50 protein-coding genes, 1 pseudogene and 2 riboswitches (1 of these 53 running past the window's edge) are annotated in these 57671 nt (G+C 71.0%); of the genes and pseudogenes, 26 read left to right on the top strand and 25 right to left on the bottom strand.

Going from position 1 to position 57671, the window contains the following annotated elements; all coding sequences use genetic code 11:
- A protein-coding gene (locus ACIREI_RS00750; protein WP_403325679.1) for a phage tail sheath family protein crosses the window boundary here: on the bottom strand, positions 1-1184 show its 5' portion. Its footprint begins 682 nt before the window's first position; only the first 1184 of its 1866 coding nucleotides appear in the window; it begins with the start codon at positions 1182-1184; its stop codon lies off the left edge, out of view.
- A 667-nt stretch (positions 1185-1851) separates the two neighbouring features.
- On the opposite strand from ACIREI_RS00750, the gene ACIREI_RS00745 reads away from it, so the two are divergent.
- The 8 genes and pseudogenes from ACIREI_RS00745 to ACIREI_RS00710 form a co-directional block, all read left to right on the top strand.
- Positions 1852-3180 carry an ABC transporter substrate-binding protein gene (locus tag ACIREI_RS00745; RefSeq protein WP_403325677.1) on the top strand — a complete coding sequence of 443 codons (1329 nt, stop codon included), beginning with the start codon at positions 1852-1854 and terminating at the stop codon, positions 3178-3180.
- A complete protein-coding gene (locus tag ACIREI_RS00740) occupies positions 3177-4097 on the top strand; it encodes a carbohydrate ABC transporter permease (protein ID WP_403325674.1) in 921 nt (306 codons plus the stop codon). The genes ACIREI_RS00745 and ACIREI_RS00740 overlap by 4 nt, the downstream gene beginning before the upstream one ends.
- Positions 4094-5035, top strand: coding sequence for a carbohydrate ABC transporter permease (locus tag ACIREI_RS00735; RefSeq protein ID WP_403325671.1), 942 nt, complete (start codon positions 4094-4096; stop codon positions 5033-5035). The genes ACIREI_RS00740 and ACIREI_RS00735 overlap by 4 nt, the downstream gene beginning before the upstream one ends.
- A 26-nt stretch (positions 5036-5061) precedes the next feature.
- A complete protein-coding gene (locus tag ACIREI_RS00730) occupies positions 5062-5970 on the top strand; it encodes a 5-dehydro-4-deoxyglucarate dehydratase (protein ID WP_403325668.1) in 909 nt (302 codons plus the stop codon).
- Entirely contained in the window at positions 5967-7226 is a 1260-nt protein-coding gene (locus tag ACIREI_RS00725) for a glucarate dehydratase family protein (protein ID WP_403325665.1), read from the top strand. The genes ACIREI_RS00730 and ACIREI_RS00725 overlap by 4 nt, the downstream gene beginning before the upstream one ends.
- A gap of 318 nt (positions 7227-7544) precedes the next feature.
- Positions 7545-8597, top strand: coding sequence for an NAD-dependent epimerase/dehydratase family protein (locus ACIREI_RS00720; RefSeq protein ID WP_403326847.1), 1053 nt, complete (start codon positions 7545-7547; stop codon positions 8595-8597).
- Positions 8598-8739: 142 nt separating this feature from the next.
- Positions 8740-8944, top strand: a riboswitch (cyclic di-AMP (ydaO/yuaA leader).
- 56 nt (positions 8945-9000) lie between these two features.
- A complete protein-coding gene (locus ACIREI_RS00715) occupies positions 9001-10329 on the top strand; it encodes an NlpC/P60 family protein (protein ID WP_403325663.1) in 1329 nt (442 codons plus the stop codon).
- Between the two features lie 221 nt (positions 10330-10550).
- Positions 10551-10773, top strand: a pseudogene (locus ACIREI_RS00710) (transposase); the annotation flags it as partial.
- Between the two features lie 342 nt (positions 10774-11115).
- Here the strand turns inward: ACIREI_RS00710 and ACIREI_RS00705 are convergent.
- Positions 11116-11982, bottom strand: a complete 867-nt coding sequence (locus ACIREI_RS00705; protein WP_403325662.1) for an alpha/beta hydrolase — start codon at positions 11980-11982, stop codon at positions 11116-11118.
- A gap of 331 nt (positions 11983-12313) precedes the next feature.
- Between ACIREI_RS00705 and ACIREI_RS00700 the strand changes: the two genes are divergently transcribed.
- Positions 12314-13318 (top strand): sugar ABC transporter substrate-binding protein, encoded by a 1005-nt coding sequence (locus tag ACIREI_RS00700; RefSeq protein WP_403325659.1) that lies wholly within the window; start codon positions 12314-12316, stop codon positions 13316-13318.
- Between the two features lie 70 nt (positions 13319-13388).
- On the opposite strand, the gene ACIREI_RS00695 is transcribed toward ACIREI_RS00700, so the two are convergent.
- Positions 13389-14390, bottom strand: a complete 1002-nt coding sequence (locus ACIREI_RS00695) for a LacI family DNA-binding transcriptional regulator (protein WP_403325657.1) — start codon at positions 14388-14390, stop codon at positions 13389-13391.
- A 209-nt stretch (positions 14391-14599) separates the two neighbouring features.
- Here ACIREI_RS00695 and ACIREI_RS00690 point away from each other — a divergent pair, with 209 nt between their 5' ends.
- Genes ACIREI_RS00690 through ACIREI_RS00675 form a run of 4 tightly spaced genes read left to right on the top strand, consistent with a single transcriptional unit; the run spans position 14600 to position 18897 of the window.
- On the top strand, positions 14600-15559 hold the full coding sequence (locus ACIREI_RS00690) for a TIM barrel protein (protein ID WP_403325654.1): 960 nt from the start codon (positions 14600-14602) through the stop codon (positions 15557-15559).
- 11 nt (positions 15560-15570) lie between these two features.
- Positions 15571-16995, top strand: a complete 1425-nt coding sequence (locus ACIREI_RS00685; protein WP_403325652.1) for a sugar porter family MFS transporter — start codon at positions 15571-15573, stop codon at positions 16993-16995.
- A gap of 22 nt (positions 16996-17017) precedes the next feature.
- Positions 17018-18034 carry a Gfo/Idh/MocA family protein gene (locus ACIREI_RS00680; protein ID WP_403325649.1) on the top strand — a complete coding sequence of 339 codons (1017 nt, stop codon included), beginning with the start codon at positions 17018-17020 and terminating at the stop codon, positions 18032-18034.
- Positions 18031-18897, top strand: a complete 867-nt coding sequence (locus ACIREI_RS00675) for a sugar phosphate isomerase/epimerase family protein (protein WP_403325647.1) — start codon at positions 18031-18033, stop codon at positions 18895-18897. The genes ACIREI_RS00680 and ACIREI_RS00675 overlap by 4 nt, the downstream gene beginning before the upstream one ends.
- Before the next feature lie 31 nt (positions 18898-18928).
- Here the strand turns inward: ACIREI_RS00675 and ACIREI_RS00670 are convergent, their stop codons facing one another.
- A complete protein-coding gene (locus ACIREI_RS00670) occupies positions 18929-19882 on the bottom strand; it encodes an MvdC/MvdD family ATP grasp protein (RefSeq protein ID WP_403325645.1) in 954 nt (317 codons plus the stop codon).
- A 14-nt stretch (positions 19883-19896) separates the two neighbouring features.
- Positions 19897-20088 (bottom strand): putative ATP-grasp-modified RiPP, encoded by a 192-nt coding sequence (gene tgmA / locus ACIREI_RS00665; protein WP_403325642.1) that lies wholly within the window; start codon positions 20086-20088, stop codon positions 19897-19899.
- A gap of 247 nt (positions 20089-20335) precedes the next feature.
- Here tgmA and ACIREI_RS00660 point away from each other — a divergent pair, with 247 nt between their 5' ends.
- Positions 20336-22330 carry a GDSL-type esterase/lipase family protein gene (locus ACIREI_RS00660; RefSeq protein WP_403325639.1) on the top strand — a complete coding sequence of 665 codons (1995 nt, stop codon included), beginning with the start codon at positions 20336-20338 and terminating at the stop codon, positions 22328-22330.
- Between the two features lie 7 nt (positions 22331-22337).
- Here ACIREI_RS00660 and ACIREI_RS00655 read toward each other — a convergent pair whose 3' ends face one another.
- Positions 22338-23816, bottom strand: coding sequence for an MFS transporter (locus tag ACIREI_RS00655; protein WP_403326846.1), 1479 nt, complete (start codon positions 23814-23816; stop codon positions 22338-22340).
- 335 nt (positions 23817-24151) lie between these two features.
- Between ACIREI_RS00655 and ACIREI_RS00650 the strand changes: the two genes are divergently transcribed.
- Entirely contained in the window at positions 24152-27352 is a 3201-nt protein-coding gene (locus tag ACIREI_RS00650) for a family 78 glycoside hydrolase catalytic domain (RefSeq protein ID WP_403325636.1), read from the top strand.
- A 95-nt stretch (positions 27353-27447) separates the two neighbouring features.
- On the opposite strand, the gene ACIREI_RS00645 is transcribed toward ACIREI_RS00650, so the two are convergent.
- Positions 27448-28878: a cytochrome P450 gene (locus tag ACIREI_RS00645; RefSeq protein WP_403325634.1), complete on the bottom strand. Its 1431-nt coding sequence runs from the start codon at positions 28876-28878 to the stop codon at positions 27448-27450.
- 140 nt (positions 28879-29018) lie between these two features.
- Positions 29019-29101, top strand: a riboswitch (cobalamin riboswitch).
- Positions 29102-29309: 208 nt separating this feature from the next.
- Between ACIREI_RS00645 and ACIREI_RS00640 the strand changes: the two genes are divergently transcribed.
- The 3 genes from ACIREI_RS00640 to ACIREI_RS00630 are packed head-to-tail and all read left to right on the top strand — an operon-like array spanning position 29310 to position 32109.
- On the top strand, positions 29310-30332 hold the full coding sequence (locus ACIREI_RS00640) for a FecCD family ABC transporter permease (RefSeq protein WP_403325631.1): 1023 nt from the start codon (positions 29310-29312) through the stop codon (positions 30330-30332).
- A 2-nt stretch (positions 30333-30334) separates the two neighbouring features.
- Positions 30335-31120 carry an ABC transporter ATP-binding protein gene (locus ACIREI_RS00635; RefSeq protein WP_403325629.1) on the top strand — a complete coding sequence of 262 codons (786 nt, stop codon included), beginning with the start codon at positions 30335-30337 and terminating at the stop codon, positions 31118-31120.
- Positions 31105-32109 carry an ABC transporter substrate-binding protein gene (locus tag ACIREI_RS00630; protein WP_403325626.1) on the top strand — a complete coding sequence of 335 codons (1005 nt, stop codon included), beginning with the start codon at positions 31105-31107 and terminating at the stop codon, positions 32107-32109. The genes ACIREI_RS00635 and ACIREI_RS00630 overlap by 16 nt, the downstream gene beginning before the upstream one ends.
- An 11-nt stretch (positions 32110-32120) precedes the next feature.
- On the opposite strand, the gene ACIREI_RS00625 is transcribed toward ACIREI_RS00630, so the two are convergent.
- The 16 genes from ACIREI_RS00625 to ACIREI_RS00550 all read right to left on the bottom strand — a co-directional run bounded on the left by ACIREI_RS00625 (position 32121) and on the right by ACIREI_RS00550 (position 45478).
- On the bottom strand, positions 32121-33056 hold the full coding sequence (locus ACIREI_RS00625) for an L-tyrosine/L-tryptophan isonitrile synthase family protein (protein ID WP_403325623.1): 936 nt from the start codon (positions 33054-33056) through the stop codon (positions 32121-32123).
- A gap of 230 nt (positions 33057-33286) precedes the next feature.
- Positions 33287-34558, bottom strand: a complete 1272-nt coding sequence (locus ACIREI_RS00620; protein ID WP_403325620.1) for a cytochrome P450 — start codon at positions 34556-34558, stop codon at positions 33287-33289.
- 213 nt (positions 34559-34771) lie between these two features.
- Positions 34772-35032: a hypothetical protein gene (locus tag ACIREI_RS00615; protein WP_403325617.1), complete on the bottom strand. Its 261-nt coding sequence runs from the start codon at positions 35030-35032 to the stop codon at positions 34772-34774.
- A gap of 3 nt (positions 35033-35035) precedes the next feature.
- On the bottom strand, positions 35036-35959 hold the full coding sequence (locus tag ACIREI_RS00610; protein ID WP_403325614.1) for an ABC transporter ATP-binding protein: 924 nt from the start codon (positions 35957-35959) through the stop codon (positions 35036-35038).
- 43 nt (positions 35960-36002) lie between these two features.
- Positions 36003-37031 (bottom strand): FecCD family ABC transporter permease, encoded by a 1029-nt coding sequence (locus ACIREI_RS00605; RefSeq protein WP_403326844.1) that lies wholly within the window; start codon positions 37029-37031, stop codon positions 36003-36005.
- A gap of 62 nt (positions 37032-37093) precedes the next feature.
- Positions 37094-38173: an ABC transporter substrate-binding protein gene (locus ACIREI_RS00600; protein WP_403325611.1), complete on the bottom strand. Its 1080-nt coding sequence runs from the start codon at positions 38171-38173 to the stop codon at positions 37094-37096.
- A gap of 113 nt (positions 38174-38286) precedes the next feature.
- Positions 38287-38967, bottom strand: a complete 681-nt coding sequence (locus tag ACIREI_RS00595) for a sigma-70 family RNA polymerase sigma factor (protein ID WP_403325609.1) — start codon at positions 38965-38967, stop codon at positions 38287-38289.
- A 250-nt stretch (positions 38968-39217) separates the two neighbouring features.
- Positions 39218-39952, bottom strand: coding sequence for a hypothetical protein (locus tag ACIREI_RS00590; protein WP_403325606.1), 735 nt, complete (start codon positions 39950-39952; stop codon positions 39218-39220).
- A gap of 159 nt (positions 39953-40111) precedes the next feature.
- Positions 40112-40660: a copper chaperone PCu(A)C gene (locus ACIREI_RS00585; protein WP_403325603.1), complete on the bottom strand. Its 549-nt coding sequence runs from the start codon at positions 40658-40660 to the stop codon at positions 40112-40114.
- Positions 40657-43239 carry a heavy metal translocating P-type ATPase gene (locus ACIREI_RS00580; RefSeq protein ID WP_403325601.1) on the bottom strand — a complete coding sequence of 861 codons (2583 nt, stop codon included), beginning with the start codon at positions 43237-43239 and terminating at the stop codon, positions 40657-40659. Before ACIREI_RS00580 ends, ACIREI_RS00585 begins: the two co-directional genes overlap by 4 nt.
- On the bottom strand, positions 43239-43451 hold the full coding sequence (locus ACIREI_RS00575; protein WP_403325599.1) for a hypothetical protein: 213 nt from the start codon (positions 43449-43451) through the stop codon (positions 43239-43241). Before ACIREI_RS00575 ends, ACIREI_RS00580 begins: the two co-directional genes overlap by 1 nt.
- A 110-nt stretch (positions 43452-43561) precedes the next feature.
- Positions 43562-44161, bottom strand: coding sequence for a DUF998 domain-containing protein (locus ACIREI_RS00570; protein ID WP_403325597.1), 600 nt, complete (start codon positions 44159-44161; stop codon positions 43562-43564).
- Between the two features lie 278 nt (positions 44162-44439).
- Positions 44440-44862, bottom strand: a complete 423-nt coding sequence (locus ACIREI_RS00565; protein ID WP_403325595.1) for a VOC family protein — start codon at positions 44860-44862, stop codon at positions 44440-44442.
- A 6-nt stretch (positions 44863-44868) separates the two neighbouring features.
- Positions 44869-44985: an SDR family oxidoreductase gene (locus ACIREI_RS00560; RefSeq protein WP_403325593.1), complete on the bottom strand. Its 117-nt coding sequence runs from the start codon at positions 44983-44985 to the stop codon at positions 44869-44871.
- Positions 44986-45068: 83 nt separating this feature from the next.
- Positions 45069-45248 (bottom strand): SDR family NAD(P)-dependent oxidoreductase, encoded by a 180-nt coding sequence (locus ACIREI_RS00555; protein WP_403326842.1) that lies wholly within the window; start codon positions 45246-45248, stop codon positions 45069-45071.
- Positions 45248-45478 carry an SDR family NAD(P)-dependent oxidoreductase gene (locus tag ACIREI_RS00550; RefSeq protein WP_403325590.1) on the bottom strand — a complete coding sequence of 77 codons (231 nt, stop codon included), beginning with the start codon at positions 45476-45478 and terminating at the stop codon, positions 45248-45250. Before ACIREI_RS00550 ends, ACIREI_RS00555 begins: the two co-directional genes overlap by 1 nt.
- Positions 45479-45748: 270 nt before the next feature.
- Here ACIREI_RS00550 and ACIREI_RS00545 point away from each other — a divergent pair, with 270 nt between their 5' ends.
- Complete coding sequence (locus tag ACIREI_RS00545; RefSeq protein WP_403325587.1) at positions 45749-46207, top strand: hypothetical protein; 459 nt, start codon at positions 45749-45751, stop codon at positions 46205-46207.
- Here ACIREI_RS00545 and ACIREI_RS00540 read toward each other — a convergent pair.
- Complete coding sequence (locus tag ACIREI_RS00540) at positions 46194-46598, bottom strand: hypothetical protein (protein WP_403325586.1); 405 nt, start codon at positions 46596-46598, stop codon at positions 46194-46196. The genes ACIREI_RS00545 and ACIREI_RS00540 overlap by 14 nt on opposite strands.
- Positions 46599-46739: 141 nt before the next feature.
- Between ACIREI_RS00540 and ACIREI_RS00535 the strand changes: the two genes are divergently transcribed.
- Positions 46740-46937 (top strand): hypothetical protein, encoded by a 198-nt coding sequence (locus tag ACIREI_RS00535; protein ID WP_403325583.1) that lies wholly within the window; start codon positions 46740-46742, stop codon positions 46935-46937.
- A 54-nt stretch (positions 46938-46991) separates the two neighbouring features.
- Here ACIREI_RS00535 and ACIREI_RS00530 read toward each other — a convergent pair whose 3' ends face one another.
- Positions 46992-48212, bottom strand: a complete 1221-nt coding sequence (locus ACIREI_RS00530; protein WP_403325580.1) for a PP2C family protein-serine/threonine phosphatase — start codon at positions 48210-48212, stop codon at positions 46992-46994.
- Positions 48213-48604: 392 nt separating this feature from the next.
- On the opposite strand from ACIREI_RS00530, the gene ACIREI_RS00525 reads away from it, so the two are divergent.
- From ACIREI_RS00525 to ACIREI_RS00500, 6 genes are all read left to right on the top strand, one after another.
- Positions 48605-49156, top strand: coding sequence for a hypothetical protein (locus tag ACIREI_RS00525; protein WP_403325577.1), 552 nt, complete (start codon positions 48605-48607; stop codon positions 49154-49156).
- Between the two features lie 390 nt (positions 49157-49546).
- Complete coding sequence (locus ACIREI_RS00520; protein ID WP_403326840.1) at positions 49547-50386, top strand: S1 family peptidase; 840 nt, start codon at positions 49547-49549, stop codon at positions 50384-50386.
- A gap of 85 nt (positions 50387-50471) precedes the next feature.
- Positions 50472-50843 carry a trypco2 family protein gene (locus tag ACIREI_RS00515; protein ID WP_403325574.1) on the top strand — a complete coding sequence of 124 codons (372 nt, stop codon included), beginning with the start codon at positions 50472-50474 and terminating at the stop codon, positions 50841-50843.
- On the top strand, positions 50840-55243 hold the full coding sequence (locus ACIREI_RS00510; RefSeq protein ID WP_403325572.1) for an AAA family ATPase: 4404 nt from the start codon (positions 50840-50842) through the stop codon (positions 55241-55243). Before ACIREI_RS00515 ends, ACIREI_RS00510 begins: the two co-directional genes overlap by 4 nt.
- A 3-nt stretch (positions 55244-55246) precedes the next feature.
- Entirely contained in the window at positions 55247-56767 is a 1521-nt protein-coding gene (locus ACIREI_RS00505; protein WP_403325569.1) for a tetratricopeptide repeat protein, read from the top strand.
- Positions 56768-57000: 233 nt separating this feature from the next.
- Positions 57001-57372 carry a hypothetical protein gene (locus ACIREI_RS00500; RefSeq protein ID WP_403325567.1) on the top strand — a complete coding sequence of 124 codons (372 nt, stop codon included), beginning with the start codon at positions 57001-57003 and terminating at the stop codon, positions 57370-57372.
- Positions 57373-57671 lie beyond the last annotated feature (299 nt).

Here is a 57671-nt window from a genome sequence, read left to right as displayed (position 1 = left end):
GCGGTGTCGACGCTGACCCAGGTGCTCGGCGCGTCGACCAGCAGGAAGATCCGCCGCTCGGCGCACAGCCGCTGGGCGGCGGAGATGACGGTGAGCGCGTCCTCGGTCTTCTCGTACGCCGCGAGCTCGGGCAGCGCCAGCAGGTTGACGTCGGCGACGCCGCGCAGCGCCTGGATGCCGGTCTTGTCGCCCTCGGAGCCGATGAGGTCGCGCGGGCCGGGGGCCTCGCCGTCCTCGCCGCCCTCCAGCGGGAACACCGGCGGGTTGACGGAGGCCTCCAGGCCGAGGTCGTTGGCGCACTCGCCGAGGAAGCGGACGATGTCCTCGGGGTCGGTGGAGCCGGCGACGACCTGGATACGGCGGCCGAAGGCGGTGACCTCGGCGCCCGCGAAGGCGTGCTTGCCGGGCGCGTCGGGCAGGGCGCGCAGCTTGCGCTCAAGCAGCAGCGCCAACTCGGCCACGCTGCACGGGGCTTCGCCGTCGCAGTCGGGGTCGTAGAGCGTGAACTCGCGCTCCACCTCACCGATCTTGACGGTCAGGTCGACGGCCAGGTTGGGGAGTTCGTCGCCGAACGGCTTGGAGACGGTGCCGGACGGGTCGGGGCGGCCCTCGCCGACGACCTCGACGCGGATCAGCTTGGAGCCCGAGTTGATCACGGTCTGCGCGTAGCGGCCGTTCGCCGGGTCCATGGAGAGGCCGGTGAAGCTCTCGCGAGCGTCGCCCTTGGCGTCGTAGACACGCAGGTTGAAGGTTTCGTCGGGGCACGGTGTGTCGTGGTCGACGGCGACCCGCAGGCCGTTGCCCCAGAGTCCGGGCTCCTTGGCGTGCACTTCGAGGACCGGGCCCTCGCTGTGGCCCTCGGTGGACTTGAGGGTGACGCAGGCGGCCTTGCCGCTGCCGGCCTTGGCGACGCGGACGATCACCGCGACGGTGCCGCCGTTGCCGAAGAACTGGTGGACCGCGTAGCCGACGGCGCTCTGCGCGCTCAGGCCGCCGAAGCGGCGCTCGAACTCCGTGAAGCTGGTGACGCGTACCGGCTCGTTGAGCGGACCCCGTCGGGTGTGGCCCACAAAGGCCGTCACGGACGTGGTCAGGGTCGAGATCGTGCGGGTGCTGCTGGGAAGTTCTTCGACGTAGACGCCGGGATACGTCGGCTTGGCGGCGCTCAGCGCGCTCATCGGCATTCCCCCTCCTACTCCCTGTCTCGGGTACCGGACAAAGGCACCAAGAGATGGCAGAGGTAGGCATTCCCGACCCGGAGCACGGAGACGCCACCCAGAAGGGCGACGTGGTCACGTGCACCGCACCAGTTTTCCCCCGTCATCACCGTGGGCGATCGACCGCACGGCTCAAGCAGCGCGCTTGTGACTCCTGATGCTCAAGTGCTCAACCCACCTTGGTGTGTGGGAAGTTGACCGAGCAAGGCGCCTTCAGGCCAGCCCCGGAGGGGGTTTGGTGAAGACGCCGTCCCGATATCCACACATCACGCCTGCGCGCCCCGGCCAGCTGGTTCACAGTTCCCGCACAGAGGGTGTCGCGACGGAGCACCGGCCGGGCCCGCCCCCGCGACGGAACCCCCTTACCCACACCGTTCGACTGGTCGCACGCCCGTGCGACCTCCCCGAGTCGCACACAACGCACCATGGCTGGTTTTCCGGGGGTGACGCGAACTCGCCCACAGGCCCACTCCATCGACGTCCACCCGCCCAACGACGCCTACCCCTATAAGGCCGGTGAAATCTCGCCGTCATGTCTTGACATGCGGCCGAAACGATTCGTAGCTTGGCCGATCATTTAGATGCGTGAAGAGAGTTCATGTACATGAACTCCATGGAACCACGGAGTGTGCCCATGCGGGATCGCCGACGAAGTCGCCGCCCGGCCGCCCTGCTCGTCGCCGCGGCGCTCGCGTTCGGAACGGCCGCGTGCGGCTCCGGTTCCGGCGGTGCGGGCAGCGACGACCCGAACACGCTGGAGGTGTGGACCCGGAGCAATCCGGACCCCGCCGCCACCTACGAGCGGGTCTTCGCCGCGTTCACCAAGAAGACCGGCATCAAGATCGACTACCAGCCGGTCATCAACTTCGACCAGCAGCTCCAGAGCCGGGCGTCCACCAAGGACCTCCCGGACGTCATGATCAACGACACGGCGCTGATGGGCAGTTACCAGGGCCAGGGCCTGCTCAAGCCGGTCGACCCCGCCTCGATCGCGGGCCACGACCAGATCACCGACAAGACCTGGTCGTCCACGGTGGGCATCGACGGCAAGCACTACGGCATCCCGTACTCCCGTCAGGCCCAGACCCTGATGATCCGCACGGACTGGCTGAAGAAGCTCGGCCTGAAGGCACCGACGACCTGGCAGGAGATGCTCTCCGTCGCCAAGGCCTTCGCCACCGAGGACCCGGACGGCGACGGCAAGGCCGACACCTACGGGATGGTCGTGCCGGGCAGCGCCCAGAACGGCTATGCCGCCTGGTGGGGCGCGAGCTTCCTGTGGCAGGGCGGGGCGAAGATCATCGAGCCGGACGGCAAGGGCACCTACCGGCCCGCCATGGACTCGGCGGCCGCGGTGAACACCGTGACCTGGATGAAGGACAACCTGTTCTGCGGTGACAACGGTGTCACCCAGCCCGGCGCCCTGACCGCCGTCACCTCGACGGCGACCAACTTCCAGGACGGCAACGCCGGGATGTACATGACCGGCCCGTACAACATCGCCACGTTCGACACCACGCCCGGCAGGGACAAGTACGAAGTCGTCCCGGCGCCCGCGGGCCCGGCCGGCGGCGATGTGCTGGCCGACGGCGAGAACATCTACTTCGGCGCCAGAACGGGCAAGGCGAAGCAGGAGCAGGCACTCGCCGCCTTCCTGGTCTCCCCCGAGGGCCAGAGGCTCGCCATGACCGGCAAGAACCAGCCCGTCGTCCGCATCCCCGTGAACTCCACGCTGGACGCGGCGAAGGTCCGGGACGACGCCCGCTGGAGCGTCGTACAGAAGGCCTACGAGGACTCCTCCCAGCAGTTCCCGAACGCGCCGGACTTCGCGCCGATCAAGCAGGACACCGCCGACAGCCTCAACGCGATCTTCACGTACTGCGGTGGTGACGTCCGCTCCCAGCTGGCGGAGCTCAACGAGACCCTCGCCGGCGACCTCAAGGACCAGGACCTGTTGAAATGACCGCTACCGTGACCACCCCCGCGGCGCGCAGAGGCAAGGTCTCCGGCGTCCTCGGCAAGAAGGCCGTCGTCCCCTGGCTGTTCCTGGCGCCGGGTCTGCTGCTCGCCGTCGTCTTCAAGTTCTGGCCGATGGCCAAGGGCATCTGGCTCAGCTTCTTCGACGTACGGCCCTTCCTCGGCGACCAGTGGATCGGCCTCGACAACTACGCCCGGGTCCTGACCGACCACCGCTTCCAGGACGCCATCGGGCACACCCTGGTCCTCGGCATCGGCCAGTCGGTCGGCGCCATCCTGCTCGGCTTCGTCCTCGCCCTGCTGCTGGAGGGCCAGGCCCGCTCACTGAAGATCATCCGGACGGCCGTCTTCCTGCCCGCGGTCACCGCGACCGCGGTCGTCGGTGAGCTGTGGCGGCTGATGTACTACCCGACCGGCGACGGCCTCCTCAACAGCGGCCTGCACCTGCTCGGGCTCGGGCCCGTCCACTTCCTCGACAACCCGGACATCGCGCTCTACTCGACGATGGCCATGGGCATATGGATCTGGGCGCCGTACAACATGGTCATCCTCCTCGCCGGTCTCGCGGGCGTGGACCGCTCGCTGTACGAGGCGGCGGCCATGGACGGCGTCTCGCTCCGGCAGCGGCTGCGCTACGTCACGCTGCCCGCGATCCGTCCGGCGCTCATGATCGTGCTCACGCTCGCGACGATCCGCGGACTGCGCGTGTTCACCGAGGTCTACGTCCTCACCGGCGGCGGCCCCGCGGGGTCCACCGACGTCTGGATGACCCGCGCCTACACCCTGGGTTTCACCCGCAACGACATCGGCGGCGCCTCCGCGGCCTCGGTCGTGCTGCTCTGCGTGACGCTGCTGCTCACCGTCACGGTCAACTACCTCCGCAAGAGGGGAGACGCGCGATGAGCGCCCCCGTCATCGAGCCCGTCCGGACGCCGGTGCCGGATTCGAAGGGCCTGGCCGCCGAGGCGCGGCGCACCACCCCGGCCCGCTTCGACACCGCCCTCGGCTGGAGCGACCGGCCCGGGATCGCCTGGACCTTCCGGATCCTGCTCTGCGCGATCGCCGTCGGCATCTTCGCGGCGCCGTTCCTGACGATCTTCTCCGGCGCCCTCACCCCCCACCCCAGCGGCTCCTCGCTGTCGTTCCTGCCGCACGACAGCACGCTGCTGAACTTCAGGGTGGCAGGCGAGCGCGGCATCTGGGACTACCTGGGCAACTCGCTCGTCATCGCGGGCGGCGGCCTGCTGCTCCAGCTCGTGGTGTGCACGCTCGCCGCGTACGCGCTGGCCCGGCACCGGTTCCGCGGCCAGGCGGTGATCATGATGCTGTTCATGATGACGCTGATGCTCCCCGAGGAGGTCATCGCGATCCCGCTGTCGCTGGTCCTCGGCGACGTCCCGGTGGTCCATCTGGACCTCAAGGGCACGGTCTGGGGCGTGATCCTGCCGCTGGGCGCCTGGGGCTTCTCGGTGATGATGCTGACCGAGTTCATGCGGGACATCCCCGCCGAGATCGAGGAGGCCGCCCGCCTCGACGGCGTAGGCGAGCTCAGGATGCTGTGGCAGGTCGTCCTGCCGCTGTGCAAGCCCGCGCTCGGCGTGGCCGGCGTGCTCGGCTTCATCATGATCTGGGACCAGTACCTGCTGCCCCTGATCGCCGCCAAGGATCCCACCGACTACACGGTCACCGTCGCCCTGTCCATCCTGCGCACCGACCCCGAGGTCGGCTCCGGGGTGGTGCTGGCCGGTGCGGTCATCGCCCTGATCCCCAGCCTGATCGTCTATCTGCTCCTCCAGCGCTCGCTGGTCACCGGCATCGCGGCCGGGGCCACCAAGGGCTGAGCCAACCCCCCACGTTTGAGGCAGACATGAAGTTCCAAGGAGTGCTGTTCTTCCCGGTGACGCCGTTCGCCGCGGACGGGTCACTGGACGAGGAACGGCTCGCCCAGCACATCGACAGCGGCGTCGCGGCCGGTGCGGGCGGCGTGTTCGTCGCGTGCGGCACCGGCGAGTTCCACGCGCTGACGCCCGACGAGATCGAACGGGCCACGCGGGTCGCCGTCGAGACGACCGCCGGACGCGTCCCCGTCCTCGCCGCGGCGGGCGGCCCGCCCCCGGTCGCCCGCGACCAGTCCGCCCGCGTCGAACGCGCCGGCGCCGACGGCGTCCTGCTGCTGCCGCCGTACCTGGTGACGGCGCCGCAGCAGGGCCTGGTGCGGTACGTCGAGGAGGTCACCGCCGCCACCGACCTGCCGGTGATCTTCTACCAGCGCGGCGCCGCCCGCCTCACCGCGACCACGGCGGCCGAGATCGCCGCCCTGCCCAAGGTCGTCGGACTCAAGGACGGCTTCGGCGACATCGAGCGGATGCACCGCATCGTCCGGGCGGTACGCGCCGTACCCGGCGGCGAGGACTTCCAGTTCTTCAACGGCCTGCCCACAGCCGAGATGACCGCGCCCGCCTACCGCGGCATCGGCGTCGACCTGTACTCCTCGGCCGTGTTCGCCTTCGCGCCCGAGATCGCGCTGGCTTTCCACCGGGCGCTGGCCGAAGCCGACGAGGTGACGGTCAGCACGCTCCTCGACGAGTTCTACGGCCCCCTCGTCGAACTCCGCGACGAGGTCCCCGGGTACGCCGTGGCGCTCGTCAAGGCGGGAGTGACCCTGCGCGGCCTGGACGTCGGCGGCGTACGGGCGCCGCTGCTCGACCCCACGCCGGAGCATGTCGCCCGGCTGGCGAAACTCATCGACCACGGTCTGGAGGCGGTCCGCGCATGAGCACCACCGTCGGTACCCGGATCCGCGAGCTGATCGTCACCCCGATCGCCTTCCGCGACCCGCCCCTGCTCAACTCGGGCGGCGTCCACGAGCCGCTCGCCCTGCGCGTCATCCTCCAACTCGTTCTGGAGGACGGCACGGTGGGCCTCGGCGAGTCGCCGGGTGGCGTCGCCCGCCTGGAGCGACTTCAGGCCGCCGCGAAGGTGGTCGTCGGCATGGACGTCTTCGACACGACCGCCGTCTCGGCCGCGATCGACGCCGCCCTGCTGCCCACCGTGCCCAGCTCCCACGAGCGCGGCTGGACCACCTCGGCGGTGGAGGTGGCCTGCCTCGACGCGCAGGGCAAGCTGCTGGGCCGTCCGGTGAGCGACCTGCTCGGCGGGAAGGTCCGCAATTCCGTGCCCTTCGCCGCATACCTCTTCTACAAGTGGGCCGAACACCCCGCCCTCGACGGCCGCCCGGCGGTCGGCGACGACTGGGGCGAGGCGCTCGACCCCGCGGGGATCGTCGAACAGGCCCGGCTGATGCAACAGCGGTACGGCTTCCGCTCGTTCAAACTCAAGGGCGGTGTCTTCCCACCCGACGAGGAGATCGCCGCGATCAGGGCGCTCGCGGAGGCCTTCCCCGGCCAGCCGCTGCGCCTGGACCCCAACACGGCCTGGACGGTGGAGACTTCACGCTACGTCGCGCGCGAGCTGGACGACGTACTGGAGTACCTGGAGGACCCGACCGCGACCATCCCCGGCATGGCGGAGGTGGCGAAGGACTCGCCACTCCCCCTCGCCACCAACATGTGCGTGATCGCCTGGGAGCACCTGAAGCCGGCCATCGAGCAGAACGCGATCCAGGTGCTCCTCACCGACCACCACTACTGGGGCGGACTGCGCCGCACCCGTGAACTGGCCGCGGTCTGCGAGGCGTTCGGCGTCGCCCTCTCGATGCACTCCAACTCACACCTGGGCATCAGCCTCGCGGCCATGACCCACGTGGGCGCGGCCATCCCCCACCTCGACCACTCCTGCGACACGCACTACCCGTGGAACTCCGCCGACGACGTGATCGTCCCCGGCGCCCTGGAACTGCGCGACGGCGCGGTCGAGGTCCCCACCGGCCCAGGCCTCGGCGTGGAACTCGACCACGACGCCCTGAACCGACTGCACCGGCTGTACATCGACTCGGGCGTGCGCTCCCGCGACGACACCGGCTACATGCGGCGGATCCAACCGGGGTACGAACTCCGGCTGCCGCGCTGGTGACGGCCGGAGGCTTACGGCGACGGCATTGGGCGAACGGGTGGGGCCGCCCAATGCCGTTCCGTCGGCTCGGCGGCCGGGCTGGTCGAGTTCCGATCCGCATGGCCGACGTGGAGCTCGGCGGTGATGCGGTCGGAGAGCAGGTGAGGGCTGTCGGGATCGTCCGTCGTGAGGAACGCACCGCGGATGCCGGCCGCGGCCGGTGCGCAGGGCGAGGCCGGACGGCGCTGCGGCGCGCACCGGACACTGGCGCACCGGTAGCCGTTCGACGCCCATAAGGTGACCCCCGACCACACGACGGGAGGGGTGGAGGGCGTGGACATGGACGGCTCGACAGACGTGTTGGTGACCGGCGGCAGCGGGTTCGTCGGGAGTCATCTGGTCAAGCGGCTTCTGGAGCGCGGGTATCGGGTCCATGCCACCGTGCGCAGTACGGCCGACGCGGCGAAGGTGCGGCCGCTGCGGGAGATGCAGGAAGCGCGGCCCGGCCAACTGTCGTTGTTCGATGCGGACTTGCTGAAGGAGGGCTCCTTCGACGAGGCGATGAGCGGCTGCCGGGTGGTGTTCCACGTGGCGTCGCCGTTCCGCATGCCGGAGAAGATCGGGGACGGTCGACGGGACATGGTCGACCCGGCCCTGCTCGGCACACGCAACGTACTGGCCGCCGTCGAGCGGACGCCCACGGTCGACAGGCTCGTCCTCACCTCCACCGTGGGCGCGATCTTCGGGGACTACGCGGACGTACTGACCATGGACGACGCGGTGCTGTCGGAGCGGTACTTCAACACCACCAGCACGGTCGAGAACAACCCCTACCACTACGCCAAGACGGTCGCGGAACGCGCGGCGTGGGACGCGGAGGCCGCCCAGGGCCGCTGGCGGATGGTGTCGGTCAACCCGGGCCTGATCCTGGGCCCTTCCCTCACCCCGGCCTCGGAGTCCGGCAGCCTGTTCCTGCTGGAGGAACTGTTCAAGGGCTACTTCTTCTACGGCGCCCCGGACTTCAGCTTCACCACGGCGGACGTCCGCGAGGTGGCCGACGCGCACATCGCGGCCGCGGAGAACCCGGAGGCGAAGGGCCGCTACATCGTCGCCGACCGGACCATGACGTCCTTCCACGAGATGGCCCGCATCATCCGCACCCGCCACCCCCGCGACCTCCGCCTCCCGCGCACCGCCCTCCCCCACTGGCCGGTACGCCTTCTGGGCCCGGCCTTCGGTCTGACGCAGGACTACATCCGCAAACACCTCGGCATCCGCTTCCGGGTGGACAACAGCCGGAGCGTGAACGAACTGGGCATCACCTACCGTCCGATCGAGCAGACGGTCCTGGACCACTACAGCGCGTGGCGAAGTCAGCGCGCGGCGAGGTGAGTTCGGGCCTCGATGGACTCCGGGAGTCGAAGGTCACAAAAACGTATCGGACATTTCACATGTCAACCTTCACGAGAGGGACACAAGTTGGTTAGGTTACGCCTCAGGCCGCACGACGACCTCCGGCGAACCCCGTCGGGACGCGCGGCTTCCGCCGAGTCCGGTGCGCCCGCAGGGCCACTGGAGCCGGGGACCCAACCGAACTTGGGGTGAATCGGCCGACTGCCCTTCGAGGCAAGGGTCGTAGGGCACACCTTCCGGACCGACCGCCCGAACCCTCCCCCAGTACCTGAACGGTCTGGGGGGACCCCCACCGCTAACCCGGTAGGCGGAGCACGGAAGGAGTACGTCGCCCATGGCGCCGGAACGCACCGCGCGTCCGGGGGCTTTGAGCCTCCCCGGCATGCGCAATTCCGCACTCGCGTCGGCGGCCCTCACCTCTGTGGCCCTGCTCGCACAGACGGCCAACGCCGCCCCCTCCGTCGGGGACGAGACACCGAGCCGTGAGGAGGTCAGCCGGCGGGTCAGCTCCCTCTACGACCGGGCCGAGTCCGACACGGGAACCTTCAACGCCACCCGCGCGGCGGCGACGGGATCGCGCAAGCGAGCCGAACGGCCGACGGGCGCCGCAGGCACACCCGCCACCGCACCCCGGGGCGACGAGGGCAGGCGCGGCGACCCCGCTCTCGACCAAGTCGCCCGGCAGTGGTTCGACGCGGCCCGCTCCAAGCTGGGTCCGATCGTTCCGGCAGCGCTCCCAGCCGACAGAACGCCGGAGCGACCCGCCGAGGCACGGCGCGCCCGCCCGGCGGAGATTGCGGGGGACGGTCTCACCGACCGTGGGCGGGAGGCGCCCGGCCGCGCCGCACTGGAGCTGCCCGCCGCGCCGGTCGCCGAGTTGACGTCCGCTCCGGCGACGGGGACAGCGCCCGTGGCGGAGCTGACCTCCGGCCCGATCGCCGCCCTGCCTGCCGCTCCGACAGCCCCGCAGGAGACCACGCAGACCGACGCGAACGCCCAGTCGGCCCTTGCGCTGCCCACTCCGACCGCCGAAACAGCGGCCGAGCCCCAGCAGCGGTCCTCGCTACGGGCGGCCAAGGAGCAGAACCAGCACAAACTCGCCCGGGCCCGCGAGGTGCTGTCCGCGTACACCGCCCAGCAGGGCACGCCGCTCGCGGCCGCCGAGGCCCTGCCCGCCGCAGACACCTGGAGTGCCACCGCACCCCAGGTCCAGCCCTCGGCCGAGGCCCAGTGGCAGGCACTGCAGGCGCAGTCCGCAGCCGACCTCACCACGGTCCCGCCCGGCACGACGGCTTGGCCCACCCCGACGAGCCAGGCCCTCGACAGGAGCACCCCCCTCACCGCGACGGCCCCGCAGGACACACGAGCCGTACGAGCCCTCTCCTTCGCCCGAGCCCAACTCGGCAAACCCTGCGTCTGGGGCACGACGGGCCCGGACGCCTACGACGGTCCCGGCCTCACCCAGGCCGCGTGGAAGGCCGCCGGCATCACCCTCCCGCGCACCGCACCGGAGCAGGCGACGGCCGGCCAGGGAATCGCCCTCACCTACCTCGAACCCGGCGACCTGGTCCTCTTCCACATCGGCCACGTCGGCATCTACTCCGGCAACGGCATGATGATCCACGCCCCGGGACCCGGGGCAGTCATCCGCGAGGAGTCGATCCATTACGCCGGCGAGTCGGCGATCCACAGCGCGATACGGCCCGCCTGAGTGTGACTCGGCGGCCCATGGGTTCTGACTGTGCTTCCACGGAACCACAGTCAGAACCCCGTAGGCGCAGTGCGGCGTGTTGGCCGAGGGCCGGGCCGTCCGCTGCTGTTCAGTGCCGCACCCTGGTCGAACGCTCCCCGGCGGGCTTCCCAGCCGGAGACGCCCCACTCCGGTCGCCCCTGAGGCAGCCGATTCCGGTACAGGATCGACTTAGAACTCCTTGGCGCCGCCTGGTCTGGGCCCTCGGCGTGAAGCCGCAGATCGCCCGCCGCCGAGCACGGCTCCGGCCTGGGCACCCAACGCTGGGTCGTCGAGCGCGCGTTCGCCCACCTGCACTGGTTCCGCCGCCTGCGCATCCGCTGGGAGATACGCGACGACATCCACGAAGCGTTCCTCATTCTCGGATGCGCACGCATCTGTTGGCGGCGACTGCGCTCTGTGTGAAGCGGCGCCGCGAGCTAGTCACTCGCCGCCAGTCGGTTGAGAACTTCCATTGGAGTGAAGCTCCAGCCGACGAGGCGGTCCGCTCCAGTTGATGCCGATCATGTATCCCTCTCGGGCGGCATCAGGCAGATCGCGATCGCGCCAGGCATCCAGGGACATGGCTTCAACACGTAGCCCATGCCCCCAGATCTTTGCCGCCCTCTGGGCGCGGGCCGAGGTCGACCAGTAGGGGAGACTTCGCGTGCCGTCCGCGGGGGACACGGAAGCGCACGACGTCAGCGCACGACGTCCGGAGCACCATGAACCGGATCCGGGACGGTCGCCTCTACGAAGTCGCCGCGCTCAGTCCACCGGTTGGTCCGGGCTGTCGTCCGACCGCCACAGCCAGCGGAGGGCATCGGGAAGCAGGACACCGCCGTGGTTGGGGCTGTGGCCGCCGTCGCCCAGGACGAGGCGGAAGTCGTAGCCGGCTTCGGCGAGCGCGGCCGCGACGCGCAGGTTGTTGGCGAGCCAGTTTGCCTCGGGCTCGTTCCAGCGCAGGTCACGATGGCCCGCTTGCATGAAGATGCGCAGCGGCTTGCGAGGGACCTGGGGGATGAGTTCGGGGTAGGGGTTGCCGCCTGGCATCTGCGTGAAGCTGGACAAGTACCCGATCACCCGGCGGAATCTGTCCGGGCGTAGCCAGGCTGCGGTAAAGGCGCAGTTCCCGCCGCTACTGCCGCCGCAGATACCCCATCGGTCGGGCTCCTCGGCGATCGAGTAGTGCTTCATGACCTCAGGGATGATCTCTGTCAGGAGAAAGCCGACGTACCGATCGTCGTAGGCGTCGTACTCGGCGTTGCGGTTCTTCGGATGCTCAGCATCCGGGAAGACACCCGGGTCGACGAACACACCGATGGTGACCGGGATGTCACCGCGGTGGACGAGATTGTCCAGAACGATCGCGCCGCGGACCTCCCCTTCAGGATCCAGGTACCACCATCCGTCCTGGAACACCATCAACGACGCCGGCTCCGAGGGGTCGTACCGCGCGGGCACGTGCACCCAGAACTTCCGTGACGTTCCCGGGTAGATCGCGCTGTCGCTCCAGTCGAACTCGATCGTCTCACCGGCCCGTACGCCGGACTGCACGGCGGAGTCGGGGCCATGGGCGTAACGCACGTCCGACTGGTGAATCGGCAGCGGCTGGTAGGGCACCTCGATCGTCACGCGGGCCAACCTAGGAGAGATCACGAGCGGTCTCAATGGGGTTCCGATCCGCCGGCGCGGTGTCGCTCGCCGACGCGCTCAGCGCATCGGCCGCATCGGTGACCGCCCGTCCCCGGACCGCACCCCCCGCCGCCCCCGCCGACGCACCCTCCCACCTCAGCTTTGTCGATACGTCCTGACAAACCCATTGACATCATCTGCGAGCAGCCGCATAGTACCTGCCACTAGAGCGCGCTAGTGAAGCGCTCCAGTCGGTATCCACCGGGCGGTACCCGTGAACCTCCCCCCACCTGAGAACCCGCCCCGACCAGCACAGCGAGGTGCATGGGACATGCGCAGACACCACCGAGCCGCCACACTGACCGCCGCCGCCCTGGCCGCAGGCCTGTTCGCGGCGGGATGCTCCAGCAGCTCCGGAGGCAAGCAGTCCGAGGAGGGCTCCGCGGACGCTTCGGCGGGCAAGACGACCACGCCCCGGATGACCGTGGCCATGATCACGCACGCGGCCCCCGGCGACACGTTCTGGGACCTGATCCGCAAGGGCGCCGAGGCCGCCGCCGCCAAGGACAACATCAAGCTCGTCTACTCCAGCGACCCGAGCGCCGGCACCCAGGCCAACCTGGTGCAGAACGCGATCGACCAGAAGGTCGACGGCATCGCCCTGACCGCGGCCAAGCCGAGCGCGATGAAGGCCGTGATCGGCAAGGCCAAGGCGGCCGGCATCCCGGTCGTCGGCTTCAACGCGGGCCTGGACAACTGGAAGGACCTCGGCATGCTCGAGTACTTCGGGCAGGACGAGAACATCGCCGGCAACGCCTTCGGTGAGCGGCTCAACGAGACCGGCGCCAAGCACGCCGTCTGCGTCATCCAGGAGCAGGGCCATGTGGCGCTGGAGGCCCGCTGCGCCGGCCTGAAGAAGGGCTTCAAGGGCAAGACCGACATCCTGTACGTCAACGGCACCGACATGCCGTCCGTGAAGTCGACGATCACCGCGAAGCTCCAGCAGGACTCCTCCATCGACCAGGTGGTGACGCTGGGCGCCCCGTTCGCGCTGACCGCCGTGCAGTCGGTGGCCGACGCGGGCAGCAAGGCCAAGGTCGCCACCTTCGACCTGAACAAGGAGCTGGTCACGGCCGTCCAGGACGGCAAGGTCGAGTTCGCGGTCGACCAGCAGCCGTACCTGCAGGGCTACCTGGCGGTCGACTCGCTGTGGCTCTACAAGACCAACGGCAACTTCAGCGGCGGCGGCACGGCTCCGGTGCTGACCGGGCCCGCGTTCATCACCAAGGACAACGTCGACGAGGTCGCGAAGTTCGCGGCCAAGGGCACGCGCTAGGCGCGTCCATGGACAGGCGAGGCCGGCCGTGGCCGCGACGGGGCACGGCCGGCCTCGCCGCTGTTCGTCCTCAGGCCGGCCCCCGCGGGGCCGGCCCGCTGCTGCCCCGGACGACGAGCTTGGGGTCCAATACGGCCTCGCGGGGCTCCAGTCCGGGGTTCTCCAGCCGCTCCACGGCGAAGCGGACCGCGTTCTCGGCCATGAGGACGGCGTCCTGGCGGACGGTGGTGAGGCCGATCGGCATCAGGTGGGAGAGATGACTGTCGTCGTAGCCGACCACGGACATGTCGCGCGGGACCTCGACGCCCGCCCGCGTCAGGGTCATCAACAGGCCCATCGCACACCGGTCGTTGCCCGCGAGGACCGCCGTGGGCAGAGGCAGCCCCTGGTCACGCTCGGCCAGCAGCATCCGGCCCGTCTCGATGCCCGAGTCCTCGGTGTGCGCGCCGGGGATCACCCGTTGCTCGGCCTGAAGCCCGTGCCTGCGCATCGCGGCCCGGTACGCGCGCCGCCGCTCGGCCGAGCCGGGACCGCGCCCGCCGTCGATGTGCACGATCCAGCGGTGCCCCAGCTCCACGAGGTGGTCCATGGCCTGCCGTATGCCCTTGCCCTCGGCGGTGTGCACGCTGTCGACCCGCGCCTGGGGCACCCGGCGGCCGACCGAGACGGCGACCGTGCGGCGGCTGAGGGCGTCGAGGTCCGCGGCCGACGAGTCAGGGCCGAGCAGGATCACCGCCTCACAGCGGTGACCGAGCAGCGCCTCGATGGCCTTGCTCTCGCCGCGGCCCTGGCCGGTGGCGGACAGCAGGACCTCGTAGCCGAGCCGTTCGGCCTCGGGGTACATGCCCTCCACCAGGTCGGCCTGGAAGGTCTGGTGGACGGTGAACATCACGCCGAGGGTGCGGCTGCGGCCGCGGGCGAGCAGCCGGGCCGCGTTGTCGGGGCGGTAGCCGATCTCGTCGGCGACGCGCAGCACCCGCTCGCGGGTCTCACGGCTCGCGCCCGGCAGGTCGCGGAAGATGATCGAGACGAGCGCTCGGGACACGCCCGCCTTCTCGGCGACGTCCGCCATCGTGGGCCGCTGCCTGCCCGCTGCATCCACCTGTGAACCCACCCTTCGACGCCGATCACCTTAGCCGGGTCGTGAAATCTCCTGGCAACAAGCTATTGACATGACATTTGGACCAGGGTCATCGTACTCGCACTAGAGCGCGCTAGTAGAGCGCGACAGACGATCTGTGGATACGTCCTGGCTTCCGTCCCCTCCCCGAAGGACCTGTCATGGCAACGGCGCCAACCTCGCTCCGCACCACCGTGGGCAACCTGTGCCTGGGCTCGGCCCCCGACTCCTGGGGCGTCTGGTTCCCCGAGGACGACCAGCAGGTCCCGCACACCCGCTTCCTCGACGAGCTGGCCCGGGCGGGTTACCAGTGGCTGGAGCTCGGGCCGTACGGCTACCTGCCCACCGAGCCGCGGCAGCTCAAGGAGGAACTGGACTCCCGCGGCCTCCAGGTCTCCGGCGGCACCGCCTTCGGCGCGCTGCACCGGCCCGAGGCGTGGGACGGGATGCTCGCCCACGTCCGGCAGGTCGCCGAGCTGACCGCGGCCGCGGGCGCCCATCACCTGGTCCTCATCCCGCCCATGTACCGGGACGAGAAGACCGGCGCGTTCACCGAGCCGCCGGAGCTGACCGCCGAGCAGTGGGCGGGCTTCGGCAAGGCCGCCGACCGGCTCGGCAAGTTGCTCCTCGACGAGTACGACGTACGCCTGGTCGTCCACCCGCACGCCGACAGCCACATCCAGACCCAGCCGGAGATCGAGCGGCTGCTCAACGAGTCCGACTCCCGCTACACGAACCTGTGCCTGGACACCGGGCACGTCGCCTACGGCGGCGGCGACAACCTCGACCTGATCCGCCGCTTCGGCGAGCGCGTCGGATACGTGCACATCAAGCAGATGGACCCGGAGATCCTCGCCCAGGTCGCCGCGGAGGACCTGTCGTTCGGCGAGGCCGTCAAGCGCGGCGTGTGTGTCTCGCCGCCCGCCGGCGTGCCGAACCCCGCCGATGTGGTGGCCGAACTCGCCCTGCTGGACGCCGAGTTGTTCGTGATCGTCGAGCAGGACCTGTATCCGTGCGCCCCTGAGGTGCCGCTGCCCATCGCCGTACGTACCCGTGAGCACCTGGCGGGCTGCGGCCTCACCGGTACGCGACGCCCGGCCCTGACGCCTGCCGACCGGTGACGAGGCACCCCGTGGATCTCAAGGACGACGCGCCCCGAGCGCCCGCCACCGGCACGGACGACGCCCCGCCGGCGGTCTCGCGCAGGCTGCGGCTCATCACCGTCATCGCCACCTTCGGCGGACTGCTCTTCGGCTACGACACCGGCGTCATCAACGGTGCCCTGCCGTACATGACCGACGACCTGGGCCTGACCCCGGTCACCGAGGGCATGGTCACCAGCTCGCTCCTCCTCGGTGCCGCGCTGGGCGCGGTGACCGGCGGACGGATGTCGGACGCGCGCGGACGGCGCCGTACGATCCTCATCCTCGCGGTGCTGTTCTTCATCGGCGCGCTCGGCTGCACGCTGGCGCCGACGACGGCCGTCATGGTCGTCGCCCGGTTCGTGCTCGGCCTCGCGGTCGGCGGCGCGTCGGTGACGGTGCCGGTCTACCTCGCGGAGGTCTCGCCCGCCGAGCGGCGCGGTGCGCTGGTCACCCGTAACGAACTCATGATCGTCAGCGGCCAGTTGCTGGCGTTCACCTCCAACGCGATCATCGCCCGGGTGGGCGGCGAGTCCGGCGGGGTCTGGCGCTGGATGCTGGTGATCGCCACCCTCCCGGCCGTCGTGCTCTGGTTCGGCATGCTCGTGATGCCGGAGAGCCCGCGCTGGCTCGCCTCCAAGGCCCGCTTCAGCGAGGCGCTGGACGTGCTCAAGCAGGTCAGGTCCCGGCAGCGGGCCGAGGCCGAGCTCGCGGAGGTCTCCGCGCTCGCCGTCAAGGAAGAGCAGGAGAAGCTCGGCGGCTGGCAGGACATGAAGGCCACGCCCTGGGTGCGCAAGCTGATGTTCGTCGGCTTCGGCATCGCCATCGTGCAGCAGATCACCGGCGTCAACACGATCATGTACTACGGCACCCAGATCCTCACCGACGCCGGCTTCGCCGCGGACAGCGCGCTCACGGCGAACATCGCCAACGGCGTCATCTCGGTGCTGGCCACCTTCGTCGGGATCTGGCTGCTCGGCCGGGTCAACCGCCGCCCGATGCTGATGGCGGGTCAACTTGGCACCACCGCCGCCCTGTTGCTGATCGGCGTCTTCTCCCTGGTGCTGCCGTCCGGTGACGGCCGTGCCTACGCCGTGCTCGCCATGACCGTCACCTTCCTCGCCTTCCAGCAGGGCGCGATCTCGCCGGTGACCTGGCTGATGCTGTCGGAGATCTTCCCGATGCGGATGCGCGGCTTCGGGATGGGTGTCGCGGCCGTGGTGCTGTGGCTGACCAACTTCGTGATCGGGCTGGTCTTCCCGTCGCTGGTCTCCGGTATCGGGATCTCCAACACCTTCTTCCTGTTCGTGGTGGCGGGTGTCTTCTCGCTCGCCTTCGTCAAGCGCTACGTCCCCGAGACGAAGGGCCGCTCGCTCGAAACCCTCGAGGCCGAGCTCCGGGCCCGCTTCTCCTGACCCTCTGTTAGAAGGAAAGAAAATGACCGTACGTGTAGGCGTCATCGGCGCCGGCTGGATCGGCAAGGAACACATCCGGCGCCTCACCGAGACCGTCACGGGCGCCCGCGTCACCGCGGTCACCGACATCGACGCCGCCCGCGCCGAGGAGGCGGCGGCGCCGGTCGGTGCCCGGGTGCTGCCCGACGGCGCGGCCGTGATCGCGGCGGACGACGTCGACGCCGTCCTCGTGACGTCCTGGGGCCCGACCCATGCCGAGCACGTACTGAACGCGATAGCCGCCGGCAAACCGGTGTTCTGCGAGAAGCCGCTGGCCACGACCGCCGAGGACTGCCTGAGGATCGTCGAGGCCGAGACGGCACGCGGCCGCCGCCTGGTCCAGGTCGGCTTCATGCGCCGCTACGACACCGGCTACCGGCAGATGAAGCAGGTCATCGACTCCGGCCGCATCGGCGAGCCGCTGATCGTGCACTGCGCCCACCGCAATCCGACCGTCCCGGAGTCGTACACCTCCTCGATGGCCGCCCTGGACACGGCCGTGCACGAGGTCGACGTGCTGCGCTGGCTGCTGGACGACGAGATCGTCTCCACCCAGGTGGTCACGCCGCGTGCCACGAGCAAGCGGTTCGCGCATCTGAAGGACCCTCAGATCATGCTCTTCGAGACCGCGAAGGGTGTCCGTATCGACCTGGAGGTCTTCGTCAACTGCCAGTACGGCTACGACATCCAGTGCGAGGCGGTCGGTGAGGAGGGCCTGGTCCGGCTGCCCGACCCGGCCTCCGTCGGCGTGCGCACCGCCGCTCGGCACAGCACCGAGGTGCTCACGGACTGGGTGGGCCGTTTCCGGGACGCCTTCGACACCGAGTTCCGCGAGTGGATCGCGGGCATCGCCGCCGGTGACGAGCCCACGGGACCGTCCGCCTGGGACGGTTACGCCGCCACCGTCATCACCGCCGCGACCGTCGAGGCCCTGGAGTCGGGCCGCGTCGTCGCCACCGACCTCAAGCCCCGCCCCGCCTTCTACGGAGGTCTCGCGTGAAAATCGCCCTCGACCCGTACATGCTCCGCACGCTCCCCATCGACGAGATGGTGCGCACGGTCGCCGAACTCGGCTACGAGTACATCGAGTTGTCGCCCCGCGACGACTTCATGCCGTTCTTCCTGCACCCGCGCGCCGACGACGAGCGGATCGTGGAGCTGAAGAACTCCCTGCGCACGCACGGCGTCCAGCTGTCCTCCGTGCTGCCGCTGTACAAGTGGTCCTCACCCGACGAGACCGAGCGGCAGGCCGCGGTCCGCTACTGGAAGCGGATGATCGAGATCACCGCCGATCTCGAATGCCCGCTGATGAACAGCGAGTTCAACGGCCGCCCCGAGCGTGCCGCCGAGAGCGAGGCGGCCTTCTGGCGCTCGCTGGAGGAGCTGCTCCCGGTGTTCGAGCGCGAAGGCATCGCTCTGAACCTGGAGGCGCACCCCGACGACTTCTGCGAGGAGAACAACCCCGCGGTCGACCTGGTCCGGGCGATCAACAAGCCCTGGGTGAACTACCTGTACTGCGCGCCGCACTCCTTCCACCTGTCGGGCGCGGACCCGACGGCGGACATCGCGGCGATGATGCGCTACGCCGGCGACAAGCTCCAGCACGTGCACATCGCGGACTCCTTCAACCACAAGGGCTCCTCCGGCCTGCGCTACATCCTCAACCCGCCCGGCACCCCGGCCCGGATCCACCAGCACCTGGACATCGGGCAGGGCGAGGTCGACTGGGACGCCTTCTTCGGCACGCTGCGCGAGCTGAACTTCGACGGCGTCGCCACCGCCTGCGTCTTCGCCTGGGAGGAACGGGCCCGCGAGTCCTCGGCGTTCATGCTGGACCGCATCCGCAAGGAGCTGGCCGCGTAGGAGGACGCCGGGGCCCCGGCCCCGGCGACACTCACCGGCGGCCCTCCGCTCGGCGGTCCGCCCTGCGCTGAGCCAGCCACAGGGCGACCTCCTCCGAGATCGGCTGCCCGGTCTCCAGTTCGACGAAGCCGAACTGGCCGCCCTGGTTGCACTCCAGGAACCACCAGATGCCGTGCTCGTCCTCGGCGAAGTCGAAGGCGGCGTACGCCAGTCCGCCGAGGGTGACGTACTCGTGCACCGCCTTGCCGATCCGTTCGGGGACCGGGACCGCCTCCCAGGCGTGCCCGGTGTCGCCGTAGCGGCCGTCGACCTGACCGGGTTCGGCGGTCTTCCGCGCGGCGAACAGCCGGGTACCGACGCAGGTCAGCCGGATGTCGGCCCGCTTGGGTACGTACCGCTGGAGCAGCGCGGGCCCGGCCGCGACCGCGGAGAAGTCCGTGTCGGGGCCGACGAGGGTGGTGGGCAGGGCCGGCGCGGGGTCGCCGGGGGGCGGCCCCGAGGCGGACTTCACCACCACGTCCCGGTACTCCTCGGCGAACTCCCGCGCCAGCCGGGGTGACGTGGTGAAGACCGTCGGCGGTACGGCGAAGCCGCTGAGGTGGGCCACCCTCAACTGCCAGGGTTTCAGCCGGGCCTGGTCGGCGTTGCGCGGATGGTTCATCCACCGTGCGGCGGCGGAGTGGAGCATCCCGTACAGCGCCTGCCGGGTCTCGGCGGTCAGCCACGGTGAGGGGTCGGCCGCGTGTGCCGCCGGTTCGCCGGGCCTGCGCACCCAGATGGAGCGCAGGCCGCTCATGCTGAGCACGTGTCCGTTGACCGACAGGTGCCCGTCGAAGTCACCGTGGGCGTAGTCGGCGGACAGCACGGCCTTGCCCGGCAGGTCGGCGGGGTCCAGCCGCATCACGGGAGTCCCTGTCCCGTGCAGCCTGGCCACCACCATGTCGGCGGTCACGTCCTCTTCGGACGTCAGGATCAGTACGGTCATTCGCGTGCGGATCGTCAGTCGTCGAAGTGGGTCGCGGATCCGGCGGTGGACGTCGTCGTGCCGACCGCGAGCAGTAGGTCCGGGTCACTGACGGCGGGGCGGCCGTCGGGCAGCACGTTCAGCTGGCGCGCCGGGTCGAAGTGATACGGCGTCACCGCTTGGGGAATCCCTCTGGGAACGGTGTAGTTGAGGGTGAACGGTCGCATGGTGAACCTCCGGTGAAGTACGCGTGAATCACCGTCACTTACGCGCCTTTTCTGTAAGGAATTCATCACTTTCCGCCACATCGGCGTGAAGGCCGTCACACCCGTCACGCCACTCGCCTGAATTCCCCGGCTTTCCACAGGAGTTCTTGACGCTGAACCGTTTCATTGCTTCTCTCGAAACACAGTTCTTCATGGGAGCGCTCCCAACCCCCACGTGAAAGGGATCCCCGTGCAGACAGTGCAGACAGTGCCGACAACCCCCCACCCCAGACGCACTCTTTCGGTCCTCCTCACCGCGGCGCTCGTCGCCTGCCTCCTCTCCCTGTCCTGGGCGGGCGGCTCTCCGGCAAGGGCAGCGGCCGGTGACGGCTCGGTGTCCGACCCCAACATCGTCTATGTGGGCCGCTGGGACACGAGTTCGGGCACCGCCGCCGTGCCCCACTGGTCCGGCGCGTACTTGCAGACGGCCTTCACCGGCACCACGGTGAAGGTCAGGGCGAGGGACGCGGTCAACTTCTACGCGAGCGTCGACGGCGGACCTGACGTCTTCCACGCCGGTGTGCGCGGGACGGTGAACCTCACTCCCCAGCCCCTGTCCTCCGGCACCCACACCCTGCGGATCTCCTACCGCTCCGGCGACACCGTCTTCCAAGGCCTGGTGCTGGACCCCGGCGCGCGCACGGTCAGTCCCACCCTGCCGTCAGGGGTGGTCGAGTTCGTCGGGGACTCCATCACCGCCGGTGCCCTCACCGACCGGCTGGCGCTCGACTCGTACGCCTGGAAGACCGGCGAGCGGCTGGGGATGCGGCACACCAGGATCGCCCGCGCGGGCTACTGCCTGGTCGCCCAGTCCGGTTGCACGGGCCTGAGCGGCCAGTACTTCAGGACCGGCAGCACCGGCGACCAGAGCTGGGACTTCTCCCGCTACGGGGCGAGCGCGGTCGTCGTCAACCTGGGCACCAACGACATCGGCCACGGCGTGTCCGGCTCCGCCTTCCAGGCGGCGTACACCAAGTTCCTGAGCGACCTGCGCGCCAAGCACCCGTCGGCGCACCTCTTCGCCGTGCAGACGCTGAAGAAGCGCTACGTGCCGGAGACCAGGGCCGCCGTGAGCGCCCGCAACAGCGCCGGTGACGCCAAGGTGCACTACGTCGACACCACGGGCTGGCTCACCGACGGCACCGACTACGAGGACGGCAACGGCCATCCCAACGAGGCGGGGCACACCAAGTTCGCGGGGCGCCTGGCGCCCGTCATCGCCGCCCGACTGGGCAGTGCGGCCGGTGTGTCCACCAGGGCGGCAGCTCCGGGCCAGCCCGGCGACCCCAACATCAAGTTCGTCGGCCGCTGGGACACCCGCAGCTCCAGCACCCTGTACACCCCGTACTGGGCCGGCGCGTACTACCGGGTCGGGTTCACCGGCCGCACGGTCAAGCTCAAGCAGCGCAACACCATCGACTTCTGGGCGCGCATCGACAACGGGCCGGTGAAGTTCTACGACGACGTCAAGGGCACGGTGGACCTGACGCCGACGGCCCTGGCCTCCGGAAACCACACACTCCAGGTCAACTACCAGGTGGTCGCGGGCTCGTACCGCGGCGACGCCGTCTTCCAGGGGCTGGTCCTCGACAGCGGCGCGACCACCTTCGCGCCCTCGGCCCCCGCCAAGGTGATCGAGTTCGTCGGCGACTCGATCACCGTGGGCACCACCACCTCGCAGAACGCCCGTACCGCGTACGGCTGGCTGATCGGCGAACGGCTCGGCGCGGAGCACACCCAGATCGCCCAGGGCGGCGCCTGTCTGGTTGCCACGGCCGACGGATGCGTGGGCCTGGAGCAGCAGTTCACCAGGCTCAACCCCAACTCCCCCACGCCCGACTGGGACTTCTCCCGCTACCAGGCGGACGCGGTCGTCATCAACCTGGGCACCAACGACGTGGGGCACGGCGTCAGTTCCACGCAGTTCCAGTCGGCGTACGCCAGCCTGCTGCGCAAGGCGCGTGCCGCCTATCCGCGGGCCTGGATCTTCGCCCTGGAGACGTTCCGCGGCCGCTACGTCCCGCAGACCGAAGCGGCCGTCAAGGCGGCCGTCGACGGCGGTGACGCCCGGGTCTCGTTCGTCGACACGACGGGCTGGCTGGGCTCCGGCGATCTGACGGACTCCGTCCACCCGAACGACCAGGGCCACCGCGTCATCGCCGACCGCCTCGCACCGATCATCGCGGCGAGAATCGGCGCCTGACGTGATCTCAGGACATCGGCATTCCTCCGCCCTGGAGCCGCTCCAGGTCGGAGGGTCGGACCTGGATGACGAGGAGGGCGATCACCGCGGCGATCGCGGTGAAGATCGCGGCCACGATGAAGGCGGCGGAGACTCCCGCGGTGAGGATCTCGTCGGCGTACGGCGCCGGGAGCTGCCCGGTGCGTTCGAAGCGCAGCCGCTCCACCGGGGTGGCCTGGGACAGGAAGGCGGGGATCTGCTTGTCGGCCTCGTTGTTGCTGGCCGTGCCGAACATCGTGACCAGGATGGACAGTCCGAGGGAGCCGCCCACCTGCTGGGTGGCGTTGAGAAGTCCGGAGGCGGCGCCCGTCTCCCGGGTGGCCACGTTGGACAGCGCCATCAGGGTCAGCGACACGAACTCCATGCCCATACCGAGGCTGAACACGAGGATCGGGCCGAGGACGCTGCCCGCGTAGGTGGAGTGGACGTCGGTCAGGGTCAGCCAGCCGAGGCCGGCAGCGGCCAGGATGGCGCCGGTCACCATGAAGGGCTTGGGCCCGTACTTCGGCAGGAGTTGGGAGGCGAGCCCCGCGCCCACCGCGATGACGGCGCTCACCGGGAGGAAGGCGAGCCCCGCTTGGAGCGGGCTGAAGTCCAGTACGTTCTGGACGAAGAGGGTGAGGAAGAAGAACATGCCGAAGATCGCGGCGGCGAGGCTCAGCATCATGCCGTAGGTGCCCGCCCGGTTGCGGTCCGCGAACATGTGCAGGGGTGTGATCGGCTGCCGGGAGCGCCGTTCGATCAGAACGAACGCGAGCAGCACGACGACGGCCGCTCCGAACGCGGTCAGGGTGAGCGGGTCCCGCCAGCCGTCCTGCGCGGCCCGGATGAACCCGTACACCAGCAGCACCATGCCGATGGTGGAGGCCAGCGCGCCCGCCAGGTCGAAGTGACCGGGGTGGCGCTCGGACTCGCGGATCCAGCGCGGGGTGGCGAGCGCGATGAGCAGCCCGATGGGCACGTTGACGAACAGCACCCAGCGCCAGTTCAGCCACTCGACCAGGATGCCGCCGGCCAGCAGCCCGATCGCGCCGCCGCCCGCCGAGACCGCGGCGAAGACGCCGAACGCCCTGTTGCGTTCGGGTCCTTCCCGGAAGGTCGTGCTGATCAGGGCGAGGGAGGTCGGGGAGGCGATGGCGCCGCCGACGCCCTGGAGGGCACGGGCGGCGAGGAGTTGCCACTCGTTCTGGGACATGCCGCCGAGCAACGAGGCGAGGACGAAGAGCAGTACGCCGAAGATGAAGACGCGCCGTCTGCCGAGGATGTCGCCCATCCTGCCGCCGAGCAGCAGGAGCCCGCCGAAGGTGAGCGTGTAGGCGTTGATCACCCAGGACAGGCTCGTCGTGGAGAAGTCGAGCGAGCGCTGGATGTCCGGCAGGGCGATGTTCACGATGGTGATGTCGAGCACCACCATCAGCTGGCAGGAGGCGATGACCAGCAGCGCCATACCGCTGCCCCGGCCATCGCCCGGCCTCTGTTCCGGGCTGGTGGTCCGCGTTTCGGGTGCGGGTTCGGGGTTGCTCATCACATCGCGCCCTCGGGCGAGAGTCAGTGGCTGGTGCGCGCCACCATCCGACCGTACGCCGCCATCAAGGTGACCTCCAGTCGATCACCCCGCGGCCCGGTCCACGCCAGAGCCACCCTCAGAAGGCAGTGACTAAATCGTTTCAATCCTCGCCTACCTCATCTCGGCCAGGGCATTGACCACATCCGACGCGGAACCCTAACCTCCGGGCAATCGGCTTGAAACCTTTCACGAACGAACCGAACCGAGGGTGCACCATGTCCTGGGACCTGTCGCGTCGAAGACTTCTGCAGCTGGGCGGAGTCACGGCCGCCTCCGTCGTCCTGACCGGCCCCCGGGCCCTCGCCGCCCCGTCGGCCGCCGCCCCGGTGGGGCAGCCGCCCGCGCCGAGCGGGATGCTGGCGGATCTGCTGCCGCAGGCACTGGGCACGAGCGCCGGACAACGTCCCCGGTTCAGCTGGCAGATGCCGGACTTCGGGGCCGGCACCGTCCAGCAGGCGTATCAGCTGCAGGTGGCCGCCACTCCGGCCGGTTTCGAGGAGGACCGGCTGATCTGGGACTCCGGCAGGCAGGAGTCCGCCGCCTCCACCGCCGTACCGTACGGCGGGCCGGCCCTGGAGCCCCGTACCGCCTACTGGTGGCGGGTCCGAAGCTGGGGCGGGAAGCGGTCCTCCTGGTCCCGGCCCGTGCTGCTGGCCACGTCGGTCGAGGACGAGTGGAAGGCCGAGCCGGTCTGGGTGCCGGCCGGGCCGGTGATGACCGACGGCACTCTGAGTACCCGCCTGAAGATCACCGCCGTGGCCGCGGGGCTGTGGTTCCGCGCCGCGAACACGGCCAACAACTACATGTGGCAGCTGCGCGCCGGCAGCCCGGGCGTGCTGCGCAAGCACGTCTGTGTGAACGGCACCTACTCGGTCCTCGGCGAGGTCCGGCTGCCCTTCGCGGTCGCCACAGGCGAGTGGCTCGACGTCTCCGTCACCATGACCGGCGCCACCTTCACCACCACCGTGAACGGCACCGTCGTCGACACCACCACCGACGCCCGCTACGCCTCCGGCAACATCGGTCTGCGCAACGGCCTGACCGAGTCCCAGGTGTACGACCGGGTCACCTTCACGGCCGCCGACGGCACCGTCCTGCTCGACGACGACTTCACCTCCGACAAGGGCACCTTCTCCGCGGGCACGGTCTCCGGCGGCACGCTCACCTTCCCCACCGGTGCCTCCGCGCTCTCCTCCTACGGCGCCGACGACACCTGGGCGCTGCTGCGGCACGAGTACGGCACCGACTCGGGCAAGGACATAGCCGCAGCGGTCCTCTACGTCGCGGCGACCTCCCCCGACCCCGCCCGCCAGTACGTGGCCAAGGTGTGGAGCAACGGCACCGTGGTCGGCCACGCCTCCGTGCGTTCCGGCTCCGGCACCGCCTACCAGGCGTTCGACATCACGCCCACCCTGCGCGCGGGCGGTGGCAAGAACGCGCTGGCCGCGCTGTGCTGGACCACCTCGCAGCAGAAGTTCCTGGCACAGCTGGAGATCACCTACACCGACGGCAGCCGGGCCACCGTCTCCTCCGGCGACCACTGGAAGGCGCGGCGCCAAGCCGGACTCCTGCCCGCGAAGGGCAGCGCCGGCAGCAGCTACTTCACCGTCCCGCAGGAGTACTGGGACCTGCGCCAGGAGCCCGTCGGCTGGACGGAACCGGGCTTCGACGACGGCGACTGGCACGCGGCGCGCGTCCGCCCCGCCATCGACGGACTCACCCCGGCACTGATCGAACCGGTCCGGCTGCACGACGTCACCCCGGCGGCCGTCACCGAGGTCGCCGACGGCCGCTGGCTGGTCGACCTCGGCCGGGAGATCGTCGGCGGGCTCGCCCTGGAGGTCACCGGCAGCGCGGGCGACGCCGTCGAGGTGCGGCTCGGCGAGGAGCTGAACGCGGACGGGACGGTCAAGTACCAGCTGCGGGCCACCAACACCTACCGCGAGGTGTGGACTCTGCGCGACGGCGCCCAGCGCTTCGAGCACTGGGGCTACCGCGGCTTCCGCTGGGCCGAGCTGCGCACGTCCGTCGACCTGTCGAAGGCGGTCGTCACCGGCCGTGCCTGGAAGCTCGACTGGGACGACGCGCACGCCTCCTTCCGCAGCTCCGACCCCGACCTCGACCGTGTCTGGGAGCTGTGCCGCTACTCGATCGAGGCGACCCGCGGCGACGTGTACGTGGACACCCCGACCCGTGAGCGCGGCCCGTACGAGGGCGACGCCCTGATCAACCAGCTGTCCGAGTACGGCGTCCAGCGCTCCTACGCCCTGGCCCGCTGGTCCAACGACTACCTGGTCCGCAAGGGCACCTGGCCCACCGAGTACCGGCTGATGTGCGCGATCTCCGCGTGGGAGGACTATCTCGCCACCGGCGACGACCGGCAGCTCGCCAAGGACTACGACCTGCTCGCGGCGAAGAACCTCACCACCTATCTGGACTCCCAGGGGCTGGTCCGCAAGGCCCCCGGCAACACCAGCCAGAACCTGGGCGACCTCGTCGACTGGCCGGCCGCAAGCCGCGACGGGTACGTCTTCACCAACGTCAACACCGTCGTCAACGCCTTCCAGTACGCGGCCTTCGACGCGCTCGCCCACTGTGCCGAGGCCCTGGGCAAGGCCGACGACGCCAAGGCCCTGCGCGGCCGCGCCGACACCCTCGCCACGGCCATGCGCGACACCCTGCTCGACGCCTCGGCCGGCCGGTTCCTCGACGGTGCGGGCACCTCCCACAGCGCCCAGCACGCCACCGCCTTCCCGGTCGCGCTCGGCGTCGCGGACTCCCTCGACGCCGAGGTCCTGGCCAGGCTCGGCGACACCCTCGCCGCGGGCGGCATGAAGGTGAGCGTGTACGGCGCCCAGTTCCTCCTCGACGCCCTGTTCCGCCTCGGCCGCGCGGACGCCGCGCTGGCGCTGCTCACCTCCTCGGCCACCAACTCCTGGCTGCACATGCTGGACGCGCTGAAGGCGACCATCGTCACCGAGGCGTGGGATCCCGCCCTGAAGTCCAACATGACCTTCTCGCACGCCTGGGCCTCCGCGCCCGCCAACGCGGTCGCCCGGCACATCCTCGGCGTCCAGGTCAGCAAGCCCGGGGCGGCGGAGTTCCGGATCCGCCCGAGGACCGGGCACCTGACCGAGGTCGAAGGGACGGTGCCCTCCGTGCGCGGCCCCGTGTCGGTGGCCGTACGCCGCTCCGGTGCCACGCACGCGGTGCGGGTGACCGTGCCGCCGAACGCGCGCGCCGTCCTGGAGATCGAGATCGGGGACGCCGATCCCTCGGCGTACCGGGTGACGGCGACACCTCCGGGCGGCGAGGGCCGCGTGCCGGTCAAGCCGTTCACCGGTCTCACGGGCACGGTGCTGCGGATCGGTCCCGTCGGCTCGGGCACGGCCGAGGTCGAGCGCGTGTCCTCGTGACAACGCGGCTGGGGGTCCCCCCACGCCTTTAAGGCAGTGGGGGAGTGCGTGCCAGACCCCGCGACGCCGGCATGATCCGCCGGGCAGGCCCTGGGTCAGCGGCCGGTGCGGATGAGTCCCGTCAGATAGCGCCACAGCGAGGAGCGCTGCCGGGCGGCCGGGGCGGGCAGTATCGCCTCGGCTTCCGGCTCGGCGCTCTCCGGTGCGGAGGCGGACGTCGGCGGCCGCCCGGCGCGCTGACGGGGCATCGGGGCGAGTTCGTACCGTACGGGCAGTGAGCGCAGGCCGCGCATGAACGGCGAGGAGCGCCACGGCAGTTGGTCGGCCGACAGGGCGAGGTCCAGATGGGAGAACCGCTCGAAGAGCCGGCCCACACCCACCGCCGCGACCGTCGACGCGAGCTCGCGCGCCGGGCACTGGCGTCGGCCCGCGCCCCAGGACAGGTGGGCCCGGGTGCTGATGGCGCTGCCCGCCGCCACATGGTCGGCGAAGAGCGGGTCGGCGTGCGCGGCGGCGGAGGAGACCCAGACGGGGTCGCCCGCCCGGATCGTGTAGTTGCCGAGCGCGGTGTCCCGGGCGGCGAAGCGCGGTACGAAGTTCACCAGCGGCGGCTTGCGCATGACCACCCGGTTCATGGTCTCCCTGATCATCCCGGCCGACAGGCTGGCGCGCACACCGCCGTCGCCGTCACCGGAGATGACCTCGACCACCGTGTTGGACATGAGGATCCCGACGTGGTCGGAGGTCATGCCGAGCAGCATGAACAGCTCACGGGCCAGCTCGTCCAGCGAGAGGCCGGGATGCGCGGCGAGAAGGTAGGAGGGGAAGTCGTCCCCCGGCTCCTTCAGCTTCACGGCCGCCAGTTCCGCGAGCGTCGCCAGCAGTCGCTCCAGGGCGGGCTCCGCGTCCGGACCGGCGTCCAGGACCCGCCACATGTCCATCAGCGCGTCGTCGCCCTGGGAACCGGGGAAGCCGAGCAGATGACTGGCCACCATCAGCGGCAGCGGCCGGGAGAACTGTGCGGACAGGTCCGCCACGCCCGTTCCGCCGCCCTGTCCGACCAAAGTGATCAGTTCGTCGGCGTAGGCGGTGACGGCCGCCTTCAGCCGCTTCGCCTGCGGGTGGCCGGGGTCCTGGAAGGGTTTGAGCGCGGCGTCCCATGCCGTGCGCAGCGTGCCGTATCCGGGGCCGCCCTGGATCAGCACATGGTTGACCTCGAGGGAGGGCCCGAGCGGCCAGTCGGCGGGGACTTCGCCCGCCGTGCGGGCCCGCCAGTTCTCCAGCCCCTTCGGCCAGCCGTCGTCGTCCTGGAGGACCTGCAGGGCCTCCCGGTAGCCGAGGACGAGCCAGGCGGGCACACCGAGCAGGTCGACCGGAGCGACGGGGCCGTGCTGCTGCCTCAGCCGCTCGTACACGAGCGAGGGACGCGTCTCGTAGTCGCGGGTCAGCAGCGGTTCGGGAGCCAACTCCTCCAACCGGGTGCCCTCGACGCCCACGGATCCGCTCTCACCCCACTGGGATTCCATCTGCCTGCCGCCCTCCGACACTCCCCGCACCGGCGCACTACCAGTCAGTAGCCGACACGCCGGTGACCCTACCCCAGGGGGCACTCGCGGGTGAACGGGCCCCGGCGGGATGTTCTGTTACGCTCCCCGGGCCTCCCGCGGGGGAAGTCCGGTGAGAGTCCGGCGCTGACCCGCAACGGTGTGCGCGGGGACCCCGTGGTCCGTCGCGTGAGCCCGATCGCCCGTGGTGGGTGCGACCCGTTGACTGCTCGCCGTGGACTGCGAGAGGGGACCGCGCGGCCGGCACGGTCGTACGGGCTGTCTCCCTGATCGATGTTCACAGGCGGCCCCAGGCGAAGGACCGCCCGCCCGTGCACCGAAGCCAGACCCGGACAGTGAGACCGATACCGAGACCGGGTGAGTCACGGCTGCCCGGTGCGTCACGCGCATCCGTGGTGTCACTCGTCCTCGCGCTGGGGCTCCTGCTCCTCGTCTCGCTCGTGTGCGGTGTCGGGCTCGGGGCCGCCGGGATCGGGTGGGGCGATGTCTTCCGGCTGCTCGGGGCGGGGCTGACCGGTGGCACCATCGACGCCGGGGACGTCGCCGCGTACACCATCGTCTGGGAGATCCGGCTGCCGCGCGTCGTGCTCGGTGCGGTGGTCGGGGCCGGGCTCGCGACGGTCGGGGTGGCCGTGCAGGCGATGGTGCGCAACGCTCTCGCGGATCCGTTCGTGCTGGGCATCTCCTCGGGCGCCGCGGTGGGCGCCAACGCCGTGATCCTGCTGGGGGCGTTCGCGGGGCTGGGAGTCTGGGCGCTGTCCCTGTCGGCGTTCGCCTCGGCGCTCGCGGCGACGGCGCTGGTGTATGCCGTGGCGCGGTCACCCCACGGACTGACCCCGCTGCGGCTGATCCTGACCGGGACGGCACTGGCGTACGGCTTCGAGGCCGTCACCACCGTCATGGTGTTCGGCGCGGCCCGGGGTGAGGCGGCGCGGTCGGCGATGATGTGGCTGCTCGGCAGCCTGGGCGGCGCGACCTGGGCCCAGGTGCCGCTCGCCGCGGTGACCGTGGCGGCCGGGTGGGCGTGGCTGCGGTGGCGGGCCGAGGCGCTCAACGCGCTCGCGATGGGGGACGAGACGTCCGCCGTGCTCGGCGTCCAACCGGCTTGGCTGCGACGGGAGTTGTTCCTCGTCACCGCCGCCGTGACGGGAACTGTCGTCGCGGTCAGCGGGGCCATCGGTTTCGTCGGGCTGATGGTGCCGCATGTCGTACGGATGCTGGTCGGCGCCGATCACCGGCGGGTGCTGGCCGTGGCGCCGTTCGCCGGGGCCGTGCTGCTGGTGTGGGCGGACCTGCTGTCACGGGTTCTCCTCGCCCCCGCCGAGCTGCCCGTCGGGGTGATCACGGCCGTCGTCGGGGTGCCCGCGTTCGTGCTGCTGATGCGGCGCGGCGGCTATGCGTTCGGAGGTCGGTGAGCATGCGGCTCGACATCGAGGGTGTCGCGGTCGAGGCCGCAGGGGCACGACTGGTCGACGACATCCGACTCCCCGTGGACAGTGGGGCGTTCGTCGGGCTCGTCGGCCCGAACGGCAGCGGCAAGTCCACGCTGCTGCGCTGCGTGTACCGGGCGCTGCGTCCGTCCGCGGGCGTGGTGCGGCTCGCCGGGGACGACGTACACACCATGGCGCCGCGGGCCGCCGCCCGGGTGCTGGCCGCGCTGCCGCAGGAGTCGTCGGCCGAGTTCGACTTCACGGTCGCGGAGGTCGTGGCGATGGGGCGGCTGCCGCACCGGGACCGTACGGCCGCCTCCGACCGGGAGATCTGTGCCGCGGCCATGGACCGCACCGGCGTGGCCCACCTCGCCGACCGAGGGTTCCTCGCGCTGTCCGGCGGAGAGAAGCAGCGCGTGCTCATCGCCCGCGCGCTCGCCCAGCAACCGAAGGTGCTGGTCCTGGACGAGCCCACCAACCACCTCGACATCGCCCACCAGTTGGACGTGCTGTCCCTGGTGCGCACCAGCGGCCTGACCGTGCTGGCCGCCCTGCACGACCTCAATCTGGCCGCCGCGCACTGCGACGTCCTGTACGTCGTCGAGGGTGGCCGCATCGTCGCATCCGGCGCCCCGCACGAGGTTCTTCAACCCGCCCTGCTCGCCGAGGTGTTCGGGGTACGTGCCCATCCGGTACGGCATCCGGAGACCGGCGTGGTCCAGCTCCTGTTCGACCTTCTGCCTCAAGGAACCACCACATGCGCAAGCTCGTAGCCACCGCCCTCTGCCTCGCCGCGACCGTCGCCGCGACCGGCTGCGGAGCCACGGTGGAGAAGTCGGCGGACGCCAAGTCCGCCGCGGTCACCCTCACCAACTGTGGCCGCGACGTGACGTACGACAAGGTGCCCGAACGCGTGGTCACCAACGATGTCGGCATCACCGAGCTGATGTTCGCCCTCGGTCTGGAGGACCGCATGGCCGGTTTCGCCATGCCCGACGACAAGGGCGATCTGACCGACGTGCCGTGGAAGGACGGCTACGACAAGGTGAAGTGGCTGTCGAAGGACCAGCTCACCAAGGAGAACGCCCTCGACGCCCGCGCCGACCTCGTCTTCGCCGGCTGGAACTACGGCTTCCGCGAGGACAGCGGCTTCACCCCCGAGGCCCTCAAGAAGCTCGGCATCCCCTCGTACGTCCTCACCGAGTCCTGCCACAACGGCCGTACCGACTCCTCACGCGGCATCATGCCGCCCCTGGATGCCCTGTACGCCGACCTCACCAACCTCGGGAAGCTGTTCGGGGTCGAGCAGCGGGCCGCCACGCTGATCGCCGACTTCAAGAAGGAGATCGCCGACGTGCGGGCCAAGGCCCCCACGGGCGCCGACCGGCCGAAGGTGTTCCTGTACGACAGCGGCCAGGACCAGCCCTTCACCTCCGGCCGCTACGCCGCCCCCGAGCAGATCATCAGCGAGGCCGGCGGGATCAACGTCATGCACGACGTCCAGGACTCCTGGACCACCGTGGGCTGGGAGAGCGTCGTACAGCGCGACCCCGACGTCATCGTGATCTGTGACTACGGGGACGTGAGCGCCGAGCAGAAGAAGAAGTTCCTGCTCTCCTACGCGCCCCTGCGGAACGTCTCCGCCGTCAAGCACAAGCGGATCTTCGTCCTCGACTACGTCGACCTGGTCGAGAGCCCCCGCAACCCCTCGGCCATCGCCCGGCTCGGCACCTATCTGCGGACGGTCGCCGAGGAGCGGTGATCTCCGGGCCGTCACCGCTCGAAGTGGCTCGGTCTGCCCTCGTGGTGGATGAGGCGGCCGAGCCGCTGCGCCCTGGCGCGGGGCATGAGGGTCCAGGTGCCGTCGCGCTCGCGCAGGGCGGCGGAGTGCCAGGGCGTGGTCCACACGTCGGGCGCGTCGAGGAGGCGGATGCCGAACTTGCGGGCGCCGGCCGGCTGGGGGTGGATCGACAGGCGTACGGCGCGCGGGTGGTGGTCGTCGATCAGGCCGCCCCAGGCGCGGCTGCGCTGGATGACGCCGTACGCCCGTCTGCGGCACTCGCGTTGCAGGGCGGAACGGGTGCCCGTGAAGTCGGCGGTGTCCTCGACCAGGAAGCGGGTGACGCCCCGGTACAGGGCGAGGGTTTGGGCGTCGGCGCGGACCTCGGTGCGCAGAGCCTCCAGAGTGGGTGCGTAGTGCTGGTGGACGTGGGCGCGCTTGGCGTCGTGAGGGAGGTCGCCGAGGACGTCACGCAGGTCGAAGACGGAGAGGCGGTGCAGGTCCGACTGCCTTATGAGCGCGCGTAGTTCGTCGGAGTAGGCGTCCGTGTGTGCGTCGGGGACGCGGATGAGGTCGCCGAAGACATGGCCGTCGGAGCAGATGACGACGCGGGCTCCGGGCGGGTGGATCCGCTCGATCTCCGCGCAGAGCGTGTCGAGGAACGTGAGGGAGAGGCGTTCGCCCATGTCGGGGAGGTGGCCCAGCGTCTTGGCCGGGTTGGGTGACTTGCAGGGGAAGCCGGGCAGGGTGAAGACGATGGGGGCGCCCTCGCGGACGAAGTCGGTGATCCGGCGCAGCTGATGGGGGAACGCCCCCGCCGAGACGCGGGCCGGGGCCGGGTCGGTCGTGCGGTGGTGCGGCAGGAGCAGGTTCAGGATCTGCGCGCCGAGGGTCTCGGGGAGCGTGTCCGGTGCGGTCGTCAGCAGCATGTCGTTCCTCCGGGGGCGAGCGTGTGGGCCTGCGGGCATGCGGGCATGGCGGCGTGGCGCGGCTGGGGGGCCGGGCACTGTGGCGCAGGTGGTGGGGTCGGGCGGAGCCGGGTCGGGCGAAGTCCGGGGTCGGGCGAGGCGAGGATCAGCCGGAGGCCAGGGTCAGCCGAGGGCCGGGATCAGTCGGAGGTTGGGGGTCGGTCGCAGGCGGGATCGGTTGCAGGCGGGCCTCACAGGCGTCGGTCGTAGGCGACGGGCAGGTGGTTTGTGCCGCGCCCCAGGACGGACGGGATCCACTCGATGTCCTCGTCCCTGATGGCGAGATGCAGTCCCGGCAGGCGTGCGAGCAACGTGCCGAGGGTGACCTGGAGTTCCGCGCGGGCGAGGGCGGCGCCGGGGCAGAAGTGGATGCCGTGGCCGAAGGCCAGGTGCGGGTTGGGCGAGCGGTCCAGGTCGAGGGTGTCGGGGTCCTCGAAGCGGTGCTGATCGCGGTTGGCGGCGCACAGGGAGACGATCACGGAGTCGCCGGCCGGGATCTCGGTGCCGTACAGGTCACTGTCCTGGTCGAAGAAACGCCAGGTGGTCAGCTCGAAGGCGCTGTCGTGACGCAGGAGTTCCTCGACCGCGCGGGGCAGGAGGCCGGGGTCGTCGCGCAGGCGGGCGAGCTGGTCGGGGTGGCGGAACAGGGCGATCAGGGCCGTCGTGATCTGGTTCGTGACCGGTTCCTGGCCCGCGACCAGCAGCTGGAAGATCATCGAGTCCAGCTCCTCCTGGGACAGTTCGCGCCGGTCACGGGCCACGACGAGGCGGCTGAGCAGGTCGTCGTCCCAATGCTCCCGCTTGTGGGCGACGACCTCGGCGATGTAGCTCTGCAAGCCGTACAGCCGGGCTTCGTACAACGCCCGCCCTGGGTCCGTCGGCCCGACCGGCTGGACGACCTTGCCCCAGTCACGGTCGAAGCGGGCGGCCAACTCACCCGGAAGGCCGATGACTTCGGCGAGGACCTGGAAGGGGAAGTGGGCGGCGAAGCCGGCGACCAGGTCGGCGGGCCCGGTCTCCGGGAGGGCATCGATCAGCCCGTCGGCCAGCTCCTGGAGGCGGGGCTTCAGTTGCTCGACTCGGCGCGGCGTGAAGGCGTCCGTCACGAAGCGCCGCATGCGGGTGTGCTGCGGCGGGTCCTGGTGGAGCAGATGGACCTGGAGCCGGGAGTGCTGCGGCTCGGGCATGATCGAGGCGCGGGCGCGCCAGCGGTCGTTGCCGCGGTCGTGGTTCTTGCCGAGGCGGTCGTCGTTCAGGGCGGCGTGGGCGGCCTCGTAACCGGTGACGAGCCAGGCCTGCACGCCGCTGGGGAAGAGGACGCGGTGGACGGGTCCGGCCTCGCGCATCCGCTCGTAGAGGGGGTAGGGGTTGCTCTTGTACGGGCAGCCCATCAGCGGGACCGGGTCGGGGAGCGGCTGCTGTCGGTTCACGGCCGGGAGGGGTTCCTGGTCCTGGATGGTCATGAGAGGGGGCTCCTCGAAGGGCGGGGTGGGGGGTTTCGCCGTCGAGGTGGGCCACGGCCACGAGAACCCAGCGGTCCGTCACTCTCGCGCCCCTCCCTCGGCCGGCCGGCTGCCGGACAGCAGCCTCGTTCCAGAGGTCGGGGGCGCCGGGGGCTGAGTTCCCGGGCGTGGTCGAAGATGTGATCGACTCGGAGTCGGTGCCCCGGTACGGCGTCAGGCCGTGGTGATGCCGTCCAGCTTGCCGGACTTGGCGTCCGCGACCAGTGACGAGAACTGGTCGGCGCTCATCTGCACGCGCTGCCCGAAGTCGTCCGTGAGGATCACCCGGCGCTCGGCCGGGGCGGCGGGGTCGACGAACAGTTGCGGACAGCCGCAGTCGCAGTTGCCGCAGAAGGTCGCCACCGGGTCCAGGCCCTCCATGCCTGCGATGCCGTTCACGCCTGCGATGCCGTTCATGCCTTCGATGCCGTTCATGGTTCACACAGCCTTTCGTGATCGTGGGCGCTCACCTGTGTGACGCCCGGGACCAGCCCCCGAGACACCGCTCGGGGCCGACATAGGGATACCCGCACCGGCCGGGTCCACCGTCCCTTCCGTGCCCGCTCGCCTGTCCGGGCCGCCCGGACCGTCCGCCGGTGCCCGGTGGTCGAAGGCGATCAGTGGGTCTCCGGTCAGCGGATGGTCCACCACCGTGGCCCGTACGCCGAACACCTCGGCCAGCAGGGCGGGTTGCAGCACCTCCCGGGGCGGGCCCGAGGCGACCACCTGGCCGTCGTGCAGGACGTGCAGCCGGTCGCAGACGGAGGCGGCGGCGTTGAGGTCGTGCAGTGACACCAGGGTCGTGCGGCGCTGTGCCCGGAGCAGGGCGAGCAGTTCGACCTGATGGCGGATGTCGAGGTGGTTGGTGGGCTCGTCCAGGACCAGGACGTCCGGCTGCTGGGCGAAGGCGCGGGCCAGCAGGACGCGTTGGCGTTCGCCGCCGGACAGCTCGGTGAAGCGGCGCCCGGTGTGCCGCTCCATGCCTACGTCCGCGAGGGCGCCGGCCACGACGTCCCGGTCGGTGGCGTCCTCCCCGGCGAAGGCCCGCTTGTAGGGCGTACGGCCCATGGTGACGACCTCACGGACGGTCAGCTCGAAGTCGCCGCCCCGCTCCTGCGGGAGAGCCGCGACATGCCGGGCGGCCTCGGCGGGGCTGAGCCGGCGCAGGTCGGTGCCGGACAGCAGGACCTGGCCGGCGGTCGGCTTCAGGTGCCGGTAGACGGTCCGCAGGAGCGTGGACTTGCCGCTGCCGTTCGGGCCGACGAGGCCGGTGATCTCGCCCTCGGCCGCGAGGAGATGAGCGCCGGCGACGACGGTACGGCCGGCGTAGGCGACGTGCAGGTCCTCGATGTCGATCCTCAACTGCCACTCCCCCAGATCCTCGACTTCCGCTCCCCCGAAGTTCTCAACTCCCGCTCCCCAACCGCCGGTCCAGCAGATACAGCAGCGCCGGAGCACCGATCAGCGAGGTGACGACGCCGACCGGCAGCTCCTGCGTCTCCATGGCCGTACGGCACACGATGTCGACCACGACCAGGAGCAGCGCCCCGAACAGTGCCGAGACGGGCAGGAGGCGGCGGTGGTCGCCGCCGACGATGAGGCGGCAGGCGTGCGGCACCATGAGCGCGACGAAGGCGATCGCGCCGGAGACGGCGACGAGGACGCCGGTCAGCAGGCTGGTCAGCGTGAACAGTTCCCGGCGCAGGCGCGTGGCGTCGACGCCGAGTCCGGCGGCCGTCTCGTCGCCCATGATCAGGGCGTTGAGCCCCCGGGCCCGCGCCTGGAGCCACAGCAGGGTGACGGGCACGGCGACCGCGGGAGCGGCGAGCAGCGGCCAACTCGCGCCGCTCAGGCTGCCCATGAGCCAGAACAGCACACTGTGGGTCTGCTGCTCGTCACCGGCCTGGAGCACGAGGTAGCTGGTGAACCCGGACAGGAACTGCCCGATCGCCACCCCGGCCAGCACCAGCCGCAGCGGCGCGAATCCCCCGCGGCGCCGGGCCACCGCCCACACCAGCGCGAAGGTGGCGAGGGCGCCCGCGAAGGCCGCCCCGGACAGTCCGAGGCCGAGCGCGCCGCCCGTACCGAGGCCCAGCACGATCGCGGCGACCGCTCCGAGGGAGGCGCCGTTGGAGATGCCCAGGAAGTACGGGTCGGCCAGCGGATTGCGCACCAGGGCCTGCATCGCGGCACCGACGAGACCGAGCCCCGCGCCGACGAGCGCCGCCAACAGGGCGCGGGGCACGCGGAGTTGCCAGACGATCAGGTCGTCGGTGCCGGGGCGCGGCGGCTCGCCGGTCAGGCGGCGCCCGACCACGTTCCACACCTCGCCGGGCGGGATGGACGTAGAGCCCCAGGACACCGCCGCGGTGAGGGCGGCGATCAGGGCCAGGGCGAGGACCAGTGCGAGTGGCCCGGCGGGCACGGAGCGCATCCGCGCGGGTTCCTCCGGATCACGCCGCTCCTCCGTGCCCTTGCGGCGCACCAGAGTGTCGGTCACCGTCGGCCGGCCTTGCCCCGGTAGAGGGTCTTCGCGATCTCCTGGACGGTGTCGGCGTTGCCGACGCCGGCGATGGTGGTCCGCTCGGAGCCGATGCGCAGGAAGTGGCCCTCCTTGACGGCCTTCAGGCCCTTGGTGGCGGGGTTCGACTCCAGCCACTCCCGCGCCTCGTCGAATGCCTTCTCGTTCCCGGCCTCGCTGCCCCGGTTGCGCACGCCGAGCTGGATCCAGTCCGGGTTCTTCGCGATCACGTCCTCCCAGCCGACCTGCCGATAGTCACCGTCGCAGTCGGCGAAGACGTTGCGGGCCCCGGCGAGGGTGATGACCGCGTGGGCGACCTGACGGTTGCAGACGGCCATGGGCTGCTTGGTGCCGGCGTCGTAGTCGAAGAAGAAGTACGTCGGCCGCTCCTTCTCGGGCGTGCCGCCCACCGCCTTCCGGACGGCCTCCACCTTCTCCTTCATGCCGTCGACGAGTTCCTTCGCCTTCGCGCGCGTGCCCGTGACGGCTCCGAGGGAGGTGATGTCGTCCTCGACGGCGGACAGGTCGGTGACCGGGCTCTTGCTCTCGGCGGCGCAGGCTGTGGACTTCAGGAAGATGTGCTTGATACCGGCCGCCTTGAACTCCTCCTCGGTCGGCGCGTCCCCCATTCCCGCGCCCATGTTCATCGAGGCGAAGGTGTCGATGTACAGGTCGGCCCCGGAGCCGAGGAGTTTCTCCTTGGGGATCAGTGTCTTGCCGAGCACCTTGACCTGCTGTGCCTGTGCGTCGAGTTCGCCCGGCAGGGTGCCCTTTCCGGGCGGGAAGCCGGTGCCGATCACCTTGTCGCCGGCGCCGAGGCGGAGCAGCAGTTCCAGGCTGGAGGCGTTGCTGGTGACGATGTGCTTCGGGGCGTCGGGGAAGGTGGTCCTGGCACCCCTGCAGTCGGTGACGGTGACCGGGTAGCCGACGGAGTCGCCCTTGCCGGCGGCGGTGCCCGCCTCGCCACCGCCCCCGCCGTCCCCGCTGCCGCAGCCCGCCGCCAGCAGGCCACCGAGTACGGCCGCCGTCGTACCCCGCCACACACGAGAACGCATCGAAACTCCCCACGATCCACTGGATGCACGGGCGGATCTGCGCCGCCCGATCCAGTAGTCGGGGCGAGGCCGGTGTCAGTTCCCGGCAGGGGGAACCGACACCGGCGTCCCCGTCAGGCGGCCGCGGCCGCCGGTTCAGCCACGGTCACGGCCACGGCATCGGCCGCGACATCGGCCTCCGCCTCGGTCAGCAGCTCGACGAGGGTCGCCCGGGCGCGGGCGACGCGTGAACGCACCGTCCCGACGGGACAGTCGCTCATCTCGGCCGCCTCCGCGTAGGGCAGGCCCGCCAGCTGGGTCAGGACGAACGCCTCGCGACGCTCGTCGGGCAGCGCGTCCAGCAGGTCGAGCAGGGCGATGCCGTCGTCGAAGCCGGGCAGGCCGGTCGGCTGAGCGCGTTCCGCCATCAGCGTCCAGTCGTCGGTGTCGCACAGCCGGGGCCGGGCGGCGGCGTACCGGTGACTGTCGATCACCGCGCGGCGCGCGATGGACAGCAGCCACGCGCGCGCCGAGGAACGGCCCTCGAAACGGTGCAGGCTGCCGAGCGCCCGCAGGAACGTGTCCTGCGCGAGATCGTCGGCGGCCTGCGGATCGGCGGAGAGGTGCGCCACATACCGCACGACATCGCGGTGCAGGGAGCGCACGAAACGGTCGGTGGCGTCCGGGTCACCGCCGCGGGCGGCCAGCGCCCACGCGGTCGTGGACGCGTCACAGGAGGCCGTTTTGGAGGTGTTGTCCGCCTTCGTGCGACTCACGCGGGTCGCGCGTGAGGAAGGCAGGGCAGGAGTGATCACCTGAGTCCTTCTCGGTAGTCCGGACTCCGGCACGGCGGCGGGCACTGCGGCGTCGCCGCCGGGCACTGGGCCACGTGTGCGACGCGTGCGGGCACGCCGTACCGGAGGTGTCCGGGGATGCGGGGGATTCGGCCGTACGGCAGGTACGGCCGGGGCCCGAGGCACGGTCGGTGTCTACGAGCGACACCTGTACGGCCGTCGACGACGAGACGACGTCCGTGTCCGTACGGCCTCGGGGAACCTGCTGTCGTCAGACGACAGCGATCCCCGCCGGAGGTCCCCGAGAAGTAATGGTGTGGACGAGCGGAAGCAGCCGCGGCGCCCGGTCGGAACGGCCGCGGCGCGGCCTCAGACGCGGGCGGTGCGGTGGTACGGGCAGGGCGAGCGACAGCCGCAGCGGGGCGGCCAGCCATCCGGCGACGGCCCGCAGAATGCGGAACGCGGCACGCTCGCCGTGCGCCAGCCACAGGCCGCACAGCAGCGCGGCCAGGGTGTGGGCGGCGAACATACCGAACGACGACGTGCCCGACATGCTGTGGCCCATGCCCATGTGGCCCATGCCCATGGGGTCAACGCCCATGTGGTCAACGCCCACGTGGCCCATGCCCGTGTGACTCATGTGGCTCGCACCCATGTGGGCCATGGACATAGAGGCCATGGAATCCATGGACATGGGATCCGTGGAGCCCTCGCCCATGGTCATGGCGCCCATGTCGTGCCCGGCAACGGTGGCGGGCTGCGCGAACTCGAACGCCGCGTGCAGCCCGCCCTGGGCGACGACCACGACGGACACGACCAGCGGGAGTCCACGCTCCCGGCCCGCCAGGCACCAGCCCGCGCCGCCCGTGAGGACGACACCGGCCGCCAGCGTCCACCAGGGGACGGTCGCGCCCGACATCAGTACGTGGCCGAGGGCAGCGAGCAGCACACAGACGGACGCGAACACCGCGGCCCGTATCGTGCGCACACCCCACCCAGCAGTCATGACGGCCCTCATCCTCGCATCCGGGGCCCACTCGTCACGGGTGGGTACGCACAACACCCCCGTCCCGCACTCAGACCCAGAAGAGTGATACAGGACACATCGACAGGAGGGAACTGGGCGCGCGAGCGGGCCGACAAGTAGAGGTGTGGGGGTGTGGGGCTACCCCCACCCGTCCTCTCCGGGGCGGACCACCCTGGCCTGCACCTCGATCCGCCCGCCGCGCTCGAAGTGGAGTGTGAACGGCACATATGTGCCCGTCTGCCACCCCGGCTCAGCCCGCAGCGTCACATCCAGGCCGTACGGCGACATCGCGAGGCCGCCGCCGGCCGGGACGCGGGCCGAGTCGACCGTCTGCGCATACGCCATCCGGCCGCTGGTCATGCGGTGGCGGCTGAGTGTCGCGTCGCCTCGGACGGCGGACGACGTCACCTTGATCAGCCGGTCGTCCGCGCCCCCGGAATTGGTGATCCGGAAGAAGGCGGCGGTGTCCTGGACGTCGCCGTACGGGAGGAAGACGCGGCCGTCGGTGACCGCGATCCGGGCCGGGCTGCCTGCGTTGCCCGAGCCCACCCAGGTGGTCAGGCCGCCCAGGGCGACACCGCACGCGGCGATCGGGGCCAGGGCGGCGAGCAGGCCGTCGACGATCCGGCTGCGGGTGGGGCGCGGGCCTCGGGGAGCGGCTGTCCGCTCGGCTGTGGATATGGTCATCGGGCACGACCTCCTCGGCCCTCATGTGCCGCGCGCCCATGGGCCCCGTCACCATGTGGCCCGCCCATACGGCCCTGGCCACCATGTGGCCCGCCCACATCACCCTGGTCCCTATGTGGCCCGCCAACACAGTCCCGGCCACCATGTGGCGCGCCCACACGGTCCCCGCCACCATGTGCCCCGCCCACACGACCCCGCCCGCCATGGACCCCACGCACACGCCCCCGACCCGGCGCAGGCTGCCACGCCCGCAGCCGCAAACTGTTGCCCACCACCAGCAGTGAGCTAGCCGACATGGCCACCGCCGCGACCATGGGGTTGAGCAGGCCGACCATGGCCGGCGGCACGGTCACGACGTTGTAGCCGAAGGCCCACAGCAGGTTGACGCGGATCGTGCCCAGGGTGCGCCGGGCGAGCCGTACCGCGTCCCCGAGGGCCTCGATGTCGCCGCGTACCAGGGTCACGTCGGCGGCCCCGATGGCGACGTCCGTGCCCGTGCCCATGGCGATGCCGAGATCGGCGCCGGCCAGCGCCGCCGCGTCGTTGACGCCGTCGCCGACGACCGCGACCCGACGGCCCTGCTCCCTCAACTCCCGTACGAGGTCGGCCTTGCCCTCGGGGGTGCAGCGCGCGTGGACCTCGTCGATGCCGAGCGCGGAGGCGACCGCTCGGGCCGGCGCCTCGTGGTCGCCGGTGGCGAGCACCGGGTGTACGCCGAGGCGCCGCAGCCGGTCGACGGCACGGTAGCTGCCGGGTCGTACGACGTCCCCGATCTCGATCAGCGCCTCCGTCACCCCGTCGACGCGGACGAGGACCGGCGTGTGCGCGGCAGCCTCCGCCGCGTGGAGCACTTCCGCCAGCGCGGCGGGCAACTCGTCGTCGGGTGCGAGGACTTCGACCAGGCGGCCCTCGACCAGGCCGCGCACGCCCCGGCCCGGCTCCGCGCGGAAGTCGCGTACCTCGGGCAGTGTCCCCTGCTCGGGCAGGGTCCGGCGGGAGTACGCGACGATCGCGCGGCCCAGTGGGTGTTCCGAGCCCTGCTCCACCGCCCCCGCCAGCCGCAGCACGGATTCCTTGCCGAGACCGCCGGGCACTGCCGTGACGCGGGCGACGCTCATGTGCCCGGAGGTGAGGGTGCCGGTCTTGTCGAGGACGACGGTGTCGATGTGCTGGAGTCCCTCCAGGGCCTGCGGGCCTCGGACCAGGACGCCCAGCTGGGCGCCGCGTCCGGTGGCGGCCATCAGCGCGGTCGGGGTCGCCAGGCCCAGTGCGCAGGGGCAGGCCACGACCAGGACGGCCACGCACGCGGTGATCGCCGCCTGCGGATCGGCCCCGGCCCCGAGCCAGAACCCGAGCACGGTGACGGCCAGCGCCAGCACCACGGGCACGAACACCCCGGCCACGGCGTCGGCCAGCCGCTGCGCCCGCGCCTTCCCGGCCTGGGCATCGGTCACCAGCCGTGTGATGCAGGCGAGTTGGGTGTCGGCGCCCACGGCCGTGGCCCGTACGAGCAGCAGCCCGCCCGCGTTGACGGCGCCGCCCACCACCATTGCCCCGGGCCCGACCTCGACGGGCTCGCTCTCCCCGGTGACGAGCGACAGGTCCACGGCGGAGTTGCCCTCCACGACCTCGCCGTCGGTGGCGACACGTTCGCCGGGCCGTACGACGAAGACCTGCCCGACCGGCAACTCCTCGATGGGGACGAGGCGTTCGGTGCCGTCGTCCTCGCGCACCGAGGCTTCCTTGGCGGCGAGCCGGGCGAGGGAGCGCAGCGCCGCCCCGGTGCCGTGGCGGGCCCGCGCCTCCAGGAACCGGCCGGCCAGCACGAACAGCGGGACGCCGACGGCCGCTTCGAGGTACAGATGCGCGCCGCCTTCCGCGGCTGAGGTCAGCAGACTGAAGGGCATCCGCATCCCGGGCGCCCCCGCGCCACCGAAGAACAGGGCGTACGTGGACCAGGAGAAGGACGCCACCACGCCGAGTGAGACCAGCGTGTCCATGGTCGCCGTCGAGTGGCGCAGTCCGCGCAGCGCCCGCGCATGGAACGGCCAGGAACTCCACACGGCGACCGGCGCGGCCAGCACGAAGCACAGCCACTGCCAGTTGCGGAACTGCCAGGCGGACACCATCGACAGCACGAGCACCGGCACCGCGAGCAGCGCGGTGACCAGCAGCCGGTCACGCTCCTGCCGGACACTCTCGGACTCCTGTCCGCCCTCGGAGTCCCGTCCGTCCCCGGAGTCCCGTCCGTCCTCGGAGCCCCGTCGGCCCTCGGACTCCCGTCCTCCCTCGCGCGTCCGGTCATCCCGCCTCTCCCCCTCGCCCCGACGCTCCCGCCTCGTCGGCTGCTCGGGCAACGCGGCCGTGAAGCCGGCCTGTTCGACAGTCGCCACCAGTTCCTCGGGGCGTACGTCCGGCGGGTGGCTCACCCGGGCGCGCCCGGTGGCCAGGTTCACCGTGGCGGTCACGCCCTCCAGCCTGGCGAGCTTCTTCTCCACCCGCCGCACACAGGCCGCGCAGGTCATTCCGCCGACGGTCAGGTCCGTGGTGGTCATCAAGGGTGCCGGTTCGATGGTCATCAGCCGCCGCTCCCGTGCCGCATGTCCATGTTCCCTGCGCCGCCCGTGTCCCCCATGTCCGCGCCGCCCCCGTCACCGCCCGTTCCGGAGCGGTGCATGCCGGGCGCGACGGGACCGGTGGCGGCTCCGACGGCGTACGACACCGTGAAGATCAGGGCGAGCAGCAGCAGAAACCCGCAGAGGGCGGGCGGTACAAGTTGGGGTTGTTTCATCGACGGCCTCCTGACGCACGTACCGCTACAGGAGTCGGGCGCGGAGGGCGGGGAGTTCCCCGGGCCGGATCTCAGAAAGCCCGACTCGGCACGCTCCGCCTCGAGCTCACTCAGTGCGAGGGGCCCTCGGCCTGAGGGTGGCGGAGGCAGGAGGCCACGACCACGAAGGGCCACAGGGACTGAAGAGCTGTCACCAGGCGTTCGGCGGCACCGTCGGCACCGCCCTGATGCATCTCGATCATGAACCAGGCCGCGCTGACGAGCATCGCCGCGGTCGCCGTGAGGGAGGGCACGGGCCTGAGTCCCCACGGTGCGACGCCGCGGCGATCGGCGGCCAGCACCGGCCACACCGCCAGCAGGGTGAAGCCGACCGCGGCGACCGAGCCGTGGCGCAGGGAGCCTCCGCTGCTCGGGGGTGGGATCAGAGCCACCACGCACGCCGCCACCCCTCCGCCGCCCAGCGCCACCCGCCCGGGCAGTGCGGCCGGGCGCAGCCCCCAGGCGGTGAGCAGGTGGCAGACGCCCAGGGCGGCCAGCGCCGCGGTCATCACCCAGAATCCCGCGGCGCCGTAGGCCGCGAGGACGCTGATCGTCTGCGTGGCGGGGTCGTAGGCGGGCCCTTCGAGCAGCGCCGCGATCGTCCATCCTGCGATCAGCACGACCGGCGCACAGCCCGACGACAGCAGGGCCCATCTTGGGACAGGTTGCATCAAGCCACCGTAAAACGCTCCTTACGTCGCCCGTCGCGCACACGCCGCACCGTCCGCGCCGCCGGACGACCGTGAGCAGTACTGCCGTCGACGGTCAGTGGCACGCTCTTGCCGCGCGGCGCCCGGACGGACCGGAGGCACCGAAAGCGGCCTGTATTTCCCCGTTGATGGGCGAGGGAACGGTAATGCACAGCTGCGCGGCGGCAACGGCCAGACAGCAGGCTATGAGCGTGCCCCTGTCGAGTCTTTTGAGAGCGTTCGTCATTCCGCACTCCATCTCACGGGGAAAAGGTGGTGCTGCGCTCTATCAGTTCGATGAGATTTCCCTCGGGGTCGGCGACCCAGGCCATACGCACGCCCGGCTCCGGTGAGGGCCCGGGTTTTCTGACTTCGCCGGCGCCGTGGGCCAGGAGGGCCTCGTGGACGAGGTCGAGTTCGGGGGTGGTGACCGCGAAGTGCCCGTATCCCTCGGTGGGGGCGGCCGTCACCGGGTCGGGTGCCCTGAGGCCGGGGGTGGAGCCCGCTCTGGTGAGGAGTTCGAGGAGCCAGCCGTCCGGATGCTCCAGGACGATGCCGCTCAGGCCGGGCCCGTCGAGATGGAACTCGAAGACGCTCCGCAGCCCGAACGCTCCCTGGTACCAGGCGGTTTGGGCGGCCGGATCGCGTACGTTGGCGCCCACATGGTCGAGTCGGACGCGCACCGCGGCTCAGCCCGCCATGGCGCTGTCGCCGCCGTCGGCCATGAGGTTGGCGCCGTTGACGAAGGCCGCCTCGTCGGAGCAGAGGAAGGCCGCGACGCGGGCGATCTCCTCCGGCTCCCCCACCCGCCCGACCGGAATGCGCGCCTACAGCTGCTCCTTCGGGCCGTTCGGGTCGTCGAGGATGGGTGCGGTTGCCGAGGTGCGGGTCATGCCGGGGCGATGGTGTTGACGCGGATGTGGTGCGGCGCACCGGCCGCGCGCAGGTGCTTGCTCATGGCCAGCACCCCGGCCTTGGCCGCACCGTGCGGCACCATCGGCATGAACCGCGCGCCCCGTACGGCGGCCACGGAAGCGACGTTGAGGACGGCACCGCCGCCACGCGCGATCAGGTGGGGCCAGGCCGCGCGCGTACAGAAGTACGGGATGTCGAGCTCGTTCCTGAGCGTGCAGTACCGCCGGTTTTCTCGACGAGTTCGACGGTTTCGGCCGCCCTGTCCTCATCGATGTCGCAACCGAATACGAGGGCGCCCTCAGCCGCGAATATCCGTGCCGCGGCACGGCCGATTCCGGTTCCCGTGCCGCTGATGAAGGCTATTTTCCCGTCCAGTCGACCCATGATTGCCCAAGTCCCTTGTCCCGTGCCGTCGAAGTGCGGTGGTGGCAGCGCAGGGAGGGCCTTTGACCGGAACAAGAAATGCACCGGAGAAGGGGCGTCGGGGGTTCGTATCGCTGGTATGCGGCGAACAGTCGGGCGACCGTCGAACGGATCGACCGTAAACGCCAGGCCGCGCCACCCCTTCCGGCCCATAGAAATATCCACCAGCATGAAGGGCCCTGAACGGGCGGGCAGGGCAGAGAGTGCTGGGGGTAGGACATGCAGCGCACCATGGGGAAGCATGCCGTCGAGTGGCTGGCCGCGGCTGCCGCGGATCCTCGGGCGTGCAAACAGCAGTGGGACGACGGCGCGGATGCTGTGCTGCTGGAGGCCGGACGGCTCTGGGACGTGCTCACCGTGCCCGAGCACCTCGGCCTGGGCGCCCTGGATCTCCTGAGACGCGCGCGGTTGCGGGCGTCCGGGCCCGTCCTCGTGAACTGCGGGGCGCGCAGGGTCGGTTTCTTCCTGCCGCCCGATCCGGCCACCGAGTGGGTCGGGGCCGGCGTACGGCATGTCGGCAGGGGTTCATGGGTCGCCGTCCCGCCGCCGTACCGGTCCTCCGGTTGGCGCCTGGAGTGGCTGCTGCCGCCCGACGGAACCGGCGCCCTGTATGACCCGGCCGTCGTGGAGCTGGCGCTGCGCGAGGCCGGCGGCACGCTGGCCGTACTGGCGCGCGTCAGTCGGCCGTGAGCGGGGCGGTGACACTGACGCGTCCGCTGCTCCCGTCCCACTCCCACACGGCTGCCGGTCCGGGAAGACCCCGGGGGACGACGACGGCCGGTACCCGCTCGGTCGTCTCGGCGCCGGGCTCACCCGCGGGTTCGGCGTCGACGGCCCGGGCCGGGCCGGTCCACCGGCCGACCGCCCAGGAGGTGACGGCCTGCCCTTGACCATGGGCGGCGGCAACGGAATTCCACCAGGTGTCGCGGCGGCCCGGAACCGCGCGGCCGTTGGCGCGCCACTCCGCGACCAGCGCCGCGTAGATCGACGACCGGCCCGGAACACCGGTGGCCGGTACGACGTACGACTTGGGTGCGTCATCGCTTCCGAGGACACGCCGCGCCGTCTCAGTGCTGTCCATGCCGTTCAAACGCCGAGGCGTGCGCCGGTGGTACGCCTGCCGTCCCTGCTGCCACCCAGTCGAGTGAGACCATCCCCCGGATGGAGTCATGGTGCGCTCGACCCACACGGTCCGCCCTCGTTCGAGACAGGAGCCGCTTCCTTGGACCTGCGACACCACGTTCCCTCCCTCTTCGGCAACCGCCTCTTCGGCAACCGCGACGACGCCGACGACACCCCCGACTGCCCGTGGTGCGCCGCGTTGCGTGAGGCGAGCCTGCCCCCGACGGCACGGCCGTCCGACTCACCGGGCCGGCGGCATGACCCGTATGTCTCGGGAGCCCAGTACGACGACTGGTGAGGGGAGGTGGCGACCGGAGGGGGACAGTGATGGCCGGTCGGCCAGGAGTCCGGCTCAGCGCGGCGCGTCATCGGCGTGCGGGGCGCGCCGGTGCAACCGGGCGGCGAGTACGGCGACGTCGTCCTCGGCGTTGCGGGCGTCGAGGCGGTCGAGCACCGTGTCGATGACGTCCTCGACGCCTGCGGCGGACGCGAAGCCGACGCCGGCCAGCCGTTCCAGTGACTGGTCGATGTCCTCGCCGCGGTGTTCCACGAGCCCGTCGGTGAACAGCAGCAGCGTCTGGGTGGGGTCCAGTCGGCAGGTGGCCGGCTCGTAACCGCCGGAGCCGGTGCCCAGGGGCGGGCCGACCGGTACCGGCAGCAGTGAGGTGCGCCCCTCCGCGTCGATCACGGCCGGGGGCAGATGGCCGGCGCCTGCCAGGGTCACCTGGCCTCGGTTGGGGTCCACGCGCGCGATCAGGCAGGTGGCCGGGCGGCGCTCCGGTTCCGCGCTGGCGATGTCGTCGAGCTGGCGCAGCACGCGGTGCGGCGGCAGGTCGGCGGAGGCGATGTAGCGCAGGGCGGAGCGGTAGGCGGTCATGTCCACGGCGGCCTCCAGGCCGTGCCCCATGACGTCGCCGACGACGAGCAGCGTCCGGCCGAAGTGCAGGCGGACGGTCTCGCACCAGTCGCCGCCGACGAGGGCGCTCTGTCCGACGGGCAGGTAGCGGATGGCGACGTCGATGTTCGGGTGCGGGCGGCCGGGTTCGGCGAGCAGGGCCCGCTGGAGCTTGCCGACGATGCCCCTGACCTGGTCGTGTTCCCGGGCGTGCCGGATGTGGGAGGCGGCGCGGTCGGCGAGGAGGGCGAGAAACTCGGCCTCCTCGCGGGTGAACGGCGCCGGATCACGGGCGCAGACCAGCAAGCCGTAACGGTGTCCGCCGGCGGCCAGCGGCACGCAGAGCACCGGTCGGGCGCCGCCGGGCGCCGGGTACGGCTCCCTGCCCTCCCCCGGACCAGCCGTTTCCCGTACGACGTCCAGGGCCCACCGGACGTCGGGCAGCACCGCGGGGTCGCCGCGGACGGCCTCGTACGCCGTCCCGCCCTCGCCGCCATCTCGGAGTACCGCCGCCGTCCCGCCCACCTGCCCGGCGGCTTCCCGGGTCAGCTCGGCACAGGTGGTGCTCTCGTCCAGCGTGGTGCCGATCCGGGCCGCCGCCTCGCGCAGCACGGTCAGCCGGGACGGGACGCCGAGGCCCTCCTCGGGTACGCCGCCCGGCGCGACGGACGCCACCATCGCCGCCCTAGGGAACGACCGCAACCAACGCACCACACCAAACACCCTAAGACGGTGACGAACCATCACAAGCAATGCGCCCATCACCCAGCCCCCTGACACTCCCCCCACGGATCTCCGGCAGGCCCCCGTCCCTGCCGAACGCGAGCACAAACAGCGTGCGGGTGGTCACCCGGCGGGGTCGGACGGTCCTGGCGCCCCGGTCAGCTCCGGCGTACACCGCTGTTGTGGGGGCGCGCGCCCTGCCATCTGCCTGTTTGGCGCGCGGGCGCTCGCCCCATACGGGGAATTGAACTGCGGGCGTATGGCCGCGACACCTGGCACCCGGTGCACTAGGGCATCGCCCGGTCACGGCCGTCTCGGGCGTCGGCGCACCACTGAGGAGGCTTTTGTTGGCACTCACGGAGTGGACGAAGTCAATGGAATGGCTGGCAGCGGCGTCGGAGGATCCCGGTGCCTGCAAGCAGGAGTGGCAGAACGGCAGTACCGGAGTCACGCTCCTGGCGGCCGGACGGTTCTGGGACGTGCTGATCGTCCCGGAGGAACTCGGACTGCGCGTCGCCGACCTCCTGGAGGAGCTGCCGCTGCTCGACTCGGGCCCGTGCCTGCTGGACACCCGACGCCGTCACGTCGGCTTCCTGCTGCCCCCGGAACCACAGACCCTGTGGATCGGCACCGGGGTGCGCCTCCTCGGCGCGGGTACGTGGATCGCCGCCCCCGCCCCGCACTGCCGCTGGGGCGCGCTGCGCTGGCTCGTCCCCCCGGACGGCACCGGCAGGCTGACCATGCCCGAGGTCCTGGAGGTGGCCCTGCAGCGCTGCGCGAGCGAGCTGTCCCGCCTCCAGGGCCACCCCGGCCGGGCCGCCTCCGCCCAGCTCGACCGGACGGCACCGGACGAGGCGCAGGACTACGGCCCGCTGCTCCGCCAGTGCGCGTCAGGGTGATCCGCCGGACCGCGTCCGGCCGCCCCTGATCCGGACCACGGTGGTTCGGCTGTGTACCGGCGGCGAGGCAAGGCCGTCGCAGGACTCCCGGCGGGAGGCGGCGCCTCGAACGGCGACATCAACGCACACTTCCGCAGCCGTCCTCGACGAGGTCGCGGCGCCGACGCGCTGAAGTGGGTCACTTTCTCTGCGCATCTTCGGCCGAAGGCCGCCTACCCCCACCGGGCACGGCCGGGCACACTGAGGCGTTGGCCGGCCTCGACCAGGCGTCGCAGGGCACACCGTGGCCGCGCTGCTCCGAACCTGACCTACCGTCCTCGGGAGACTTCAGTGATCAGAGCACGCCGTAACGACGTCAGACGTCCACGGCTGATCGCCTCGGTGGTGAGCCTGCTTACGGTGACCGCTCTCGCGGTCACCGGCACCGGAGCGGCCGCCGCACCCACAGCCGACGCCGCACCCGCCGCCGCCTCGGTGTCCGGCGTGGCCTCGGCCGTCGAGGCCTTGGGCATCTCCGGGACGACCTGGGCCGTCGACGAGCGCACCGGGAAGCTGCGGGTTCTCGCCGACTCCACGGTCACCGACGCGGACCTTGCCAGAATCCGGCGGGCCACCGGACGTTTCGCGGGTTCCGCGACCCTCGAACGGCTCGACGGTCGGCTGCGCACCCTGCTCTCGGGCGGCGACGGCATCTATGCGGCCGGTGGGCGCTGCTCGGCAGGGGTCAACGTGCGAAGCGGCGGCACGTACTACTTCGTCACCGCCGGCCACTGCACCGAGACCATGCCCACCTGGTACACCAGCTCCGCCATGACCACGACGATCGGCCCCACCACCGGCACCAGCTTCCCCGGCGACGACTTCGGTGTCGTGCAGTACTCCAATCCGGCCGTGCCACGCCCGGGGACCATCGGAACCGTCGACGTCACCGGGACCGCGACCGCCTACGTCGGCCAGAGCGTCTGCCGTCGGGGAGCGACCACCGGTGTCCGGTGCGGCGTGGTCACCGCGCTCAACGTGACCGTCAACTACGCGAGCGGAGCAACCGTCTACGGGTTGATCCGCACCAACATCTGCGCCGAGCCGGGCGACAGCGGCGGCCCGCTCTACGCCGGCGACAAGGTCATCGGAATCCTCTCCGGCGGATCCGGGGACTGTGCCACGGGAGGGACCACCTACTACCAGCCGATCCAAGAAGTACTGAACGCCCATGGCCTGTCCGTGTACTGACGGAGCGTGATGACGTCAGTCATCGGTTCGCCCCTGGCGGGAGCTGCGATACTGGCTCGCGCACGCGACCATGACGGGGGCACACATGACAGACGGGAACCTGCCGCTGACGGAGGTCTTGGAGACCCTCCGTACCCAACTCACCGAGCTGATGCGGGACACCGCCGGCAAAGACCTCCTCTTCGCCCTGGGCGACGTCGAGTTGGAGCTCGGTGTCGAGGTCACCCGTGCCGGCGGGCTGTCGGGAAAGGTCCGCTTCGGCGTCGTCGAAGGCGGTGCGGACGGAACCGCAGGTCGCAAGTCCACCCACACGGTGCGGGTCCGGCTCGAGGCGCGCACGGGACCGGACGGCCAACGCATCATGATCACGGATCCGGGACGTGAACTGACCCCGCGTCCGCCCCTGCCCCCGATCCCCACCGGCCAGGACGGGGAACGGCCCCCGGCCGCCGAGTGAACGCACGTGTCGTGGAGGTGTCGGCGGAGTCTGCCGACGGTCTCCACTACGGCACGGGGTTCGTCGTGTCCCCCCGTCTGGTCCTGACGGCTCGTCATGTCACCGCGGGTGCCACGCGGATCAGCGTACGAGGGCTTGGCGACGGCGGCGTACGGGCATGCCGTCCTGTCTGGGCGGGCGCCCGGACCGACGCGGCCTTGCTGGAGATCCTCGACCATGACCTGGCCCGGGATCCTGTGCGGTGCGGTGACCTCGCCTCCGCCGACGAGGCCGTCTGCCGTGTCGTGGGATTCCCGCGCTTCCAGGTCGACCGCAGCGTGGGCAGCGACACGGAACAGGTGACGGGAACCATCGCACCGCAGACCGCAGTCGTCAGCGGGCGGTGGCAGATGAAGGTCACCGGAGACATCCCGCCGTCCCACTGGGAAGGTCTGTCCGGCGCGGCCGTGTTCACCGCCGGAGTTCTGATCGGCGTCGTCACCGAGGCCCTGCGCGAATTCACCCCCGCACGGCTCCGCGTGGAACCCCTCGCCCGGATCGCCGCCGAACCGGGCTTCGCCGACGCCTGGCGCCGGGTGACGGGCACGGCACCCCCGGTCCTGGAGGCGGCCGACCTCGACGAGGTCCTGACGACGCGTGACGTCGTCCCCCGCATCGGCACTCCGGGCACCCTGCTGCGCGCCGAAGTCGGCGCCGTACGGTTCACCGGCCGGGAGGGCGAACTCGACCAGTTGCGCCGATGGTGCGAGGGCGACGGTTTCCGCGTGCACCTCGTGACCGGCCCGGCAGGCGTCGGCAAGTCACGGCTGGCGTTGCGTCTCGCGGAGGAACGTCGCCGAGCGAGAGAGGCGGCGGGCAGCTTACGGACCCCCGTCCCCGCCACCGCCCTGGACCGTCTGACACGGCTGACCCGCCCGGTGCTGTGCGTGGTGGACTACGCCGAGACACGCCAGGAAGACCTGACCGCGCTGCTGGCGGCGGTCCGTGACCGGGCGGGCGGGGCGCGGCTGCGCGTGCTGCTGCTCGCCCGCACGGACCGGGAATGGTACGACCGCTTCCTCACCGAACACGGCCTGCTGGCCCCGGACCCCATCCGTCTGGGTCCGCAGACCGACGCGGCCGCCTCCCAGGAGGAGGCCTTCGCCGAGGCCGCCCACGACCTCGCGGCCGCCATCCGCCGCCTCCCCGAGGCCTGGCCCATCGGCGATCCCGCCGGCCTGCGTCCACCGCCGGACGCGGCCGAGTCGCCCCTGGCACTCCAGGCCGGCGCCCTGGTCGGCCTGTTGCAGACCGGCGCCGACGCCGTTCCCGTACCCGAGGGAAGCAGTGTCTGGGAGGTGCTGTTACGTCACGAACGGTTGTACTGGGACCGGGCGGCCCGCAGTCGCGCTCTGGGCGTGTCACCCGAGCTGCGCTTCGAACTCGTGGCCACAGCGGCACTGTGCGAGCCTCAGGAGCTTGCCGAGGCGAGGCGACTCGCCGCAGATGTCCTGCGCGTCGTCGACCCCCTCGCACCGGGCCCGCGCCTTGCCGCCGACTGGCTGCGCGACCTGTACCCCGGCACGGGCGACGAGTTCTGGAGCGGTGTGCGCCCCGACCGGCTGGCCGAACACACCGTGATGAATGCCGTCCGGCAGGAACCCGATCTGCTCGTACGCCTCCTGGACACCGCACCAAGCCACCAGGCCACCGCGGCCCTGACCCTGCTCTCCCGGGCCGGAGCGCATCGCACGGAAGTCGCCCCGGCACTGCGCCGGCTGCTCGCCGAACTGCCACGGCTGGCGCCCCTCGCGGCTCGGACCGCTGCGCACAGTGAACACCCCGCGCCCCTCGTCGACGCGATCCGTCAGGTGCTCGACGAGGAGAGGCTGTCGGTGGACGACCTCTGGGCCCTGGAGGAGGCGATCGCGCCGGGCACCGTGCTCCTCGCCGACACCGCGATCAGGACCACCGAGGCGCTGACCACGGTGTTCACCCGGCTCGCCCGCGAAGACCCGGACTACCAGGACGTCGCTCTCACGGCGCTCAACCGGCACGCGAACCGGCTCTCCCAGGCCGGCCGGGAAGCGGACGCCCTCCAAGCACACACAGCCGCCTACACGTTCGCCATGGAGGCCGCGAAGCGCGACGACGAACACTTGGGCAACCTCGTGACCGCCGCCACCGGGCTCACCCAGGCATACAGTGACGCCGGCCACCACGAAGAGGCCCTCGAACTCACCGGCGCACTGGCCGAACTCCTGACAAAGAAGGACACCGCCTCGCCGAACCTGCAGGCCTGGCGTGTGACGATGCTGACCTTCCTGAGCAGCCGTCTCTCCGTGGTGGGACATACGGCAACGGCCCTCGACGTCCTCACGCAAGCGGTGGCCATGGCGCGCCGACTCACCGGGACGCCGGTGGCGAGGGGCCTGCTCTCCATGGCGCTGGAGACCCAGGCACGGTTCCTGCTTTACGCGGGGCAGCCCTACGACGCGGTGGCCGCCGCCCAGGAAGCGGTGACGGTCGGTCGTGCCTCCGAGGCGGCGGCGCCCGAGGACCACAAGGGCTCACTCGCCTCGTCCTTGCGGCTGCTGGCCACGTGTCTCAGCGGTGTGGGCGCCGACACCGAGGCGTTGGAGGCTCTGCGGGAGAGCGTCGAGTTGCTCCGGGAACGGACGGTGCACGAGAGCGAGCTGCCCGGACAGGCCGCGGTCCTGTCCGAACTCTGCCGGTGCCTGCACCGGGTGGGCCGATACGACGAGGCCGTCGAGGTCGGTGCGGAACAGGTGACCGTGGTCCGCTCCTTGGCGTCACTCGCCCCCGAGCGCTTTCGCGGCGACCTGGCCGACGCCCTGGCGGAGCAGGCGGCGCGGCTGCTCGACGCGGACCACTTCACCGAGGCGAGGGCCACTGCCGCCGAGGCGGAACGGCTCCGCGACCCAGCCCGGCCGGAAGATCCGCTACCGTCGTCGCCCACCGTCCAACTGCCGTCCCTGGCGTCGCCGTTGCACGAGCCGTCGGCCTCCCCACAGGAAACGGACCCACCGACCATGCCGGAATCTCCGCTGGCCTCGGCCATCGACCAGCTCACGGTTCTCGTGACGACGCAGCCGCAGGACGCCGGGTTGCGGGTGCTTCTCGTCCAGGCCCTCGTCGCCGCGGGCCGCCAGGACGAAGCCCTCGAACACGCCCAGGAAGCCATGCGGCTGGATCCCGCGAGCGCCGCCGCCCGTGAGGCGATGTCGGCGGCACTGCTGCCGCGGCTGCCGTCCCCGTCGCAGACCCCGGAGGCGCCGTCCGAGGCCCCGGCACCCCACGAACGGCCCGCGCCACAACCGCCCATGCGGCCCAGCACCCAGGACCCGGCAAGGCCCGACCTCGAGGAGCCGGCGCGGCCCGACGCCCCGGAGCCGACACCACCCGTCGCCCAGGGGCCGGCGCGACCCAACCGCCAGGAGCCGGTGCGCACCGCTCCCCCGCAACCGGCCCCAGTGCATGGACAGGTGCTCACCGACACGGACACACCTCCCGACGACCTGGTGGAGGTCGAGCGCTCGACGGTGCGGCTCGCGGACGTGGCGGGGATGGCGGACGTCAAGGCCCGGCTGGACACCGCGTTCTTCACCCATCTGCGCAACCCGGAGATCGCCCGCAGCTACGGCCAGTCCCTGCGCGGCAGCCTGCTCCTGTACGGGCCACCGGGCTGCGGCAAGACATACATCGCCCGGGCCGTCGCGGGTGAGCTGGGCGTCAACTTCATCTCCGTCACGCTCGCCGACACTCTGGACATGTGGATGGGCAACTCGGAGAAGAACATCCAGTCCGTCTTCCGCACCGCCCGGCGCCGAAGCCCCTGCCTCCTCTTCCTGGACGAGGCCGACGCCATCGGCGGCAAGCGCTCCCTCAACCGCCACGCCAGCGGTATGCGCAACGTAGTGACCCAACTGCTCACCGAACTCGACTCGGTCGGCTCCGACAACGAAGGCGTCTTCGTCCTCGGGGCCAGCAACCACCCCTGGGACATCGACGACGCGCTGCTGCGCCCCGGCCGGTTCGACCGCGCGCTCTTCGTGGCGCCGCCCGACGCCGAGGCGCGAGAGGCGATCATCCGGGCGCAGCTTCGCAGCGTGCCCACCGGCAACGTCGACCCGGCCGCGCTGGCGGCCGCCACCGAGTACTACTCGGGCGCGGACGTCACCCATCTGTGCCGTTCGGCGATCGAGCTCGCCATGCAGGACGCCATGGCGCGAGGGCAGGTCAGAGGCGTCTCGACGGAGGACTTCCACACTGCCCTGCGCGAGGTCAGACCGTCGATCGAGCCGTGGTTCGAGTCCGCGAAGAACGTGGTGGCCTTCACCAAGCAGGACGAACGCTACCGCGACCTCATCACCTATCTCGGGCACAGGAAACGCAGGTGAACCGTGGAACCGGACGACGTCGAACGCGTCACGCTGCTCGCTGCCGCTCGGCGGTGGGAGGAGGTGATGCGCATCCTGACAGCGGCGCTGGCCAGTGATCCCGACGACTGGGAGGCACTGAGACTTCAGGCCGGATGCCTTCTCGGACTCGAAGACGTGGCGGGCGCGCTCAAGGCGGCGAACCGAGCCATCGCCGCCGACCCCGACCAGCCGCTGGCCTACCTGGCGAAGGCCAGGGTCCTGGTGTCGGCGGCGAACCCGGCCGACGCCCGCACGGCCGTCGAGCGGGCCCTCCAGCTGGATCCGCAGAACGAGTCGGCCTGGGCCATGCGGGCGCTGACCATCGGCATGGTCATGGACCAACACCGGATGCTGCGGACCCATCGCCTTGAGAAACGTGCCGTGCGGGAGTCGGCCGATGCCTACCTGCGACTGGCGGCCGGCTCGCTCACCCCCTTCGAGGTCGCCGACGTCGCCTGCGGACTCCACTTCGCCGGATACGGCCGTGAAGCGCGTGCGCTGTTGCGCCAGGCCCTGCGGGACGACCCACAGAACGGCCGGCTGATCCAGGTCCTGGCCATGCTGGACGCGGCGAAAGGACACAGCCGCGCGGCCTGGCAGGGGCTTGAGGCCTCCGTCCGCAGCGACCCACAGCGGGCTTCGGCCGCGATGGAGAGCCTCCGTTCCCTGTGGTACGGCGGTACGAAGCTGGCACTGATTCACCTGCTCCGACTGCTGAGCTTCCTCGCGCTGATGCTGACGGCCGAGGCCACCGTCGGTCTGAGTGCCACGCCCCGGATGCTGGTCGGCGCTGTTCTGCTGGCGCCGACGGTGTTCGCCTGCCTCAGGCTGTTGCCGTGGGTCCGAGCCGCACGGACCACGGCACCCGATCTGCTGGGGCTCGCCACAGCCCGGTACGGCTTCGTTCCCGCCACCGGCGCCGCGGCGGCAGCGGTCTTCTCACCCTGGCCGTGGAACGCCGTCGCGTGGGCGGCGACCGGCGCGGCCTGGTTCGTCTCCTGGCGGGCGCTGCACCGGGCACACGACGAACCGCCCACGCTCCTCGTACTCCGTCGCGACGTCGCCAACTGGTCTCACTTCGTGACGCGGTGCTGGCTCTTCGGGATGGTGGGCGGCACGCTCATGCTGATCGATCTCGTGACAGGCCGCCACTGGGAGCCCGTGCGCTTCATTGTCGCGGGCGTCCTGGTCACCAGATGTGCCCTGCTCCTGTTCGGCTTCACCTACCAGCACCCACTGCTGCGTCAGCACTGGCGCAACTTCATGGGCGTCTGGCTGGGCCGCCGGGCCGCCGTGCTGTGCGGCCTGGTGTCGGCCGTAGCATGGGTGCCCGTCCCGGCGGGGTACGTCCTGCTGGCGCCGGCAGCGATCGCCGCCCGGCAGATCCATGTACGTCTTTCGTACCTGGTCGAGTTCGGCCGGCCCGAAGAGGTGTTTCTGCACGACAACCGCATCAGGTACCGAGTACGCACCGGGGCCCGGCGGCCGGAGGCCTGGATGTGAGGTCTCACCAGGCACACGCCGCCTGGCCGAGGAAGCTCAGCCGGATGGTCGGGCACCGGTCAGCGGCCTCGACAATCCGTCCCACGCGATCCACTCAGGTACGGTCCTTTCCAGCCGCAGCGCGTACCAGGAGGTGGGCTTCACGCCACGTGGTCAACACTGGGCCATTGCTGCCGGGCGACGTACGACATGGTGATCGTTGCCGAAAAACCCATCGACTAGTAGGAACACCCATGCTCACCGAACACTTCACGCTCACGCACTGGTGGATCGCCGCCGGTCTCTCGGGCCTCCTCCTCGCGGCTGCGGTGGCGACCCTGCCGTCGAAGCCCGGTGCCAGGCTGATCGCGGGGGTGAGTGTTCTGCTCGTGACGGCGCTCTACACCGTCGCGCGCGGCCACGGCGAGGGAGCTCAGCAGGCGCTCCAGCTGTACATCCTGGGCACGCTCCCCCTGGCCGTACTGCGCTGTATCTTCGCCGGGTGGTTCCGTCGGCAGCTGGCGGCGGCGCGGGCGGGGGAGCCGATCCAGGAGTTGAAGGGCCGGCACACGGCTGTCTTCCTGTCCACATGGGTCGCCGTCATCGTCTGCATCGTCATTCTCTGACGTACGCAGTGCAGCGCCGCCGGGGATGGTCCGACCCGGCCGGATGCACGATCAGACCGCCGTGCGCACCGAGGGCATCGCCGAGCAATTCGCCGACACCCCAAGGTCGAGGTCGAGGTCGAGGTCGAGGTCGAGGTCGAGGTCGACGAAGGCTACCGATTCTGGCGAACGAGTTCCCCGCCCAGGTCAGTACCCCCCGAAGAAGCCGAAGGACGACGCCCCGCTCGGCGAGCACCACGCCTGGCGTGAGCAGCGCCGCCGCCAGTCCTCCGAGCGGATCTGCGTGGAGCACACCAACG

Origin of the sequence: Streptomyces sp. NPDC093591 (assembly GCF_044764885.1) — a bacterium.
GTDB lineage: Bacteria > Actinomycetota > Actinomycetes > Streptomycetales > Streptomycetaceae > Streptomyces.
This window is presented reverse-complemented; position numbering and strand designations above follow the sequence as displayed.

Bases quoted from the DNA above. Each gene is read 5' to 3' on its own strand.
- ACIREI_RS00745 (WP_403325677.1), top strand. From the start codon at position 1,852: ATGCGGGATCGCCGACGAAGTCGCCGCCCGGCCGCCCTGCTCGTCGCC.
- ACIREI_RS00740 (WP_403325674.1), top strand. From the start codon at position 3,177: ATGACCGCTACCGTGACCACCCCCGCGGCGCGCAGAGGCAAGGTCTCC.
- ACIREI_RS00735 (WP_403325671.1), top strand. From the start codon at position 4,094: ATGAGCGCCCCCGTCATCGAGCCCGTCCGGACGCCGGTGCCGGATTCG.
- ACIREI_RS00730 (WP_403325668.1), top strand. From the start codon at position 5,062: ATGAAGTTCCAAGGAGTGCTGTTCTTCCCGGTGACGCCGTTCGCCGCG.
- ACIREI_RS00725 (WP_403325665.1), top strand. From the start codon at position 5,967: ATGAGCACCACCGTCGGTACCCGGATCCGCGAGCTGATCGTCACCCCG.
- ACIREI_RS00720 (WP_403326847.1), top strand. From the start codon at position 7,545: ATGGACGGCTCGACAGACGTGTTGGTGACCGGCGGCAGCGGGTTCGTC.
- ACIREI_RS00715 (WP_403325663.1), top strand. From the start codon at position 9,001: ATGCGCAATTCCGCACTCGCGTCGGCGGCCCTCACCTCTGTGGCCCTG.
- ACIREI_RS00700 (WP_403325659.1), top strand. From the start codon at position 12,314: ATGCGCAGACACCACCGAGCCGCCACACTGACCGCCGCCGCCCTGGCC.
- ACIREI_RS00695 (WP_403325657.1), bottom strand. From the start codon at position 14,390: ATGGCGGACGTCGCCGAGAAGGCGGGCGTGTCCCGAGCGCTCGTCTCG.
- ACIREI_RS00690 (WP_403325654.1), top strand. From the start codon at position 14,600: ATGGCAACGGCGCCAACCTCGCTCCGCACCACCGTGGGCAACCTGTGC.
- ACIREI_RS00680 (WP_403325649.1), top strand. From the start codon at position 17,018: ATGACCGTACGTGTAGGCGTCATCGGCGCCGGCTGGATCGGCAAGGAA.
- ACIREI_RS00670 (WP_403325645.1), bottom strand. From the start codon at position 19,882: ATGACCGTACTGATCCTGACGTCCGAAGAGGACGTGACCGCCGACATG.
- tgmA (WP_403325642.1), bottom strand. From the start codon at position 20,088: ATGCGACCGTTCACCCTCAACTACACCGTTCCCAGAGGGATTCCCCAA.
- ACIREI_RS00655 (WP_403326846.1), bottom strand. From the start codon at position 23,816: ATGGCGCTGCTGGTCATCGCCTCCTGCCAGCTGATGGTGGTGCTCGAC.
- ACIREI_RS00650 (WP_403325636.1), top strand. From the start codon at position 24,152: ATGTCCTGGGACCTGTCGCGTCGAAGACTTCTGCAGCTGGGCGGAGTC.
- ACIREI_RS00645 (WP_403325634.1), bottom strand. From the start codon at position 28,878: ATGGAATCCCAGTGGGGTGAGAGCGGATCCGTGGGCGTCGAGGGCACC.
- ACIREI_RS00635 (WP_403325629.1), top strand. From the start codon at position 30,335: ATGCGGCTCGACATCGAGGGTGTCGCGGTCGAGGCCGCAGGGGCACGA.
- ACIREI_RS00630 (WP_403325626.1), top strand. From the start codon at position 31,105: ATGCGCAAGCTCGTAGCCACCGCCCTCTGCCTCGCCGCGACCGTCGCC.
- ACIREI_RS00625 (WP_403325623.1), bottom strand. From the start codon at position 33,056: ATGCTGCTGACGACCGCACCGGACACGCTCCCCGAGACCCTCGGCGCG.
- ACIREI_RS00620 (WP_403325620.1), bottom strand. From the start codon at position 34,558: ATGACCATCCAGGACCAGGAACCCCTCCCGGCCGTGAACCGACAGCAG.
- ACIREI_RS00615 (WP_403325617.1), bottom strand. From the start codon at position 35,032: ATGAACGGCATCGAAGGCATGAACGGCATCGCAGGCGTGAACGGCATC.
- ACIREI_RS00605 (WP_403326844.1), bottom strand. From the start codon at position 37,031: ATGCGCTCCGTGCCCGCCGGGCCACTCGCACTGGTCCTCGCCCTGGCC.
- ACIREI_RS00600 (WP_403325611.1), bottom strand. From the start codon at position 38,173: ATGCGTTCTCGTGTGTGGCGGGGTACGACGGCGGCCGTACTCGGTGGC.
- ACIREI_RS00590 (WP_403325606.1), bottom strand. From the start codon at position 39,952: ATGACTGCTGGGTGGGGTGTGCGCACGATACGGGCCGCGGTGTTCGCG.
- ACIREI_RS00585 (WP_403325603.1), bottom strand. From the start codon at position 40,660: ATGACCATATCCACAGCCGAGCGGACAGCCGCTCCCCGAGGCCCGCGC.
- ACIREI_RS00580 (WP_403325601.1), bottom strand. From the start codon at position 43,239: ATGACCATCGAACCGGCACCCTTGATGACCACCACGGACCTGACCGTC.
- ACIREI_RS00575 (WP_403325599.1), bottom strand. From the start codon at position 43,451: ATGAAACAACCCCAACTTGTACCGCCCGCCCTCTGCGGGTTTCTGCTG.
- ACIREI_RS00570 (WP_403325597.1), bottom strand. From the start codon at position 44,161: ATGCAACCTGTCCCAAGATGGGCCCTGCTGTCGTCGGGCTGTGCGCCG.
- ACIREI_RS00550 (WP_403325590.1), bottom strand. From the start codon at position 45,478: ATGGGTCGACTGGACGGGAAAATAGCCTTCATCAGCGGCACGGGAACC.
- ACIREI_RS00545 (WP_403325587.1), top strand. From the start codon at position 45,749: ATGGGGAAGCATGCCGTCGAGTGGCTGGCCGCGGCTGCCGCGGATCCT.
- ACIREI_RS00540 (WP_403325586.1), bottom strand. From the start codon at position 46,598: ATGGACAGCACTGAGACGGCGCGGCGTGTCCTCGGAAGCGATGACGCA.
- ACIREI_RS00530 (WP_403325580.1), bottom strand. From the start codon at position 48,212: ATGGTGGCGTCCGTCGCGCCGGGCGGCGTACCCGAGGAGGGCCTCGGC.
- ACIREI_RS00515 (WP_403325574.1), top strand. From the start codon at position 50,472: ATGACAGACGGGAACCTGCCGCTGACGGAGGTCTTGGAGACCCTCCGT.
- ACIREI_RS00500 (WP_403325567.1), top strand. From the start codon at position 57,001: ATGCTCACCGAACACTTCACGCTCACGCACTGGTGGATCGCCGCCGGT.